The organism is Psychrobacter piscatorii, assembly GCF_043641605.1.
GTDB lineage: Bacteria > Pseudomonadota > Gammaproteobacteria > Pseudomonadales > Moraxellaceae > Psychrobacter > Psychrobacter piscatorii_C.
Genome location: NZ_JBHZRK010000012.1, coordinates 1 through 57,671, shown reverse-complemented (window position 1 = coordinate 57,671; position 57,671 = coordinate 1). Strand labels below are relative to the sequence as shown.

The 57,671-nt window shown below is 42.5% G+C and carries 54 protein-coding genes and 1 pseudogene (1 of these 55 running past the window's edge); 25 read left to right on the top strand and 30 right to left on the bottom strand.

From position 1 onward, the window contains the following. The 4 genes from ACHUET_RS11360 to ACHUET_RS11345 form a co-directional block, all read right to left on the bottom strand. A protein-coding gene (locus tag ACHUET_RS11360; protein ID WP_394212897.1) for a copper resistance system multicopper oxidase crosses the window boundary here: on the bottom strand, positions 1-276 show its 5' end (the start). The gene continues 1,431 nt to the left of window position 1, outside the view; only the first 276 of its 1,707 coding nucleotides appear in the window; the start codon lies at positions 274-276; its stop codon lies beyond the left edge, outside the window. Between the two features lie 79 nt (positions 277-355). Further along, on the bottom strand, positions 356-997 hold the full coding sequence (locus ACHUET_RS11355) for a DUF411 domain-containing protein (protein WP_394212896.1): 642 nt from the start codon (positions 995-997) through the stop codon (positions 356-358). Positions 998-1,132: 135 nt separating this feature from the next. Next, complete coding sequence (locus tag ACHUET_RS11350; RefSeq protein WP_394212894.1) at positions 1,133-1,726, bottom strand: c-type cytochrome; 594 nt, start codon at positions 1,724-1,726, stop codon at positions 1,133-1,135. An 89-nt stretch (positions 1,727-1,815) separates the two neighbouring features. After that, the gene (locus ACHUET_RS11345; RefSeq protein WP_394212893.1) at positions 1,816-2,094 is read right to left on the bottom strand and encodes a hypothetical protein; all 279 of its coding nucleotides are present in this window, start codon (positions 2,092-2,094) and stop codon (positions 1,816-1,818) included. Positions 2,095-2,289: 195 nt separating this feature from the next. Between ACHUET_RS11345 and ACHUET_RS11340 the strand changes: the two genes are divergently transcribed. The 3 genes from ACHUET_RS11340 (at position 2,290) to ACHUET_RS11330 (ending at position 5,290) form a co-directional block, all read left to right on the top strand. Continuing rightward, positions 2,290-3,012 (top strand): heavy metal response regulator transcription factor, encoded by a 723-nt coding sequence (locus tag ACHUET_RS11340; protein ID WP_394212891.1) that lies wholly within the window; start codon positions 2,290-2,292, stop codon positions 3,010-3,012. Between the two features lies 1 nt (position 3,013). Then, positions 3,014-4,489, top strand: a complete 1,476-nt coding sequence (locus ACHUET_RS11335) for an ATP-binding protein (RefSeq protein ID WP_394212889.1) — start codon at positions 3,014-3,016, stop codon at positions 4,487-4,489. 252 nt (positions 4,490-4,741) lie between these two features. After that, positions 4,742-5,290 (top strand): hypothetical protein, encoded by a 549-nt coding sequence (locus tag ACHUET_RS11330; RefSeq protein ID WP_394212887.1) that lies wholly within the window; start codon positions 4,742-4,744, stop codon positions 5,288-5,290. A 224-nt stretch (positions 5,291-5,514) separates the two neighbouring features. On the opposite strand, the gene ACHUET_RS11325 is transcribed toward ACHUET_RS11330, so the two are convergent. After that, positions 5,515-6,399 (bottom strand): LysR family transcriptional regulator, encoded by an 885-nt coding sequence (locus ACHUET_RS11325; RefSeq protein ID WP_394212885.1) that lies wholly within the window; start codon positions 6,397-6,399, stop codon positions 5,515-5,517. Positions 6,400-6,586: 187 nt separating this feature from the next. On the opposite strand from ACHUET_RS11325, the gene ACHUET_RS11320 reads away from it, so the two are divergent. Then, positions 6,587-7,192 carry a short chain dehydrogenase gene (locus ACHUET_RS11320; protein WP_394212883.1) on the top strand — a complete coding sequence of 202 codons (606 nt, stop codon included), beginning with the start codon at positions 6,587-6,589 and terminating at the stop codon, positions 7,190-7,192. Between the two features lie 155 nt (positions 7,193-7,347). On the opposite strand, the gene ACHUET_RS11315 is transcribed toward ACHUET_RS11320, so the two are convergent. From ACHUET_RS11315 to ACHUET_RS11285, 7 genes are all read right to left on the bottom strand, one after another. After that, positions 7,348-7,587, bottom strand: coding sequence for a DUF4172 domain-containing protein (locus tag ACHUET_RS11315; RefSeq protein ID WP_394212882.1), 240 nt, complete (start codon positions 7,585-7,587; stop codon positions 7,348-7,350). Positions 7,588-7,882: 295 nt separating this feature from the next. Then, entirely contained in the window at positions 7,883-8,647 is a 765-nt protein-coding gene (locus tag ACHUET_RS11310) for an aldehyde dehydrogenase family protein (RefSeq protein ID WP_394212880.1), read from the bottom strand. Continuing rightward, a complete protein-coding gene (locus ACHUET_RS11305; RefSeq protein ID WP_394212878.1) occupies positions 8,648-9,136 on the bottom strand; it encodes an NAD(P)-dependent oxidoreductase in 489 nt (162 codons plus the stop codon). Then, positions 9,102-9,605 (bottom strand): NAD(P)-dependent oxidoreductase, encoded by a 504-nt coding sequence (locus ACHUET_RS11300; protein WP_394212967.1) that lies wholly within the window; start codon positions 9,603-9,605, stop codon positions 9,102-9,104. The genes ACHUET_RS11305 and ACHUET_RS11300 overlap by 35 nt, the downstream gene beginning before the upstream one ends. A 503-nt stretch (positions 9,606-10,108) precedes the next feature. Next, complete coding sequence (locus tag ACHUET_RS11295) at positions 10,109-11,524, bottom strand: YjiH family protein (protein ID WP_394212876.1); 1,416 nt, start codon at positions 11,522-11,524, stop codon at positions 10,109-10,111. 96 nt (positions 11,525-11,620) lie between these two features. Then, positions 11,621-12,580, bottom strand: coding sequence for an arginase (locus ACHUET_RS11290; RefSeq protein WP_087040229.1), 960 nt, complete (start codon positions 12,578-12,580; stop codon positions 11,621-11,623). Between the two features lie 228 nt (positions 12,581-12,808). Beyond that, complete coding sequence (locus ACHUET_RS11285; protein ID WP_394212874.1) at positions 12,809-13,903, bottom strand: ornithine cyclodeaminase; 1,095 nt, start codon at positions 13,901-13,903, stop codon at positions 12,809-12,811. Positions 13,904-14,071: 168 nt separating this feature from the next. Here ACHUET_RS11285 and ACHUET_RS11280 point away from each other — a divergent pair, with 168 nt between their 5' ends. The 4 genes from ACHUET_RS11280 to rluF all read left to right on the top strand — a co-directional run bounded on the left by ACHUET_RS11280 (position 14,072) and on the right by rluF (position 17,045). After that, positions 14,072-14,503, top strand: a complete 432-nt coding sequence (locus ACHUET_RS11280; RefSeq protein WP_087040231.1) for an Lrp/AsnC family transcriptional regulator — start codon at positions 14,072-14,074, stop codon at positions 14,501-14,503. Positions 14,504-14,639: 136 nt separating this feature from the next. Beyond that, entirely contained in the window at positions 14,640-15,494 is an 855-nt protein-coding gene (locus ACHUET_RS11275) for a patatin-like phospholipase family protein (RefSeq protein ID WP_394212872.1), read from the top strand. 174 nt (positions 15,495-15,668) lie between these two features. Then, entirely contained in the window at positions 15,669-15,947 is a 279-nt protein-coding gene (locus tag ACHUET_RS11270; RefSeq protein ID WP_201602839.1) for a peptidylprolyl isomerase, read from the top strand. A gap of 111 nt (positions 15,948-16,058) precedes the next feature. Beyond that, positions 16,059-17,045 carry a 23S rRNA pseudouridine(2604) synthase RluF gene (gene rluF / locus ACHUET_RS11265; protein WP_394212870.1) on the top strand — a complete coding sequence of 329 codons (987 nt, stop codon included), beginning with the start codon at positions 16,059-16,061 and terminating at the stop codon, positions 17,043-17,045. A gap of 99 nt (positions 17,046-17,144) precedes the next feature. Here rluF and ACHUET_RS11260 read toward each other — a convergent pair whose 3' ends face one another. The 5 genes from ACHUET_RS11260 to ACHUET_RS11240 all read right to left on the bottom strand — a co-directional run bounded on the left by ACHUET_RS11260 (position 17,145) and on the right by ACHUET_RS11240 (position 22,206). Beyond that, the gene (locus ACHUET_RS11260) at positions 17,145-17,672 is read right to left on the bottom strand and encodes a GTP-binding protein (RefSeq protein ID WP_394212868.1); all 528 of its coding nucleotides are present in this window, start codon (positions 17,670-17,672) and stop codon (positions 17,145-17,147) included. A gap of 3 nt (positions 17,673-17,675) precedes the next feature. After that, a complete protein-coding gene (locus ACHUET_RS11255; protein ID WP_394212866.1) occupies positions 17,676-18,416 on the bottom strand; it encodes a BLUF domain-containing protein in 741 nt (246 codons plus the stop codon). Between the two features lie 98 nt (positions 18,417-18,514). Next, positions 18,515-18,874 carry a roadblock/LC7 domain-containing protein gene (locus tag ACHUET_RS11250; RefSeq protein WP_394212864.1) on the bottom strand — a complete coding sequence of 120 codons (360 nt, stop codon included), beginning with the start codon at positions 18,872-18,874 and terminating at the stop codon, positions 18,515-18,517. 661 nt (positions 18,875-19,535) lie between these two features. Further along, positions 19,536-20,960: an aspartate ammonia-lyase gene (locus ACHUET_RS11245; RefSeq protein ID WP_394212862.1), complete on the bottom strand. Its 1,425-nt coding sequence runs from the start codon at positions 20,958-20,960 to the stop codon at positions 19,536-19,538. Positions 20,961-21,342: 382 nt separating this feature from the next. Then, complete coding sequence (locus tag ACHUET_RS11240; protein ID WP_394212860.1) at positions 21,343-22,206, bottom strand: LysR substrate-binding domain-containing protein; 864 nt, start codon at positions 22,204-22,206, stop codon at positions 21,343-21,345. 514 nt (positions 22,207-22,720) lie between these two features. On the opposite strand from ACHUET_RS11240, the gene ACHUET_RS11235 reads away from it, so the two are divergent. Next, positions 22,721-24,112 (top strand): GntP family permease, encoded by a 1,392-nt coding sequence (locus ACHUET_RS11235; protein ID WP_394212966.1) that lies wholly within the window; start codon positions 22,721-22,723, stop codon positions 24,110-24,112. Between the two features lie 217 nt (positions 24,113-24,329). Then, positions 24,330-25,025: a hypothetical protein gene (locus ACHUET_RS11230; protein ID WP_394212859.1), complete on the top strand. Its 696-nt coding sequence runs from the start codon at positions 24,330-24,332 to the stop codon at positions 25,023-25,025. A 156-nt stretch (positions 25,026-25,181) separates the two neighbouring features. Here ACHUET_RS11230 and ACHUET_RS11225 read toward each other — a convergent pair whose 3' ends face one another. Then, the gene (locus tag ACHUET_RS11225) at positions 25,182-25,904 is read right to left on the bottom strand and encodes a GntR family transcriptional regulator (protein WP_394212857.1); all 723 of its coding nucleotides are present in this window, start codon (positions 25,902-25,904) and stop codon (positions 25,182-25,184) included. 345 nt (positions 25,905-26,249) lie between these two features. On the opposite strand from ACHUET_RS11225, the gene ACHUET_RS11220 reads away from it, so the two are divergent. The 5 genes from ACHUET_RS11220 (at position 26,250) to ACHUET_RS11200 (ending at position 32,226) form a co-directional block, all read left to right on the top strand. After that, complete coding sequence (locus ACHUET_RS11220) at positions 26,250-27,539, top strand: SLC13 family permease (protein ID WP_394212855.1); 1,290 nt, start codon at positions 26,250-26,252, stop codon at positions 27,537-27,539. A 614-nt stretch (positions 27,540-28,153) separates the two neighbouring features. After that, positions 28,154-29,173 carry a Bug family tripartite tricarboxylate transporter substrate binding protein gene (locus tag ACHUET_RS11215; RefSeq protein ID WP_371532018.1) on the top strand — a complete coding sequence of 340 codons (1,020 nt, stop codon included), beginning with the start codon at positions 28,154-28,156 and terminating at the stop codon, positions 29,171-29,173. A 115-nt stretch (positions 29,174-29,288) separates the two neighbouring features. After that, complete coding sequence (locus ACHUET_RS11210; protein WP_075107518.1) at positions 29,289-29,744, top strand: tripartite tricarboxylate transporter TctB family protein; 456 nt, start codon at positions 29,289-29,291, stop codon at positions 29,742-29,744. Between the two features lie 5 nt (positions 29,745-29,749). Next, positions 29,750-31,255 carry a tripartite tricarboxylate transporter permease gene (locus ACHUET_RS11205; protein ID WP_394212853.1) on the top strand — a complete coding sequence of 502 codons (1,506 nt, stop codon included), beginning with the start codon at positions 29,750-29,752 and terminating at the stop codon, positions 31,253-31,255. A gap of 197 nt (positions 31,256-31,452) precedes the next feature. Further along, on the top strand, positions 31,453-32,226 hold the full coding sequence (locus tag ACHUET_RS11200; RefSeq protein WP_394212851.1) for a sulfite exporter TauE/SafE family protein: 774 nt from the start codon (positions 31,453-31,455) through the stop codon (positions 32,224-32,226). A 123-nt stretch (positions 32,227-32,349) separates the two neighbouring features. On the opposite strand, the gene ACHUET_RS11195 is transcribed toward ACHUET_RS11200, so the two are convergent. The 3 genes from ACHUET_RS11195 to ACHUET_RS11185 all read right to left on the bottom strand — a co-directional run bounded on the left by ACHUET_RS11195 (position 32,350) and on the right by ACHUET_RS11185 (position 36,857). Then, positions 32,350-33,282, bottom strand: a complete 933-nt coding sequence (locus ACHUET_RS11195) for a response regulator (RefSeq protein ID WP_394212849.1) — start codon at positions 33,280-33,282, stop codon at positions 32,350-32,352. A gap of 33 nt (positions 33,283-33,315) precedes the next feature. Further along, positions 33,316-35,673: an ATP-binding protein gene (locus ACHUET_RS11190; RefSeq protein ID WP_394212848.1), complete on the bottom strand. Its 2,358-nt coding sequence runs from the start codon at positions 35,671-35,673 to the stop codon at positions 33,316-33,318. Between the two features lie 392 nt (positions 35,674-36,065). Further along, positions 36,066-36,857, bottom strand: a complete 792-nt coding sequence (locus ACHUET_RS11185; RefSeq protein ID WP_394212847.1) for a class II aldolase/adducin family protein — start codon at positions 36,855-36,857, stop codon at positions 36,066-36,068. Positions 36,858-36,942: 85 nt separating this feature from the next. Here ACHUET_RS11185 and ACHUET_RS11180 point away from each other — a divergent pair, with 85 nt between their 5' ends. From ACHUET_RS11180 to ACHUET_RS11135, 10 genes are all read left to right on the top strand, one after another. Beyond that, positions 36,943-37,632, top strand: coding sequence for a Crp/Fnr family transcriptional regulator (locus tag ACHUET_RS11180; protein ID WP_201602097.1), 690 nt, complete (start codon positions 36,943-36,945; stop codon positions 37,630-37,632). 166 nt (positions 37,633-37,798) lie between these two features. Then, complete coding sequence (locus tag ACHUET_RS11175; protein ID WP_394212846.1) at positions 37,799-39,487, top strand: phosphoethanolamine transferase; 1,689 nt, start codon at positions 37,799-37,801, stop codon at positions 39,485-39,487. 56 nt (positions 39,488-39,543) lie between these two features. Continuing rightward, on the top strand, positions 39,544-40,245 hold the full coding sequence (locus tag ACHUET_RS11170; protein WP_201602091.1) for a response regulator transcription factor: 702 nt from the start codon (positions 39,544-39,546) through the stop codon (positions 40,243-40,245). Positions 40,246-40,460: 215 nt separating this feature from the next. Then, positions 40,461-41,678 carry a sensor histidine kinase gene (locus ACHUET_RS11165; RefSeq protein WP_394212845.1) on the top strand — a complete coding sequence of 406 codons (1,218 nt, stop codon included), beginning with the start codon at positions 40,461-40,463 and terminating at the stop codon, positions 41,676-41,678. Between the two features lie 203 nt (positions 41,679-41,881). Then, entirely contained in the window at positions 41,882-42,352 is a 471-nt protein-coding gene (locus ACHUET_RS11160) for a diacylglycerol kinase (protein ID WP_394212844.1), read from the top strand. Positions 42,353-42,401: 49 nt separating this feature from the next. Then, positions 42,402-43,196 carry a PAP2 family lipid A phosphatase gene (locus ACHUET_RS11155; protein ID WP_394212842.1) on the top strand — a complete coding sequence of 265 codons (795 nt, stop codon included), beginning with the start codon at positions 42,402-42,404 and terminating at the stop codon, positions 43,194-43,196. 181 nt (positions 43,197-43,377) lie between these two features. Then, entirely contained in the window at positions 43,378-43,992 is a 615-nt protein-coding gene (locus tag ACHUET_RS11150; protein ID WP_394212841.1) for a YceI family protein, read from the top strand. A 158-nt stretch (positions 43,993-44,150) separates the two neighbouring features. Beyond that, the gene (locus ACHUET_RS11145; protein WP_394212964.1) at positions 44,151-45,545 is read left to right on the top strand and encodes a c-type cytochrome; all 1,395 of its coding nucleotides are present in this window, start codon (positions 44,151-44,153) and stop codon (positions 45,543-45,545) included. A 94-nt stretch (positions 45,546-45,639) separates the two neighbouring features. Beyond that, entirely contained in the window at positions 45,640-47,241 is a 1,602-nt protein-coding gene (locus ACHUET_RS11140) for a flavin monoamine oxidase family protein (RefSeq protein WP_394212839.1), read from the top strand. Between the two features lie 87 nt (positions 47,242-47,328). Continuing rightward, the gene (locus ACHUET_RS11135; protein WP_394212838.1) at positions 47,329-48,006 is read left to right on the top strand and encodes a c-type cytochrome; all 678 of its coding nucleotides are present in this window, start codon (positions 47,329-47,331) and stop codon (positions 48,004-48,006) included. A gap of 102 nt (positions 48,007-48,108) precedes the next feature. Here the strand turns inward: ACHUET_RS11135 and ACHUET_RS11130 are convergent, their stop codons facing one another. The 9 genes and pseudogenes from ACHUET_RS11130 to ACHUET_RS11090 form a co-directional block, all read right to left on the bottom strand. Then, positions 48,109-48,522 carry a PaaI family thioesterase gene (locus tag ACHUET_RS11130; RefSeq protein WP_058023760.1) on the bottom strand — a complete coding sequence of 138 codons (414 nt, stop codon included), beginning with the start codon at positions 48,520-48,522 and terminating at the stop codon, positions 48,109-48,111. Between the two features lie 93 nt (positions 48,523-48,615). Beyond that, the gene (locus ACHUET_RS11125) at positions 48,616-49,158 is read right to left on the bottom strand and encodes a DUF3124 domain-containing protein (RefSeq protein ID WP_394212836.1); all 543 of its coding nucleotides are present in this window, start codon (positions 49,156-49,158) and stop codon (positions 48,616-48,618) included. A gap of 43 nt (positions 49,159-49,201) precedes the next feature. Further along, positions 49,202-49,903 (bottom strand): potassium channel family protein, encoded by a 702-nt coding sequence (locus tag ACHUET_RS11120; RefSeq protein ID WP_201602073.1) that lies wholly within the window; start codon positions 49,901-49,903, stop codon positions 49,202-49,204. Between the two features lie 78 nt (positions 49,904-49,981). Further along, positions 49,982-51,742 carry a TrkH family potassium uptake protein gene (locus tag ACHUET_RS11115; protein WP_394212834.1) on the bottom strand — a complete coding sequence of 587 codons (1,761 nt, stop codon included), beginning with the start codon at positions 51,740-51,742 and terminating at the stop codon, positions 49,982-49,984. A gap of 189 nt (positions 51,743-51,931) precedes the next feature. Next, complete coding sequence (locus ACHUET_RS11110; RefSeq protein WP_394212832.1) at positions 51,932-52,870, bottom strand: DMT family transporter; 939 nt, start codon at positions 52,868-52,870, stop codon at positions 51,932-51,934. An 85-nt stretch (positions 52,871-52,955) separates the two neighbouring features. Beyond that, positions 52,956-54,149: a flavin monoamine oxidase family protein gene (locus ACHUET_RS11105; protein WP_394212830.1), complete on the bottom strand. Its 1,194-nt coding sequence runs from the start codon at positions 54,147-54,149 to the stop codon at positions 52,956-52,958. A gap of 27 nt (positions 54,150-54,176) precedes the next feature. Further along, positions 54,177-54,599, bottom strand: a complete 423-nt coding sequence (locus ACHUET_RS11100; protein WP_394212828.1) for a tetratricopeptide repeat protein — start codon at positions 54,597-54,599, stop codon at positions 54,177-54,179. Positions 54,600-54,910: 311 nt separating this feature from the next. Then, the gene (locus tag ACHUET_RS11095) at positions 54,911-55,369 is read right to left on the bottom strand and encodes an outer membrane protein assembly factor BamE (protein WP_394212827.1); all 459 of its coding nucleotides are present in this window, start codon (positions 55,367-55,369) and stop codon (positions 54,911-54,913) included. A gap of 97 nt (positions 55,370-55,466) precedes the next feature. Continuing rightward, a pseudogene (locus ACHUET_RS11090) lies at positions 55,467-57,671 on the bottom strand (YadA family autotransporter adhesin); the annotation flags it as partial.

Sequence of the window (57,671 nt, the reverse complement as noted above, 5' to 3'; positions counted from 1 at the left end):
CGTTGGTGCTGGCAGTGAATCATTGATGAGCGTTGCCATGCTCTTTTTACCGTTCACAATAGCAGACTGTTTACTGACGTATAAATCAAACTCTTTACCTGTCAATACAGGTACTTTATGAGTGTTTTGATCACTATTAATGGTGGCCGCCTGACTGCTCGAGCGATTCGAATGTCCCAATGCGCTACTAGCAATGGTCGGTATCAAGGAAGCACCAAGGACAGCAGAAGATCCAGTCAAAAAACGTCGGCGGTTCAGTATGTTCTGTTTATTCATAATGATGACCTAATTTAATTTGCGAGATAGTGGTTAAGCTTGTGGTTATAATATTTTTTATATTTAGCGGATACTTCAATCATAGTTGCTGCTGAGGAGACTCAATATCGGCATAAACTTCTGTGGTGCCGTCTTTGTTAAGTTGCATTACCTTGTAAGGCATAAATTTACCTTCATACTCCATACCGGGGCTACCAACAGGCATACTTGGTACAGCAAGTCCAATGGCTTGTGCAGGAGTATTTGCTAAGAACTGTGCCATGTATTTTGCAGGAACATGTCCTTCAAAAACAAAGCCGTCGGTGGTGACGGTGGTATGACAAGAACGCATCTGCTGCGGTACGCTATAACGTTCTTTGAATAAAGACAGATCTTCAACATCGTGTGCGGTTGCGCTTAATCCATTATTTTCTGCATAGCTTACCCATTCTTTGCAACACCCACAGTTGGCATCTTTATAAACCGTCGCTGAAACATTCTTAAGTAGGTCTGATTGGTTGACTACAGGCGTCGTAACCGCTGTAGATTCAGCTTGTGTTTCTGTCACCTGATTGGTTGATGTGGCAACAGTTGGCTCAGGTTGTACGGGTTTTGAATCAGAAGTGCCCGTATTTGATTGGCTACAAGCCGCTAGTAACAGTGAAGATGTCATCATCACTAAAAGCGTACGACCAGATAACTGGTTGTGCTTACTAGAAAACATATTGGTATAGCGTCTCATAAAACACTCCTAAGCATGTATTTGTCTATTGGACATTTTAAAATTTCTACAACCTATCACTAAACAAAGTAAAACAGGCCAAACTTAAATTGCAAAAGGTAGCACTATTTTAGTGCTACGCTTTTTATTAAATAGTTAGTGCTGCATTTCGGAGCCATCTTCCGACATATCCATATCACCATCAAAGCTCATGTCCATAATGTCAGTATCTATCCTCGTGGTGAGCATCGTGTACTGAGCTTCATTTAATTCGGGTAACGACCTAATAAAAGCGACCATTGCCCACATCCTATCAGCATCATGAGAGGCACCCCATGCGGGCATTCCTGATGCCATGATGCCATGTTTGATTGCCCAAAAGCTTTGTCTGGCACCAGCCTCACTCTGGTAATGTTTAACGATATTTGCTTTAGTAAAATTCGGCGGTTTTGGATATAGACCATTACTCAAATCTGTACTTGTGACACCAGGTGATAAATGACAGCCTGCGCACATGTCTTTGTAATCGGCCCCACCTGAACTGATCATTTCTGCCTTTTCTAAGTTTGGAACTGAAATGTCTTTACTAGCATGCTCAATTGAACGATTACGAGCAGTTTCTAAAAAGCTGTACATCATTGGGCTATGCTCTTGGTCTGCACCCACATTGACAATACCACTCGTGACGACAGCAAAAATGCCAATCACAACGGTTACAACAGCAAAGAATATTCCTAGTAAAAACTTCATAAGCTCATCCAAAACAAATAATTTGTGTGCCCGCATCATCATTTAATAAAACAGATAAAATCATGATAGGTATTTAACAATATTATTTTTTAAGAGTCGCTATCACTGCTCACACAGTGCTTTTGGTACATCTGTTTCATTTTACCCATATTGGCCATCATGGCTTTCATGGCAGGATCATTCATATCCATCTTGCTGTGATCCATCTTTTGCATCATCTGCATATGCTTTTCTATTTTTTCACAGTTCATCTGATCTTTTTCAGCATGCATTTTTGGGTCATGTGCCATAGCAGACGTTGAAACGGCTAAAGCGATAGCGGTTGCTACGATTGATTTAAATAGCGGCATTGATTTGAATAGCGACATGGTAAATCCTTATTTGATTTGGTATGAAATCGACAAGACTTCAAAGTATTAAGTTACTCTAAAGCATACTTTATTGATTCTGACAGAGACATGACCGCAAGATTACAATATTGTCATCTTGAGAATTTTTGATGTTCAAAGCAGGGTTATGCTTTACTATGCTAGGTAAGCGTGAAAGGTATATGGGAGGCTATTATGAAAGTACTGCTGGTAGAAGATGAGTTGAAACTTGGCGAATATATAAAAAAAGGCTTAACTGAAGCTGGGTTTATTGTGGATCATCATCTAACAGGCCTAGATGGCTATCACGCATTGATGACTGAAGAATTTAGCGTGATACTGATGGATGTCATGCTACCGGATATTAGTGGGTTTGAGCTGGTGCGTAATTACCGAGCGGCAGGTAAGCATACTCCCGTGCTATTTTTAACGGCAAAAGATGACTTAAGTGACAAGATAAAAGGGATTGAAATTGGTGGCGATGATTATTTAACCAAGCCGTTTGCATTTGCAGAATTGATAGTCAGGATAAAAAGTCTATTGCGACGTGCCAATCAAGTCGATTATCAAAGTACGATCATGCAAATAGCAGATCTCAAAATGGATATTGCAAAGCGTACCGTACATAGAAGAGACCAGCCTATTAAATTGACCGCAAAAGAGTTCTCGTTATTACAGTTTTTATTAGAGCGCCGAGGTGAAGTCCTACCACGCTCAGTCATCGCCTCTCAAGTATGGGATATGAATTTTGAAAATGATACGAACGTGATTGATGTGGCAATCAGGCGGCTTCGTATAAAAATAGACGATGAACATGAGGCAAAGCTGATTCATACTGTGCGTGGTATGGGCTACCGATTAGATGCTGTCAATACAATCGCTGATAGCCAGCCATCTTATGAAGCTGACGATATCTAATATGAGATATCGGCTAGATAATCGACGCTTGCCTCTACTATGGCGCACTGTTTTTCTACTAACTGTATTCGTGATTATCTCTCAAATGATTATTTATGCGTGGGTGCAACGTTCTGTTAGTGGACATTTTGAACAAATGGACTCTGAGATTATCACGCATGCGGCTTTTAACCTGCGCAGAAGCATCAATGATATTGATGCTGAGACAAAGTCAGCAGCAGCTTCAAAACCTCAGTCATTAACTGGCACCAATCATCTACATCCTTCTCGGCTTGATTATGACTTAAAGACTGTCATCGCAAATAAAAGCGGTGCACTATTATCTAGCGATCCAACCCATTTTGCCAACGACTTACCTTCAGATTTCAGCTTGCCACAATTGTGGCAAGTCTATCGTGATCAACAATTCACGGTTGAGATAAAGAATAGAAATTACCGAGCAATTATCATCGAAAACCAAGAGTTTTTGGCGCTTATTGCACTGCCCATTGATGTCCATCACCACTATCTGATGCATTTCAATCGTCAGCTTAGTATGATTTTGTTCGCTATTACATTACTGTTGGTGTCGGTAGCTGCATTCAGTGTTTATTGGGGGTTCGCACCTTTAGCCACTATCGTACAAAAAATGAAAAGGATTAACCCTGAAAGACTAGATGAAAGAATAACCGTCAGTGATATGCCTTTAGAGCTACGACCACTAGCAAAATCTTATAATTCAATGATGGTCAAGCTTGAGAGTAACTTTGAATCCTTGTCTCGGTTTTCAGACAATATAGCCCATGAGCTCCGCACCCCAATTGCAACGCTTAGTACACAAACGCAAGTCATGTTAAATAAACCAAGAGACGGCAATGAATACATTGAGCAGCTACATCATCAACATGACACGTTAGAGCATCTATCGGCTATGATTAATAATATGTTGTTACTGGCAAAAACTCAAAAAGGATTAAGCGACTCGCAAGTTAGTAACGTAGATACCGAGAGTCTAATCACAAAGCTGATCGACTACTATGAAATGCTTGCCGAGGATCGTGAGATAACTTTTGTAAAATCGGGTGAATTTGCGACAGTACTAGGTGATGAAGGTTTGCTGCAACGGTTATTTGCTAATCTGCTGTCAAATGCCATCTATTACGCCGCTAGTGCCAGTACTATCACAATATCAGCTATCATCATTACCTCAGATATGACTCTTGAGAACTCAAAAGAATATCCTCTATCCTCAAAACAATCATTATTAAGAATCGCCTTGACTAACCGCTTAGACAAACCACTAAATCAAAGCGCGGCCGATAAATTATTTGAGCGATTCTATCGTCATGATAAGACAAGCAATCAACATTCAGGGACAGGACTAGGACTGTCTATCGTTCAGGCTATCGCCAATGCCCATAAAGGCAAAGTAAATATTGCTATCAAAGATGAGTATTATTTTGAGGTTACTGTAGAGTTATTGATGGCCAAATATTAACTATCTTCATACTACGATGCTTAGATTTTATGAACTATAAAAATCGATGAGTTAATAAGATATTAAGATATTAATGACGGCACCCTAGTGAGGACTTGAATCTTCAGATGTAGGCTAATGGCATCAATAGTTTTGATTATTTATTTCATTATAGTGTACTTCACAGTGTACATATTGAGATACTTAATGTGATTTGATTATCTCACTATAGAATAGGTAATTGATTAATCGAAATAGCGGAAGGCTTAGGATGTGAAAAAAATTATACCTGATTTAAAAGCTGATATTGTGCCTTTACAGAGTGCTGCAGGTATTGAGATTGGCTTCACTTTTGATGACTTCATCAAATACTCATCTCATAAAATGGTCAGTGAACAGCAGTACAGTAGTCTCTCAAATACTAACAACTTATGGTATGTAGTGCATTTTAAGGGGGTTGATATCTTAGGTAAACATTATGATTCTTACTCTTGCCGTTGGAATAACGATGTTACCTTACAATTTGATGGATGCCCTGAAAAAGTATTATACGGAATTATAGTTTCAGGAGCTTATACAGGTGCATTATTTAATGAGCTTAGAATCAGCGATAGGCTAGATAAATTATCTAATAAGTATGACTTAGATTTCTATGCTGATAGTCATTATTTAGTTTACAAAGACAATGATGAGTGTGTACCTGTGGAGATTGGTACTGATTACTTAGTTGATTATTCATATGAACCAAATCAGTTTATTGAACTGTTTTACGTAATAATGCACTCGGAACAGCAAAAGAAACACGGGATTAGCTGGGATTAATTACACACCTTAATCAGATAGGCAATTTCAATGCCTAAAACTTTCTGACGATTGGACTGATTTTGGACTAACTCTAGTTCGGTGCGCTATACAGACATCGAACTGCTAGTATTTTATTTGAAGCTAATAACGATAAAATCGACAGTATGAAGCATTATCATAAAGCTATATGACTAATACATCCTTATTTAGTTACATTGTATTTTCAACACAGCTCATATTTATCATTCATCTTTCAGTAATGATATCACCCAGCGCTGCAATGCATCCTCATGATAACGTGGGTGCCAAGCGGCAATCACATCGAACGTATCCGGTGTGTGTTCAAGTTCAATCTCAATTAAATTTAATCCCTTGATAGCACGAGAAGGCAAAAAAGCAATGGAATCCGTTGTTTCAAGATACAATGGTACGACCGAAAAACAGGGCGCAGACACCACCACGTTTCTTTTTAAACCAAACGATTTGAACCAGTCATCAACAGAGCCTTTAAAGTTAGGGCGTGATGGTGAGGCAATGATACTAGGATATTGTGCCACGTCGGCCAAGGTAGGTGTACCTTTCAAAATAGTGGCATTTGGTGATGCGACGCAAACATGTTGCTCTTCAAATAGGGTCAAAATAGGATAACTGTCTGGAATGTAATCAGGAAAGGCAATCGCCAGATTAACGTGACCACTCTCCATCAATTCATTGAGCTTATCAATTTCAAAGTCCCTCACTATCACCTTTAAGTTAGGGGCTTGTGTCCTTATTAGGGCAATCAATGTTGGCAAGACTATTTGCTGTGCGTAATCAGTGGCCGCAACAACAAAAGTGCCTTCAACGGTGCTGGGGTCAAACGTGGTTGGTGACACTAGGGTATTAAAATCATTTAGCAGTTTATCAACACTCACGGATAAAGTTTGTGCAAAAGGGGTGGCAATAAACCCATTGGTTTTGCGAAGAAACAATCGATCATCAAAAACGTCGCGTAGTTTTTTTAATTGCTCACTGACCGCTTGTTGCGTAAGTCCTAGCTGCGCTGCTGCTTTAGAAGCACTTTGCTCACGTATGAGCGCTTGAAACACACGCAGTTGTTTGATGTCTAATCTGTCTAATTTACTCAATGTACCTCTCCATTGTCAGGACGTTCGCTTCATAATATTTAATCAGCCGTCAACTGCTTGTCAATCTGTTGCTAACAATCAACACTATAAACCAATAATACTTGTATCACTAACAGGAATAATTTGTTTTTAATTGTTGGTTAAGTGGCTTATTATCAACGCATCAAAACAAACCTCGGAGAAAAAAATGAAAACGGTTATTTTAATTGGTGCATTGGGCAAAATGGGTCAAGCAGCGTTAAGCGGTCTTGGCAATCATACGGTGATTACTGCTGGTCGTTCTGGCGACGTAGATCACATTGTAGATATTACTAATGAGCAATCTATTAGAGCGCTTTATGAAACGGTTGGTCATTTTGATGCGGTAGTAAATACTGTGGGGCTTTGCGAGTATGCAAGCTTTGCAGAGATGACAGAAGCCCAGTGGATGACCACTGTGATGAGTAAAATGATGGGGCAAATTAATCTGGTGCGTATTGGTCAAGAGTATATTGCCGATGCAGGCTCATTTACTTTGATTAGTGGTATTTTGAATAAAAAGCCGATTCCTTACGCCATTGCAGATGCTACAACGAGCGGTGCTATTAATACTTTTGTGCAATGTGTTTCGTTAGAGATGCCAAGAAATACCCGTATTAATGTGGTGAATCCAACGGTATTGGTTGAAGCTTGGGATGTATATGGTGAGATGATGCCAGGTTTTGAGCCAGTACCAAGTGCATTGGTAGGTAAAGCGTTCGAGCGTTCAGTAGATGGTTTTATTACTGGTGAAGTGATTGTTGTTGACGCTTAACTATCATTAACTAAACACTGCTATTTTATCAGGCAATTGTTTTACCTAAAAGCCAGCTTATCGTAAGCTGGCTTTTTCGTTTTCTGCTACCACTTTCGTTCAGATTGGGGATACGTTCTAGCCATGCTCAACGAAGCCATTCAATGTACAGCTATTTAATAACGAACTTGCTCATCATTTAGCGTCTCACCTTCTATCTCAGAAGTTTTGATAATCTCTAAGATCACCGCATCTAATTGCGCCTCAACATTCAGATCGAATCCTAGTGTTAGCAGCTTTCCTAGTAAATGGCCTTGTAATATCCGCACACGACTGACGAGTGGCAATAGCTTTTTGTCCAACCATTGCCATTCAGTCCAGTTTGGATGTTCATGAATATAAGTAATATGCTTCATACGTTCCTCAGAAATATGCAGAGATTAGGACAGTAATCTCCTTATATCATGCAGAGAATAAGTAGTAGAAACAATACGTAGAAATTCAAAAACGACAATAGTAGATGCAATAGGAATAGATTCTCAACGAACACACATATTTTTTTGTTCTAAGAAGAGTTTGAGTAGAGGTAAAAACACTATAAAAATACAGTGCCTAAATACGAGTTAAATTTTATTCTATTTTAATTTACATTTTGGTTATTCAATCTTATAATATTTGCAAGCTATTAATATGAATACGTGTAAGATATTGTCAGGATATGCAATTTGGTCGACCTACCTTGACATGGTAGAGGTTGGTGGCTGGATGAGCAATGGCAGCAGATGCCGTGGTGTGTCCCAATCCGTTAATGACATTGACCAAACCACGCGGGATACCTGCTTGCTCAAGGATTTTAACGAGCGCCGTTGTGCTTAGTGGGGTTAACTCAGACGGCTTGAGTAAGATGGCATTTCCTGCACAGATAGCAGGTGCGATTTGCCAACCTCCGGTAAATATGGGTGCATTCCAAGGGGTAATTTGCGTGACAACACCATAAGGCTCATGACGAGTGTAATTTAAGTGAGTGGTTGGTACAGGGATAACTTGTCCCATAATCTTGTCACACCAGCCAGCATAGTATTCAAACATCTCGGCAACTTTCGCCACCTCAACTCGGCAATCGCGAATAGGCTTACCAGCAGAGATACATTCTAGGCGTGCCAGAGATTCTGCGGCTTCGCGTATTTTCATACTGCACTTCCACATTAACTGACCTCTGGCACTAGCCGTCATCGACCACCATGCTTTTTGAGCTTTGATGGCAGCATCGGCGGCATTAGCAACAATATCTTTTCCCGCATCACGATAAGTTAAAAACACCTGACCGGTCGCTGGGTTAGTTAAATCGATGCTGTCTCCATGACCTGTAATCAATTCTCCATCAACCCAACTACCAAATTTAGAAGTACCTAATAGCTCATGAAGAAGTGCTTCAACTTGCTGCTCACCATTTTTTTCTACGTTAAAGCTCATCATCTATTCTCCCAAGCCAGCATTTTTCACAATGCAGTTAAAATCATCTTGATCAGGTAGGTTTGCTTCGCTTTGCGACCAAATTTCCGCTACCTGCTGCGCCACAGGCAACGCTAGCCCCATCTCTCCGATCATACTTTTTGCCAGACGCACGTCTTTACGCATCAGCGCCATCGTAAAACCAGAATCAAAACTGTCACTCAAAATCCAGCGAGGGAAATTCACTTCGCTGATTGCACTACGACCTGAACCCGCATTCAAACCAGCAATAAGGTCTTCAGGGTTTAGTCCTGCCTTAGTGCCCAAGGCGACTGCTTCAGCGGTGGTTACAAGATGTGCAGCACAGAGTAGATTATTGATGAGTTTAGCGGCATGGCCATTGCCAGACTTGCCCATGTAGACCACTTTTGAGCTTAAGGTATCCAGATATAACTGGGCGCGTTCAAGAGCGCCTCTTTCACCGCCGATAACTATAACCAGCGCCTCTTTCACCGCCGATAACTATAACCATAGTGCCAGCCTCAGCACCCGCTGGACCACCACTAACAGGGCAGTCTAATAACTGATGGCCTAGCTGATCCAGATCCGTCGAGAGCACTCGCGTCACCTCTGGTTCTGAGGTGGAGGTATCAATGATCAGGGTGTTGGGCTGAGCATGGTCGATGATGCCGTCTTTGCCTTTAATTACTGCTTGGACATGCTTTGCCATTGGCAAAGATAGAATGATGACGCTAGATTCTGCACATAGCGCTTTGATATCTGTAACGACATTTACACCGATTTCCTTGGCAGCTTGGCGTTGGGTTTCTCCTATGTCCGTGCCGAACACATTAAAGCCTTCACGAAGTAAAGACTGAGCCATCCCGTTACCCATACGGCCCAACCCAACGATACCTATTGTTCCTCTAGTCATGTCTATTCCTTTAGTCTTGTATTCTCTGTCAACTTTATTGTAACCAATCAGCTGTTAAGTAGAACTATAATGAATAACCTTTTATGTTCTAAAAAAGGCAACACTAACGTGAGCAATAAGATAATCTCCTATTCGCTTTATTTCGTTATTTATGAGAACTGCTGAGACGTTATTAAGGTAGATACGACAGGTCTATAAGAGTCATACAGATTGATGACTTGGCTTTAATGACACCGTCCTTGCCGTTTTGACGGGCGGGATTTTGTATGGATAGGATCACTTGAATGAATATTGAGGCTGAGGACAAGCATCAAAGAACTGCTAGGTCCGCTGCCCTAGTCAGACTATTAATTGACAATGACAAGCCTTGAACAGTATGAGGCTACTACATTGACCAGATTCAAAAAGCCCCAATCCTAAGATTGGGGCTGCTTTATGCTTATGACTTGAGAACGGTAGCGAAAAGCTATCCTGATAAGCGATTTTCGCTATTGGAAAAATTTGCAATGCTCGTTTATTTTTTGCTTAAAAATAATTAAATTTTAATCTTATTAAAAAATCATATGCGCACATAACGCAATAATTGGTAATGAGATAACGGTTCTTAGTAGGAAAATCACCAATAGCTGGAAGAAACTAACAGGTATTTTTGTCCCTAAGATTAATCCGCCGACTTCCGACATATAGATCAATTGAGAGACTGATAAGCAGGCGATGACAAATCGCGTTAACTCTGATTCTATTGAAGAGCCGATAATGGCCGGTAGGAACATATCTGCAAAACCCACCATGATGGTTTTTGACATTTCTGCGGCAAATGGGATATTCAATAGCTCTAAGAATGGAATAAATGGCATGCCTAAATAATCAAACACGGGTGTTTTTTCTGCCACAATCAAGCCTAACGTCCCGATTGCCATGACGATAGGTAGTATTCCTATCCACATGTCCAAGATATTTTTTAACCCATCGTTTAAGAACGTCAAAAAACTGGGGCTCTTGTCTGCTTTTTGAACGGCTTTGTGTAAGCCATAGTTGAATAGCGTTTTTCCTTCGGGAATCGCTTCGCAATCCACCTCATCGTTCTTTGTGATATACGTATCTTCAATTTTCGACAAAGGGAATAACTTTGGTACGATGAGCGCACAAACAATACCGCATAACGCAACCACGCCAATCATATTGATAAAATAACTTTCCAACTTGACTTGGGAGATCACCACCAAGCAAAAGGTAACCGAAACCGCTGAAAAGCTGGTCGCAATCACGGCTGCTTCTCTTTTGGTGTAAAATCCACTTTGTAATTGCTTATCAGTCAACAAGACGCCAATAGTGCCGTCACCTAACCATGATGCCAAGCAATCGACAGAGGATCTGCCCGGTAAACCAAATAACGGCCTCATGACTTTGGTGCATAAAACCCCAACAAATTCTAATAAGCCAAAATCAAGCAATAATGGCAGTAATAATCCTGCTAAAAAGAAAACAATAAACAGTATGGGCATGAGCTCATATAATAATAGACCACCAATACTGTCTGAATATATGCTCTCAAACCCAAATTGAAAATAGGTCACGACGGCAAAAAACGCACCAAGTAATCTAAGCATCAGCCAAGATGTTTTGACGTTCAGTAAGTTATTCAAAAACTCATTGTTTAAAATCAATGAAGGTTTCATGATTTTGGTATATAAGCTACCAACTACCGTAATCATAATTGAGATGACAACGAGCAATGGCAAAAATTCGCTCATATAACCCTGTATATAATCCTTTAATACAGCGATAGGAATGGTGAATCCGTCTGCATAGCTGACAAACTTACCATCTACATAGGGAATGGGAAATACGAAGACAATCAACCCTATCATAGAGGGTATAAAGAATTTTAAAAACTGTTTGAGATTGATACTGGTATTAGCACTGCTAGCATCTTGATTTGCAGTGCTGGCTTTAATAATGTCCATATTATTTTTACCTTCCGTCCCTTTTTAACTAATCTAAAAAAATTTATATAATATTTTTAGATTAGATTTTCTTTGACTCGTTTTAAATATTTTATATTAGTAATTATTTAAAAGAGAATGTGTGACCTCTTCTAAAATTTTGAATATTCTCGTTGAGTCATCTTTTGAATTGTTATATAAGGGATTAATTTCTGCCATTTCCCAGCAACATACTTTTTCGTTTTTTATGAGCTCTATATTGAGCTGCATGGCTTGCTCATAAGACAGACCATTCATTGCTGGTGTACCGGTTCCTGGGACGTATAAAGGATCGACACTATCGACATCAAACGACACATAAATATGATCGCAATACTCTAGTTTTTTGAAGATTTCGGCTACTGTGGCGCTGATGCCTTTTTTGGTTATTTCAGCCACGCTATATAAAGGAATTTTATGTCTTTTGATTAACTCCATCTCCTCTTCTTGATAATCTCTCACCGCACAAAACACCACGTTTTCTGGCTTAATTGATGGCTCATTGGACGCCATGAATTTTAGTCGCTCCCAATATTCTTTTTCTGCATCAGAAAGCTCATTGCGTTTACATTCCAAGTTATCGATTGCACATGCCATTGCCAAAGGCATGCCGTGCATATTTCCTGATCCACTGGTGTATGGTGAATGAAAATCAGCATGCGCGTCTATATACACCACACCGATCTCAGCATCAGGGTGCGCCATTTTGAGACCATGCATGGTTCCTGCACAGCTAGAATGATCGCCTGCGATAACGATTGGAAATTGATTCTCCTCTCTTATCTCTTTTATTTTGTGTGCCAATTTAGAGATAACAGGCTCAATCACATCAGCGTATTTTGCATGTTTAAATGGCGATTCTTCTTCATGGATATATTCATTTTTGATACTGTCAAGTTGCAGTTTTTCGTAGTAGTCTGCATTCATCTCTTTTGATGACGCGCGCAGTGCATCGATTCCTAGTGACGCGCCTTTTTTATGCCCTGCAACATCTGAATACACTTCTACTATTCGCACGTTTTTCATTAGATCATTCATTATTTCGTCTCCATTAAATAAAACAATTTTTTATCTTTTAGATTTAATTTTTTTCTCGCTACTTAGCTATAGTCAGTCCTAAATAAGAAAGATATATCCCGTATCACACGCTACTGAAACAAATTTTTCTGGCTTGCTGTGCCTTCTGCCTTCGCAGACAGAGGCGGCGCAAAATTTATTTCAGCAGCGCCTATTTATCTTATAGTGGATAAAATATATAGCCCCCACTTACGCCATAGACTCAGCTTCATGCGCCACTGTACTATGATCTTTACTGTGAGCTTTCACCACCGAATAGAGGTTTTTAGGATCTTGCTGATGAGGAATCAAATCAAGCAGCTCATAGGCGTCCTGTTTTTTAATTAAATCACGCAAAAACACTAGAGCTGTAAAGTCTTCTGAGGCAAAACCAACACCATCAAATACCACTAAGTTATTGTCGTTGGTGCGTATGTCTTTTGCCCCTTTCACGATGCGGTGAAATTCTGTCACAGGAAAGTCTTGAGAGAGCTGTTGGATATCGCCTTCGATACGGGTTTGTGGTTCAAACTCTACAATGACGTGATCGGCTCTTAGCAGAATATCGGCATCAAGCTCGGTTTTGCCAGGGCAGTCGCCACCGATGGCATTGATATAGACACCTTTTTTGATCATATCATCACGCAGGATGGTGGCATTTTTCTTATCAGCGGTACAGGTGGTGATGATATCTGCACCGTCAACGGCTTCTTCTACGGTTTTGCAGATGGTAATATCTAGGCCTGAATCGGCAAGGTTATGCGCTACTTTTTCAGATGCAGCTGGATCGACATCATATAACCGCACTTTTGAGATGCCAATCACTGCTTTCATACCCATCGCCTGAAACTCTCCTTGCGCACCATTACCAATGAGTGCCAAAGTCTCAGCCTTTTTAGGCGCACAATATTTCGCAACCAGAGCCGAGGTCGCCGCCGTGCGCAGTGCGGTTAAAATACACATTTCTGTCAATAAAATCGGATAGCCTGTATCGACATCAGACAACACGCCAAAAGCTGCTACCGTCTGCAAATCACGCTTGGTATTGATGGGATGTCCATTGACATACTTACACGCAAACATGTCACCATCGCTGACAGGCATGAGCTCTATGACGCCGTCTTTGGAATGAGAAGCAAAACGACTGGATTTTTCAAACTCATCCCAACGAAGATAATCTTGCTCTAACGCATCTACCAATTCTCTTATGGTTTTTTCTATACCATGATTACTGATCATTTCAGCCATCGCCTGTACGCTAACAAATGGCACACCCTGCTTTTGTGATACGATAAATTTAGACATTAATGTTGCTCCCTTCCATGAATATTATTTGTTAAACCGACAATCAATATCCTACCAACTATAAATGTCAGTTAAAATGTCAATAATTTATTAAATATTGATGTATTTTTGACATATTGATAAGTGCTACTTAGCATAATGTCAAAACTTGATGAAGGAAGCACTTTTATGGCGTACTATACTTATGACTCTTTAGACAGCGAGCTGATATCTGAGCTTCGACAAGATGGCCGCGCAACCATCTCAATCCTTGCAAAAAAACTTAAAGTTTCACGTGCCACTGTCCAAAATAGATTGGACAGATTGATTCATAATGGCGCTATTTTAGGATTTACAATTCGAGTGCATGAGGCGCTAGATAAAGAAACCGTCAAAGCGATGATGATGATCGAAGTAACAGGCAAATCTACATCACAAGTGATCAGAAAGCTGCGCGGCATCCCGCAACTGATTAAGCTACATACGACCAATGGCGCGTGGGACTTGGTGGCAGAAATACACACGACAAGTTTAAGAGAATTTGATGAAGTACTGCGTCAAGTCAGAGAGATTGACGGCATTTTGAATAGCGAAACCAGTGTTCTGCTATCGAGCTTATAATGTCTATATCCAAGAAATAGGTTTAGAACGGCTTAAAAATGTAATTCCCTAGTATCGACTATATTTATAAACACTTTTTATCCCCTCGTTTCGTGTACTTGTAAGTATACTTTGCGAGCGTCATTCGAGGTTTTCAATGCTTAAACAACATCGACAAGCACTGGTGGTTGAAGGCGGCGGCATGCGTGGCGCATTTAGGAGCGGTGTCTTAGACGCATTTTTACAACAACAATTCAATCCTTTTGATCTGTGTGTGGGCGTCTCTTCAGGTTCAACTAACGTTGCTAACTATTTGGCCGCTCAACAAGGCCGCACCTTACATATTTACTTGGATCATTCTCTTCGATCTGAATTTATTCACTATGGTCGTTTCCTTAGAGGCGGTGACTTGCTGGATCTAAAGTGGATGTGGGATATGGTGGAGCAAGAATATCCACTGGATCAGGCACAGTTATTTGCCAACCATGCTGAGTTTTATATGGTGTTAACACATGCTATTTCAGGAGAAGCGATCTACATCAAAGCGGCTAAAGACAATATTTTGGATGGATTAAGGGCATCAAGCTCTATCCCCGTGCTGACACGCCAAGCGGTCGAGATATTTGGTGAGCCTTATTTTGATGGTGGTGTGGCAGATGCTTTGCCCGTACAGTGGGCAGCTGGGCAACAGAGTATTGATAAACTCATGGTCATACGTACTCGCCCGCAAAACTACGCTAAAGCAAGCAGTAAAGGCGATCAGCTGTTGGCTAAATATTATACTAAGCAACGACATGGTTTTGCCCAAAGCTTGTTGACGCGAACCCAACGCTATAACGACTCGGTACAGTTTTTACAGACGCCATCATCACAGAAAATTTTAGAGATTTGTCCACCCGACTTAAAGAATATGGCGAGTCGATTATCCAAAAATAAGGCCAAAATCCGTTATAGCTATGATGTGGGATTAGAAGTTGGACACAAGGCGATTGAGGATTGGCATCAGCTTTAACCTTTTTTTAAGTAAAGGAGAGATATCAAAAAAAACACGGGCTTCGCATATAAGAAATTGGCTTAAACCTTACCTTGGATAGCCTTTGAATCACAAAGGTTAGTAACTAAGCTAAAATAAGATAAGTAATGATATAATGACCCGATAATTGATACTCTATGAAAGGTTTATACGATGGCTCGTACCGCTAGCGCATTGCACATTTTAGTCAAACAAAAAGAGTTGGCAGAAGATATTATTGCTAAGCTCAAAAAAGGCGCGGCATTTGACGTGCTGGCCAAACGACACTCAACCTGTCCATCAGGCAAAAAAGGTGGTCATTTAGGTGAGTTCGAAAAAGGTCAAATGGTGGGACCTTTTGATAAAATCTGCTTCAACGGCGAACTTTTCACCCCTCATTTGGTAAAAACCAAATTTGGCTGGCATGTGGTCAAAGTGCTTTACAGAACGTAAGCGTTAGACTGTAAAAACGCAAGTCGCAGGTTCAATGACAAGACGACTGAACCATTCAATTTAGGCTTTTTTCTTAGCAAAAAAGCTTTTTATCAGGTAAAACGGTGCTTTATGTATAACAATTCCTCGACTCGTCTCAATAAATACATCAGCGAAAGTGGGATTTGTTCCAGACGCGATGCTGACCGCTTTGTTGAACAAGGCAATGTATACATCAATGGTAAGCGGGCATCGGTGGGTGATCAAGTGGCTGCTGGAGACGTAGTAAAAGTCAACGGACAGCTGATTGAGCCACGCGAGCCTGATGATTTTATTTTTATTGCCTTAAATAAGCCAGTCGGCATTGTCAGCACCACGGAAAGCTCTGAGAAAAACAACATTGTCGATTTTGTGAGACACTCGGTACGTATTTTCCCGATTGGGCGTTTGGACAAAGACTCTCAAGGATTGATTTTTTTGACCAACAATGGCGATCTGGTCAATAAAGTATTGCGTGCTGGCAATAACCACGAAAAAGAGTATCTGGTGACGGTGAATAAGCCAATCACAGATAGCTTTATTGAGGGTATGGCAAGTGGCGTGCCAATGCTTGGTAAAATGACAAAAAAATGTCCCGTTACTAAGGTGGCACCCAACGTCTTTAACATCACGCTCATCCAAGGTTTGAACCGTCAAATCCGCCGTATGTGTGAGCATTTTGGCTATGAGGTCGTCAAGCTTGAGCGTACGCGGATTATGAATGTAAGCCTTAAGGGACTTCCTGTCGGCGACTGGCGAGACCTGACACCAACAGAGCTATCGACCCTGCTAAAGGCGGTAGAAAAATCCTCGTCGCAAGACAATCATTCGGGCAAAAAATCGCGCAATGCACCACGAAAAAAACCGCGCACTGATGCTCAATCAAAGTCAAAACCCTCTACAAAAACAGCGGGTGCTGCAAAGGGACGTAACAAGCACGCCAAGGATGATGCCAGAAAGCCAGCAGGTTCTAAAGGTAGAGATGGGCGTCCTACCGGTCGTGGCAAGAATTCTGGAGGCAATGGTAAACCTGCTGCAAATGGCAGACGCCCCTCAAAAGGTAGAGGTTCTAAGCGATAGTGATTGTCTAACTTCATCATATCGCTGTCATAGTGATCAAAACGATGAAGATAAGACCCTTTTTTTAGTTTCTTTTATTTCTCATGTTTGGCGTTATTTTTAATGGTTAAGTGCATTAAATAAAACAAGAAGAGATTTTGCTGACTCCTGACTTCTCGGGTCAATATTGACCACTGGCGCCACGACATTATGATGCATGAGCATCGCTCTTACTTCTTGACCAAGTGCAGCGATGCTAAGCTCATCGCCGTCCTCACAATGAGTGACTGCAACAATGCATGTGGTTTGGGTTTTTTCAGGGCTAAAAAAAGTGAGCATTTTATCTAGATTTTCATAATCAGGCGTTTCTCCATATTTAATCAAGATAAGTAAACCCCATAGTGACCAATTCACAAACTCCCATAAAAACGAATAACGCTCCTGTCCTGGTACGCCATAAATCCCCAACGCCATATCATTGGATAACGTAATCCGACCATAGTCTATACCCACTGTGGTATATTCTTTTCCTATATCGATAGTGGATTTTACCTCTGTACCAAAAGGGCTTATTTCGCTCAAAGTTTGGACCAATTGAGTTTTTCCAGAGCCAACTTCTCCAATAACGGCTAATTTTTGGTAGTCCACTTTTTACCTCATTCCTAGAAATTTTTTAATAGCACCAAAGAAACTACTAGGTTCTTTTTCATGTACTATTTCCACTTCCTTGTTTTGAGAAAATTCTGACTCTGTTACTGTTAATATCCCAAGTGTTTCGAATTGATTAAGCGCTTCAACAACCTGATCACGTGTGCCAAATTTTTCATCCTCTATCAATTGCTCAAAAGGATAAGCAATTTTCGTTAACTTGACACACAAATCGATAATTGTTTGAGATTGACCCATACTATTTAAATCAGGCCAAGCCTTCAATCTTAGATTTTTGCCTTCGTAATTTTCTGAATGAGATATGTTTTTTAAATCATAAAACTTTTTAATACCGATTTTTTGTTGCTCATTGAAACTGGATAGGTTTATCTCATAAGTTTCAATAAACCTCTTAAACAGTTGACTTTGATCTACCAAGTTGAAAACACTGATCTTCCATGTTTTAAAGCAGCGCTTAGAGATGCGCCTATTGATAAACATACAGGGGTCTGAATGCCTAGAATCAACTAATATTTTTGATGCTAACTGTTCTACTACCTCATAGGGTCCTTCAATCACTTGAAAGTAATACCCTTTCCTATAGCATAGGAATCCTGTTATTTCTGAATTTTTGTTTCTATTAGAAGCTTTGACGATACCTGACAGTCCAATGGGTAGACAAACACCGCTTTTTGTAAGGGGTGCTTTACTGATGTAGGCAACACATTTCATTTCATCCCCCATACTTCTCTAAAATCCTTGAAGAAAACTGACCAACCGAACAATATTTTTCTGCTAACAGACTGATTCTAAAGTAGGTTAGCAGAAAACTATTTTTTATATTATATTTCGATGCCATCTTCCACTGACTTCACTTTTCGGCGTGCCAGTGCGAGATTCGCCTTGGTTTTATCTAATACAAGATAGATAAATAAGTCCTCATGATTGGCTGTTGGGCGAATGATATGTATCTGATCCTCAAGGGTGATTAAAATATCTTGAATACCACCGGAAAGTCCTAACGACTTCATTGTTTGAACTTTAGCTTTGACAACCTGAGAATTACCAGCCGCTGCCAGCTCCAAGTCAACACCTCCACCGATAGTTCCTAGTACCATGCCAGACATATAATCCACTATACAACCACCCATAGCACCATCAAGTGTCATTAGCTCTTGCAAAGACGCGTCAATATTTGTCATGTTTTACCTCTCAACTTTAGTTAGAAAGATTATTTGCATAAACAAACTTTGCTAAGCAGCTCAGCTTATCAAAGCTTAATTAATACTAACCTTTTTTTTCTAAACATTTAACTACTTTTTTAGTAAAAACTAAAAATTTTTTGAATTGTTAGGTAATGAGGGTGACAAAGAAATAGTAAGTTCTTACTTTTAAATAGACAAGAATAGGCCATCAACAATACATTAATATTTGCTGAGAAAAATCCTATAAACATGATTTACACTGTTAAATCCATAGATATGATTTTAGGAAGATTAAGCTACTAAATAAGAGAGTCAAAAAATATACATCTAAAATAAATGATGTCTATCGTTAGTTAAGGTTTGATTGGCAAATAAGATGATGAAAAATTTATTTTGAATTGAGAGCTATGTGCAGAGTTAAAAGCGAGAAATTTTTACCCTACGAAAAAGATAAGGAAACGATCTATCAAACTTAGTATAAAAATAAAGAAGAGATCTGAATAATATAGTCAGTTCAATATAAGAAATTCATTAAATACAACACTTAGCTGATATTCATTTTTCTTTCTCACTATTCGTATCACACGTGATAGGTTAGAAAAAACGAATACCAGCTGAACTATAATGGTTTTGTGCCGACTCTGATATATAGTACCAACTATATGCTGCTGACCATTCTGTCAGGTGACAAAATTGCCGATAATTCCTCATCACTGAGCAGTTTCTCTTGCTTGACCAGATCCGCCACGCCTGACCCACTCAGCAAGGCATTTCCTGCAATACGACTGGCATTTTCGTAGCCGATATGAGGCACCAATGCCGTCACGATACCAATACTATTTTCAACGTGTTGTGCGCAGCGAGCTTCATTAGCCGTAATGCCTTGAATGCAGCGCTCATCGAGCATACGAATCGACTTTTCTAACAGACGCGCATTGTTGAGCAGGTTATACACAATCAGCGGCTCCATCGCGTTGAGCTGCAGCTGCCCTGCTTCTGCCGCCATGGTAATCGTCATATCCGTACCCATCACCTGAAAGGCTGCTTGGGTCATGGCTTCAGGAATCACAGGGTTGACTTTACCGGGCATAATCGACGAGCCAGGTTGTCTGGCTGGTAAATTGATCTCACCCAGACCTGTGCGTGGCCCACTCGATAGTAGACGTAAATCGTTGCTCAATTTAGACAACTTAATAGCTAGGCGTTTGAGCACACTCGAGAAAGTAATAAAAGCACCCATGTCGGCGCTAGCGGCGATCAAATCTTCAGCAAGTGTCACCGGTAGGCCACTGATATCGGCAAGCTCACTAATCGCTAAGCTGGCGTAACCTTTGGGCGCATTGATACCCGTGCCAATCGCCGTACCGCCCAAGTTCAATTCGCATAACTGTAGACAGGCTTGTTCGATTCGTGCTGTTTCACTGCCTAGATCACTGGCGAAGGCGTTAAACTCTTGCCCCAGCGTCATCGGTACCGCGTCTTGTAATTGAGTACGACCCATTTTTAGAATGCCGCTAAATTCTTTTCCTTTGATAGCTAAGCTATTTTGTAGATTGGTGATAGCCTCTTGCAGTGGTTTTGCCGCAAACACCATCGCCAAACGTGCCGCGCTCGGATAGACATCATTGGTCGACTGAGAGCGATTGACATCATTATTAGGATGTAAATGGCTATATTGACCGTACTCAAACCCCATCTTTTTTAAGCCAATATTGGCAATCACTTCATTGGCATTCATATTGGTTGAAGTGCCCGCCCCGCCTTGGATGAGATCAACAATAAACTGCTCATGATGCTCGCCTTGTATCAGATCGGTACACGCGTCAGTAATGGCGCTGAGCTTCTCTTCACTGAGTAGACCGTGCTGATAATTGGCTTTGGCCGCTGCCGCTTTTACCATCGCCAGTGCTTTGATTAAATCAGGAAAATGGCTGATTGGCATGCCAGTAATATCAAAATTTTGCGCGGCGCGTTGCGTTTGAATACCATATAAAGCAATGGCAGGAACGGCTTGCTCCCCTAATAAGTCCTTTTCAATGCGAGTATGGGCTTTATTATCGATGAGGTTATCTGTATGTGTCATATTTTTATGGCTTCTTAAAGTATGGAAGGTTGAAGCAGTAGACAGACAATACTTAATTATTTAGGTGGATTGTCTTGGCTCTACTAAAGATTAGCGCCATCGTAACCGAGAATTTAGCACAAGAAAAACGCAAATATTTCGTTCTCAGCCCCAAAAATTTTGATGCTTGATAAAAAATATGACAGATAAGGTTGTTCTACACAAAATAATAAGCGCTTTGAAGGTAGGTTTTTTGGAGAAAATTTATGTGGTAGGAAGAGTTTTATGAGAATTTTTTTATAAAAAAGATTGCTGATTGAAAAAGTGGATTAATCGGTAATTATACGTGCCATAAGCAAACACCTAGCTTCAGTGACAAAGATTTATAAGACTCTCGACTCACTTACAGCCCCAATGCTTGCTTTAAGGCATTGATCTGTGGCTGCTCACGATCCGTATAACGATATGCTAGCACAACCTCGCGCACCAAACTGTTATCCCCTAAATGGTGAATTTGGACGGGCGGCGTACTTCTAATCCATAGTCCTGCATAAGGAATCAACGCCACGCCCAAACCCGACTCCACCATCCTAACGATAGCATCAAGGTCATTGATCTCCATGATCGTATTGACCTTAATGTCTTGTTGTTTAAAGAATTTATTTAATTTTGCACCCGCTGAAGACTGTAAGGTGTAATGAATAAAAGGATGCTGCTCAAGCGTCTGCCTGAGGCTATGAAATGGCCATTTTTTAGGGCTAATGAGCACGTAAGGCTCGGTCATAATAGACTGGGTAACGATGTCTTTTGGCAGTGCAAACGCTGGCTGTATCGTAATCGCTGCATCTATCTCCCCGACTTCTAGTTTCTCAAATAACTCTATAGCACGCCCAGGGACAATTTCTGTCTGCATGAGTGGGGCAAGCAGCGTAATCGCCTTTAGCGCCTCTGGTAAGATACCCACTTGCACGGAGTTGATCGAGCCAATTCTAAGCTGCCCGTAATAGCTGGCAATATCGGTATCTGAAGACAGCTGCATTGTGGCGTAAAGCGCCAAAATCTCTTTGGCGATTGGTAATACGCGCGTGCCTTGCGGATTAAGCGTAATGGCACGAGCAGAGCGGGTAAATAACGACAACCCTAGATTGTCTTCAAGCGTTTTTATTTGTGCGCTGACCGCAGACTGGGTCAGGTTGATGTGCCGAGCTGCTGCGGCAAAACTGTCTAACTCGCAAACGGCGACAAAGGTTTTAAGCTCTCTTATCATTGATATCACCACACTTATAAGTTATGCCTGACATTTTGATACGGTCTAATTTATCTCAAAGCGGCTAGTATCTCTGCATTAAAAATAAACCATTGCATCAGTACCGTGACTCTCAAGGTCTACTGATTGACCTTTGTTTGCTCCTCTGCTAGATTTTAAGACGATACATAATGTATCACTATTAAAAAATTGCAATCAATAGACAGTAATGTCTGTCTCACTGACTCTCACAGTATTTTTTGATCATTGTATTAGTTGCATTTCGTTCATGCTAAGGATAGCTCTTATGAACAACCGTTTACCGTATTTTTTTCATTACTCGATATTTCTCAAGTACCGATCCGGCAGAAAGCACTGATACTTAAGGGCACTATCCTACCACTTAAATAAAAAATAATAAAAACAGTCCATAGGATTTTATTGGACGGTAAACCACCTAAATCCTATTTATAAGAAACGATCCGCTTCACAAAGTATAGTTCACCGCCTATTTTTTCCATGGAAGGAAATCAAAATCATGAGTATTTTTGCTATTTTGTTGTCTTTGTCACTGTTGATGTATTTTGCCTATAGAGGCGTGAGCGTCTTAGTTTTAGCGCCCTTACTCGCTATTTTAGCCGTTGTGTTAAGCGGACAAAGCAACCAAACAATGGGCATCTATACTGAAGTATTTATGCAAGGTCTTGGCGGGTTTGCTGTCAAATACTTCCCCCTATTTATCTTAGGGGCTATTTTTGGCAAATTGATGGAAGACTCTGGTTACGCCTATAGCATCGCACACAATATAGTCGATAAGCTGGGCGAGAAACATGCTTTGCTGGCTGTGGTACTGGCTTGTTCAATCTTAACTTATGGCGGCGTGTCCGCCTTTGTGGTGACGTTTGCCATCTATCCTATCGCAGCTGCTTTGTTTAAGCAGACAAATATCCCAAAAAGACTGATACCTGGGGCGATTTGTATTGGTGCTCTGACCTTAACGATGACCGCATTGCCCGGCTCTCCTTCCATTCATAATGTCATTCCCATGCCTTATTTTGAGACTGACGCCTTCGCAGCGCCTGGGCTAGGCATTATTGCCTCAATCGTTATGCTAGGCGGTGGTATGTTATGGATGAATCGCCAATTACGACTTGCAAGCGCGCATAATGAAGGTTACGGCAACCATACCTTGAATGAAAAAGCGCCGCATTCAGGTATGGATATACCTAATTTTTGGCTTGCGCTGTTCCCCATTATTATTGTGATAGTGGGCAACTATGCGTTTTCAAAAATGATCATACCGTTATGGAACAACAGTTACTTGGCTGATGAAAAATTTGGTGGCGTCGCACTCAGCTCAGTGATTGGTATTTGGGCGATTATTTTGTCATTATTTTTGGCTTGTGTTTTTGTAGTTATTCTAAACTTTAAGAAAATAGACAGTGTGGCAGACAGTTTGAACAAGGGTGCGATGGGATCCTTGCTACCTATTTTCAATACTGCGTCCGAGGTGGGTTACGGTTCTGTTATTGCTACCCTTGCAGGTTTCGAGATTATCAAGCAATCTCTGATGGCCATCTCTCCTGGCAATCCACTCATATCAGAAGCCATCATGATTAACGTTTTGGCCGGTATTACAGGATCAGCCTCTGGTGGTTTAGGAATAGCGTTAGAAATCATGGGCGCAAACTATATGCAACTGGCAGAGCAATATAATATTGATCCAGAATTGATGCACCGTATAGCCTCTCTCGCGTCAGGTGGTCTAGATTCGCTCCCACATAATGGCGCTATCATCACCATGCTCACTATTTGTGGCTTGACCCATAGAGAGTCCTACAAGGACATATTTGCTGTCGCTGTGATCATTCCTCTAATTGCTCTTATCTTGGTCATCATACTCGGTACGCTATTCGGTTCTTTTTAAGTTGGTTTGCTTTATCAGAATTTTTTAGAAACGTTATTGCCTACTCTTAACGCACTAGAAAATTACTGGTTGTTATAGTGATGTAATGATACAAGGTCTGGGAGGGTTAGCAGATGTCATTGCTAAAAAATTCGATTATAGTAGATATTCCTTATAATAACTGCTACTTACAGTAGCTACTAATAGCATTCATCTAAATAGACTGAGGGATTAAATCATGAAAACATTAGGATTATGTATTGCCGCAGGACTGGGCTTAAGCGCTTGTGCGAGCGGTGGAACGATGGGTAACACCAACCCAAACAACATAGTGACCGAGTACCCTGTTGAGACTGCCATGCTCAATATCTATACCAAACAGCGTAGTGAAAATTTGGTTGCCACTATCGGCAATCAAACGGCCTCAGCAGATATTCAAGTCACGCCTAAAGGCAACATGGTTTTCAATAATAAAAAGGTACAAGGTACTGAGATCAACACGATCAACAAAGTGAACAATCAAATCACTAACCAGTCAGTCGCTATCAATTACTTCACCTTGAACCCTCTGGTATTTCACGGTTTTACGGACAGCACAGGCAAATATTCGGTCTCAAACCAAACGACCACTATCCCAAAAATGGCGACGGTGGGCGACTCAAACAAATTGATTACTGAAAATGTCTATAGCGATAGCAGCATGCGCAAAAAAATAGGAACCTATAACCAAAACTGGTCCCTGACGCGAGATAGCAATCAGACCGCATGGTTCTGTATCGAAACCTCAGACAATATGCTTGCTGGTGGCACCTCTGAGGGCAGTTCAAAAGAATGCTACAAAATCAATGCCAAAGGCGACATACTTGCGAGCAAAGTCACTATCGCACCGCCAGCTGGTAATGGCGGACAGACGATTACGTTTAACAGCAAGTAAGCTGCTCAATGATGAATAGGCCGTTTCTGTAATCGGTCGTTCATGGGGTCAGATTATAAAAAGTATAAAAAAAGGAGCTGAATTATCAGCTCCTTTTTTATGACTTATTGACTATTATTTAACCACCGCCCTCGCTAATTGTGAAATGGCCAATAGCTAAATGATATTGACCTCATAACTGAATTTTTCTGCCAATCCATAAGATTCTCTATATTCGATAGGATCACCTTCTAGATTTTTAGCCACACGGCATACTTTCACTAAGTTTTCTTGCTTGGTATTGTCCAGATAAGGGTCTATATGATTGGAGATAAAAAACAACATCTCCACGGCTGACGAGACAAACTGACCGCACTTTTTGTAATAAAAAGGATAAAGTAGATTTTCAAAGTCTTCAGGTTCAAGACCGATAAAATCTTGGTAACGGCTCTCGGGCAACCAAATCCTTTCACTCAAAATCACTCTATCTTCGACAATGCGCACACGTTCTATATAAATCAAACTTTCTTTTTCGTGAATATTTAATTCTTTATTGATTGCCTCAACAGGCTCTATCAACATGACCTTTTTGATGACGCCAGTCGGTATGACATAAGAAGCATCTTTATCGCGGTATTTAAAAAACCTTAATAACGAGCCCTCAAAGTTGGGCCTTTTTAAAAAAGTACCGCGACCTTGCTGCTTTATCAAAACGCCGTCATCCACTAACTTTTCGACCGCTTTGCGTACGGTGCCCACCGATACTTGATACTTGTCTGCAAACTCCTGTTCTGTCGGTAAGGGGGTTTTTTCATCCCACTTATTTTCTGTCAGTAACGTTTGAATATGCCACCGCACTTGCTCGTACCGTGGCATGTTAAATTTTTTAAAATTATCCATAATTTTTTTCACCACAATAGGAGGATTTTATTAATACGCCCAATCTTTCTAAGCCCAATCATGTTCATAAGAAATAAAATATCTCTGACACTCTATCTTAAGCCCTTACCAAACTCTATACACATCATTTTGATATCAAAGTCTATCTAGATTTTTTGGTCAATCTCACCTAATTAACGGCTCCTTTTTTGCTATTATTCTATTGAGTTATATACACTTAAAAAGCTGATAAGATTTGTTGGCTTAGAAAGTTGTTTGTCAACATTATCACAATGCTCTTTAATCTAAAACATATATATGTATGTAGATATTTAGATGTCATACAGTCAATACCAAGGAGCGAATATGACCCTATATCTTATAGCGGCCATAGTAATTTCTATTGCGTTGGGTTACACCACTAAAATCAATATTGGCTTGTTTGCGATTGTGTTTTCATACCTTATCGGCTGTTTTGGTATGCAGCTAAGCGCTTATGAGGTTATTAAGCTATGGCCTCTGAAGATTTTCTTTGTGATTTTTGCCGTTACGCTCTTCTATAATTTTTCCTTGGCGAATGGCGCGTTAGAAAAACTGTGTGAGCATTTGATATACAAGTGTCGACATTTTCCAGCGTTTTTGCCGCTGGCTATTTTCTTTGCTGCGACAATTGTAGCAGCTTTAGGAGCCGGTTATTACACGGTTCTTGCCACGATGGCACCGATGATTTTGTTGTTATCCAAAAGAACCAACTTAAACATTATTATTGCAACCTTGTCTGTGAACTATGGAGCGCTTGCGGGTGCCAACTTTATTACCTCACAGAGTGGCGTTATTTTCAGAGAGCTTATGAGCGGTGCTGGTGTGGCCAATGATAATACCTTTACATATGGTTTGGGTATATTTGCCGCGACCTTTTTGATGCCTGTGGTTTTATTAGGCACTTATAGCTTTATTAATGCTAAGACCAGCAAAATAGCCATTCAGACTATTGTGCCACAGCCTTTTGACAGCAATCAGAAAAAGTCCATCATGCTGATTTTTATCATGATGGCGACGGTACTTATCGTACCCGTCTCAAATCTACTCATACCGAACGTAGACGCCATTGAGTTTTTGAACGCTCGGATTGATATTGGTTTTATCGCCATTTTCTTCGCTTTGATGAGCTTATTTTTGAAGCTGGGTGATGAAAAAACCGTGATTGCTTTGATACCGTGGAATACGCTTATTATGATTTGCGGCGTAGGTATGTTGATTAGCCTTGGTGTGGAAGTAGGCGTTATTTATGAGCTGACAGAGTGGCTCAGTACCAACGTTCCTATTTGGATGATACCATTTTTGGTGTTTATTATTAGTGCAATTATGTCGATATTTGCCAGTACGCTTGGCGTCGTTGCACCGACTCTATTTCCGATGGTCCCTGCCTTGGCTGTGGCTTCTGGTTTGAGTCCTTTTTTCTTATTCATCTGTATTGTCATCGGCGCTCAAAGCTCATCTATTTCTCCTTTTTCGTCAGGAGGCAGTCTCATACTGGGGGCCGCTCAAGTGCATATAGACAAGAACAAGCTGTTGCATACTTTATTGTTCAAGGCAGTGCCTTTAGATATCGTTGTTGGCCTGATAGCAATTTTCTTTATCCAAATGATGTTCTAATTTTTATTGAAAAAAGACAGCAATAGGGATCATATGTATGTCATTGCATACGATCCAGACAAATGACAACAAATAAATCACAATAAAAGACGTACTCATTCAGCAAAAAACCCCTAGAATGCGTCTATTTTTATGTCTGTCAGATGATCTTTATGGTCAAAATACAGCATAAGCTTTGTCGCTCACCTCATCTATCCTGCCCCTACCATTAAGCTGCCCGCTTTGAAATGAAAATCATCTTTGTGCCAATTGACGATATGTGCCATTTACGATATGTGCCATTTACGATAAACCATAACCTTTTGTTATTGTTGGTATTATAAAATTTCATCTGTACACCCAAACTGGTTTCTTTTTTATTTCATATTGAAATAGCCATTTGTGCGACTCGTCAGACAACTAATACTGCTACTTAGAAAAAATTCATACATACATACATATGTTTCTTGTTATTTCTAAATTATTCTGTTACTTTTGCAAAGTGAACAAAAAGACTACTGTTGTAAAGGTTGGTAACATTATTGGTCTGCTTCCAACTTTTTGTATAGTCACCTCTTCCTTTCAATCAAAATTTTATTGATTTTTACTGAAAAAATACACACAAGGAGTGTCGTGTGAAAAAACTATCCTATCTAGCGCTTGGTCTATCTGTACTTACCTTGACAGCTTGTAACAATGCTAACGAAACTGCGAGCGCAGGTGCAGATGAGTTTGCAGGTCCTTCACGTCCAGAATGTATCGCTCCAGCAAAACCAGGCGGCGGCTTTGACTTGACTTGTAAGCTTGCTCAGTCAGGTCTAAGAGACACGGGTATATTGACAGACCCAATGCGCGTCACTTATATGCCAGGCGGCGTAGGTGCGGTTGCATATAACAAAATTGTCGCCAATGACCGCAGCAACGAAGACGCTATTATCGCGTTCTCAACGGGATCAATCCTGAACTTATCACAAGGTAAATTTGGTAAATTCACCGAAAAAGACGTGAAATGGCTAGCAGCCGTTGGTACCGATTATGGTGCTATCGCTGTCAATGCGGACTCGCCAATCAAAGATCTAGCAGGATTGGTCGCTGAACTTAAATCAAATCCAAAAGCAATCAGTTTCGCCGCTGGTGGTAGTGTTGGTGGTCAGGACTGGATGCAAACTGCTATTTTGGCCAAAGCCGTTGGCGTCAGCCCTAGCGACATGACTTATGTTGCGATGGAAGGCGGCGGTGAGGCAATTACGGCAGTAATGGGTAACCATGTCACTGTTGTGAGTGCTGGTATTGCTGAGATCATGCCACAAGCTACTGCTGGCAAATTGCGTGTGTTAGCCGTATTTGCAGATGAAAGATTGGGTGGCTCTATGGCTGATATCCCTACTGCAGTAGAGCAAGGCTATGATGTGACTTGGCCTGTCGTTCGTGGTTACTACATGGGTCCAGACGTTAGCCCTGCCGCTTACGACTGGTGGAAAGCCTCATTTGATAAAATGCTTGCTGATCCAAAATTTGCCGAATTGCGTGAACAACAAGAGTTACTACCATTCTCTATGACTGGCGATGAGCTTGAGCAGTATGTCTATAAGCGTACTGGTGAGCTACGTGAGTTGTCTGCTGAGTACGGTCTTGTTGATGCTGCCGCACAGTAGCATTACTCAGACCATATCCCCTTAATGATTGAATACTAAATTGTTTAGTATTCATCGAAGGTTGAAAGATGAGACATCTCTCAACCTTTTTATTTAAAATTTAAGGAATACCTCTATGACGATGGAACGTGCGTTCTCCGGATTAATGGGACTATTTAGCTTATTTTTGGTCTACTTGGCTATTGGTTATGTTGCTCCCATTGCTTATGACCCTATCGGCCCTCGGCCCTATCCTATTTTAATTTTCTCACTGATGGCACTTTTGACCTTGGTTATTGCCTTTCGTCCAGCACGATTTACCAAAGTCATTGATTTAGGCTATAACAAGGTCGTGCTTAGAAATCTTGTTCTGTGTGTCAGTGCATTATTGATTTATAGTTTGATTTTTGAGCCTTTAGGTTTTGTTGTTGCTACCACCCTGATGTGTTTTGCGGTTGGTCTACTGTTTGCAGGCAATCCTGTTAAAAGCCTTATCTTTTCAGTTGTGATCAGTATCGCCCTGTATGTCTTATTTGACATGGCTTTGGACGTCATTCTGCCACTTGGAATATTATCAGGAATAATGGGATAGCTATTATGGAAACTTTTGACTTTTTAATGCACGGTTTCGGCGTAGCGATGTTGCCCAAAAACTTACTGATTGCGCTTATCGGTGCTTTTATTGGTACGATTGTGGGTATGTTGCCTGGCCTTGGCCCGATTAATGGTGTGGCAATTCTACTACCATTTGCTTTTGCCCTTGGTCTACCACCAGAGAGTGCGCTGATCTTACTGGCAGCTGTTTATCTTGGTTGTGAATATGGTGGTCGTATTTCTGCCATTCTACTCAACGTACCAGGGTCTGCTGCTGCGGTGATGACCTCGTTGGATGGTAATCCGCTAGCATTGCAAGGTAAGGCAGGTATTGCCTTGTCCATCTCTGCGGTCGCCTCGTTTATTGGTTCGACGATTGCGACCCTTGGCGTGGTCTTGTTTGCCCCTCTATTGGCTAAATGGGCGGTGTCTTTTGGCCCTGCTGAATACTTCGTATTGATGGTATTCGCGATTTGCTGTTTGAGTGGTTTGGTTGGTGATCAACCGATTAAGACCGCAGTATCAGCCTTGATTGGCTTGGGTCTAGCGACTGTCGGCGTCGATGCGGTGACGGGTATTTATCGTTATACTTTTGACTCTGTCAATCTATCTGATGGTATCCAATTCACAACAATCGTTATTGGTTTCTTTAGTGTCAGTGAAATCTTGATTTTGCTCGAAAGAACCAGTACGGGTGGTAAAATAGTCGCGCAAGGTAAGCGTAGCTTATTCAACCTAAAAGAGTTTCTCTTCACCATCGGTGCTATGTTGCGTAGTGGTGCAATGGGTTTCTTCGTTGGTATCCTACCGGGTGCAGGCGCGACGATTGCCAGTGCAATGACCTATGCCAGTGAACGTAAAATTGCTGGTGATGATGGCAAATTTGGTGAAGGTGATCTTCGTGGTCTAGCATCACCAGAGGCGGCTAATAATGCATCAGCGTGTGGTTCATTTGTACCGATGTTGACCTTAGGTGTCCCTGGTTCTGGTACCACAGCGGTTATGATGGGTGCGTTGACGTTGTATAACATCACGCCAGGTCCACAGTTATTTACTGAGCAGCCAGATATCGTTTGGGGTCTTATTGCCTCATTGTTCATCTGTAACGTTATCTTGCTTGTCATGAACATCCCGTTGGTTGGTTTCTTCTCTAAGCTATTAAACGTACCAAACTATATCTTGATTCCATCAATCGCTGCTATCAGCTTCGTTGGTGTCTACTCTATCAACAGTACAACGTTTGATATGGTGTTCATGGTAGCACTGGGTATCTTTGGTTATTTCTTACGTAAACTGCACTTCCCTCTATCTGCCCTTATCCTTGGTTATGTACTAGGTGAGCTTATGGAGTCTAACCTACGTCGTGCGCTCTCTATCTCTCAAGGCGAGCTGTCTATCCTGTGGAGCAGCCCAATCACCGTATCATTATGGGGTCTGGTCGTGGTCATGATCTTCATGCCAATCATTCGTAAAATGTATCGTAAACGTTTTAAGAAGACTGCTGCATAAGTTTTTGCTAGTTCGTCTCTAAATGTCTCTCCGGCGGTGGTTATACTCAGGTATGGCCACCGTTTTTTTAGAGATACTTTCACCCTACTTTCAATAGTTATTAGGGACAAGCCCTTAACACTCCTCACTTTTTTGTCAGCTATCCAACACTAGCAAAACATCACTACTTGATGTCACTCATGAAATAGGATTTTATAGTGCCCCTTGTTTTAGATTTATTGCAAACCATTCCAACGTGGCACTTAGTAGGCTTATTTGGTGCTGGTATGATCGCTTTTATTATCTCTACGATATCTGGTGGTGGCGGTGCGATGCTGCTGATACCAGTCACTTCTTCGATGATAGGGACAGCGGTTGCGCCACCTGTGATCAACGTGGCTACTTTTATGAGTAATGCCTCGCGGCTCTATTTATTTTGGCATGATATTGATTGGTCATTGACCAAATACTATGTTCCAAGCGCTATCGTAGGAGCGTGGTTGGCGGCATTGGTCTTTAGCCGTTTGGATGCAGGCTGGATTCAGTTATTGGTTGGTGCATTTCTAGTCTCTACTATTTTCCAATACAAGTTTGGTAAAGTAAGTAAAACGTTTGACATGCCAAAAGTAGGTTTTGTACCTGTGGGCTTTTTCATTGCCTTTATGAGCACGTTGGTGGGCGGCCTCGGCCCTATTCTTAACCCTTTTTATATGAATGCAGGACTAGAAAAAGAAAATCTGATTGCGACCAAAACGGCGAATTCTTTTTTTGTCGGTATTGTACAAGTCGTCAGCTACGCCTTTTTTGGCATACTCACTGTCAAGATCTGTGTGTATGGTCTGGTATTAGGACTGGGTGCCGTTATTGGCAACGTCATTGGCAAACGCTTTTTGGCTGGCATCAGTATTAGTCAGTTTAGAATAATGCTGCTGATACTAATGGTGATTAGTGGTTTAATAATGATCATAAGAAACATACACGTATTGTTTTAATAAGCCTATCATTTGATGCCGTAATTATGTCATGCAAATTCTTATAAATACGGGTATTTATTCTTTATTAAAGATAATGCTCAATCATATGCTGACCTGATATAGCATATTAATCAGAATACCTTACATCATCATGCGCCAGCCTCTAAACTTGGCAAAGAAACCCTTCAATCTTTCAGAAAAATTAAAAGTCTCGGCTTCTGGTACTTCTTCAACGTGATGACGAGTTGCTAATATCGGCTGCTGTACCAGTTTTTCGTGATGCTCAAACGCGCGGTCCAGACTGATACTCATGATAGAGAAGTTGGTAGGACGTGGCAGACAGCGATACACCTGCCCTTTATTGATGAGATCAATCACCATGTGAGCGTCTTTGAATTCAGTCAACATCAGCACCATCAGATCGGGCTGGATATTTTTTAGGGCGTAGACAATAGGAGTAATATTTTCTTCGCTGAGCGTCGCATCCGTGATGGTGACACCAAACTTATTTTTTTGTAATAACTTCGCAGCCTGCTCGAGGTTGCTTGCCCAGCTCACTGTATAAGTACTTTTAAACTGATTTTTTATTTCTTGATAGATGCTCTCATCATCATCCAATACCAGTATATTTCTTTTGCTACTAGCATTCATAAAGCTGTGAGACTCATTACCCTGAAGAATATTTTGGGTAATATCTTGCGTTTGCTGAGCAATCTCTGTGGCTTTATTTACGATTTTTTTGAGCTCATCATTTTGCCAAGGCTTGGTGATATAACGGTAAATCTCTCCATCATTGACCGAGTCAATAACCGCATTGAGATCAGCATAGCCTGTTAGCAAGATACGAATGGTATTGGGTGACGCCTCTTTGATATCACGCAAGACTTCCGTACCCTGCTTATCCGGCATACGTTGGTCGCTGATGACCACTTGTACATCGTGCTCGCTGACATACTTCATGAGTTCAGTGGCATCCGTGGTGACAAACACGTCGTGTGACTGGCGAAAATGCATTTTTAGACTGCGTAATATGCGCGGCTCATCATCGATAAAGGCAATTTTTGGTTTTTGCATGATGCTCTCTTTAGGTGAGTTGTGAGAAGTATCTCAACCTTCAAACAAGGCTTTGGAAGGTTTATTCTCATAAGTTTTCGATTGTATTAGCAGCATAATGGTAAAAGTCGTACCCTCGCCAACGACCGAGCTTGCTGCAATACTGCCGCCATGCTGCTCCATAATCTGTGTGCTGATCGCCAGCCCTAAACCCGTCCCATCACCTGCTTTTTTGGTGGTAAAAAACGGCTCAAAGATACGATCTAATGTGTGCTCGTTGATACCGACGCCATTGTCAGTGACTTGTACGACAACCTGTTGCTGCTCCTCATCGACAGCTGAGATGATATGCAATTCGCCTTTTTGATCAGGCGCTATGGCTTGAGCAGCATTATTGAATAAATTTAATAGCACTTGATTGATTTGGGAGGGATTGCATTGAATCAGCGGCAGTGTCGCTAGGCTGGTCGTAATATCTAGGGTTTTGAGGTTGTTGCGCGCCATGACCAGCGAGGTATTGATACAGTCATTGATATCGACGTCTTTTACTTTTGATTCATCAATTCTAGAAAAATCGCGCAAACTAACAACCAACTCAGCAATCTGGTCAACACCGTATAAACTGTCTTTGATCAAATCGGCCAAGTCCTCACTGACTTCATCTTCTTTGATCTCTTCACAGCACTGTAGCGTTTGCGCTGTCAATTGTGCTACTTGTGCTTGGTCAGTATTAGGCTCTTTTAATGCCTGCAATAGCTGGTCAGTATGGCTGATGAGCTCATCAAAACGCATTAAGTTATCACCGACTAATTCGATGTTACTGCGTACGTAGCCCAATGGCGTGTTGACCTCGTGCGCCACGCCTGCCACCATTTGACCCAAGGTTGCCATTTTTTCGGAGCGCACTAATTGTACTTGCGAGGCTTTTAGCTCATCCATCGCTTGCTGTAGATCTTGGGTACGGGCAGCGACTTGTTTTTCTAGATGGACGTTGATTTCGGCAAGCGCGCCTTCGTTTTCGACGACACGATCAATCAGTTGGTTGGTCTGCTCACTGATGATTTGAATTTCGCTCACGCTTGAGCTGGGCAGCTTATGTGCGAATAGTTTTTGATATTGCTTTTGTTCAATCAAAGCACCCATCTCAGCCACCAAAAGCGACATACGTTGTAATGGACGAGTAAAATACTTACGAAACACCCATGCCGTTAATAATAAAATAGGGATAAAACCGAGCAGCATAGCTTGAATCAGCTGATTTGATAAGGCATTTGCAACGCTCAGTAGGTCACTATTGGGTTTTACAATCACCATTTTCCAATAAGTAAACGGCATGCGAAAGACGAAGGCGGTGGCTGGCTGCTGTAAGACAAAATCATTGGGCACATCGATGGTATCGACCAAATGACTGTCTACTAAATTGAAAGTTTGATCGATATTTAACAGTAATAGCGCTGAGAGTAGCTCGGATTCTTGCTCACTTATTTTACCCAGATTGGTTGTGCTCAAAATACTACGAGCCGCTAATGTGAAGCGACCTTTATCTTTGGCAGTGGCGTCCTCAATCAGCGTATCATTAATGCGACCCAAACTGTCCGCGATAGGCGCAAAGCTAGGGTTGATAGCCGCCAACTGACTGGCATTCATCATCTCACCTTGTGGATTGTTAGCCGTTGTTTGAGTGACGAGCGACTGCTCAGGAAAGGTCAAAAATCGATTGTCCAAGTCAACCAAAAAGACATAGCCACCTATTTTTTCTTGCCATCTCTTCATGGCGGCATCAAGATTGTCCAATAATAAGTTAAAACTTACCACGCCATCAAACGCTTGATTAGTACTGTTGTACAACGCTTTAGCACAGGTCATCATCGGCTGATTGCTCGTGGGATCGATGTATGCCCGACTCCAGACGCAGTGATCATGATTGGCATACATCGCTGGGATATACCACCAGTCTCGATAATAGGCATTGGGCGTTTGGCTCACTTGGTTATAACGCGTCACTGACTGCATGCTGCCTGACTCATCGCGCGCCCATACAAACGACTGACGCTCTTGACCTTGGGCATACATATTTGGGTCAAACCATACCCCACCACCCACGATTCTTTGATCCATTTGTTGCATGAGGTTGCCAAAGGTTTCTTGGTAGAGTGCATCCTCTTTAGGTAGACCGCCCGCCATCGTACTGCTGGCTTTTGCCAGCCCATCGACATGGTTAATACTCACCATGATGCTATTGATGACTTCGTTGCCTGTTTCAACCACAGTCTCTGAAGTCATCTCCATAATGCGCGGCTTGCCTTGGGTTTCAATGACCAAGTACACCATCAGGATAATCAGTGAAAAAGCCAACGCTAAAATAATCAGCATACGGGTAGAGATACTACCAAGCCTGCCAGCAACGCTCATAAACACACCTTCTATATACGCACTAACTAGTATCAATGAATCACTTAATGGATAAAGAAATAAGTTATACGCAGCAACTATTTATAGTGGGCTTAAGAATACGGCCGAGTTGTGAACATATGATGACAAAGAAGATACTGGTTGATAAAAGTTGGACTATTGAAAAAGGCTTGTAAAAACGGGGGAGGAGAGAGATTGAACGATAGGATTTTTAGATATATATATAAAAACGCAGCGCATCTTTTGATACCCTGCGTTTTTTGAATTCATTTTTTTAGAGAATGCGGGTTCTAAACGGTAGATAAGCCATCGTTATCACCAAAGTGTCTTTTATTTATACATATATCTCACGTCTGCTATGGTAATACTCACCTAACGCTGCCCGTATGTAATCACTCCTCAAACGATGGGTCAGTACGGCGTAGCTTTCTTAATAAGGCAGGCCATGCGATATCACCATTCGCTCCTCTGGTCACCTGCTCAGATGCCGCTTGAATACCGGCCAATATTTGTGCTGGTATCGGTGTCAATGCGCTGCCACCGCTCTGCGCCTTGATTTGAATCTCGCAGGCGTTTTGTAAAATATACATATTCAAAAACGCATCAGCGACTGTATCAGCACAAGTGAGCAGACCGTGATTGCGCAAGATCATGAAGTTAGCCTTGCCTAAATCAGCAACCAAGCGGACTTTTTCTTCGGGGTTAAGTGCAACGCCCTCGTAATCGTGATAGGCCAAGTTAGACAAAGGAAATAATGATTGCTGCGAGATAGGCAATAGGCCTTGCTCTTGCGCCGAGACTGCTACGCCATCGCTGGTGTGCAAATGAATCACGCAGTGCGCATCATCACGGGCTTCGTGTACGGCACTATGAATGATAAATCCTGCTGGATTGACATTGAATGCTGATGGCGAGACTTTTTCGCCCGCTTTATTGACTTTGACTAGGCTGGAGGCGGTGATCTCTTCAAATAGCATGCCATAAGGATTGATCAAGAACTCATCTTCCGTCCCTGGTACGCGTGCTGAGATATGAGTAAATACCAGATCATCCCAACCATAAGAAGCAACCAAGCGATAACAAGCGGCAAAATTTACTCGCATCTGCCACTCTTGTTCGCTCATATTATGGTGTACACTCGATGTTGAATCAGTTTGTGTGGTCGTTTTCATCGCTGTTTGCATTGTATAGTCCTTTACAGTTGTAGATAGTCCGAATAATTACTTTACACCATTCTTCAAACCCAAATCTGTCAAAAACATGACACTTATGAATATCAATCATCATTTAAATAACGACCCTTGGTTTGCTGACTTGCCAGCCGATGTGCAAGCGCTACTAGCGTATAACGCTGTGCTAAAGATATACCAAAAAAGTCAAATGATTCATGCGATTGGTGACAACGATGATGCGGCGCTGCACTTTGTCGTGTCGGGTACGATTAGAGTCTGCAATGTGAGCGCTAGCGGCAATGCCATGACCCTCGCTCACCTATCTAGTGGCGAATGGTTTGGCGAGATATCTATCATAGATGACCATCCTCGTACCCATGATGCGTGGACAATCAATAAGGTTACGTTGATTTCTATCCCTAGAAAGGTGGTGATCCAGACGGCGCAACAGTATCCAATTTTATACAAGCACCTCGCGCTTATCACTTGTGCGCGTATTCGTAGAGCCTTTGATTGGATTGATGATGCCACCTCACTCAATACATCGGCGCGACTGGCGAGCATGCTCATGGGACTCATCGGTACTTATGGTAAGCAAGTGAATGGCGATATCAAGATAGACTTACGATTGTCGCAAGAAGAGCTTGGCTTTATGCTTGGCACCACCAGACAAACCATCAATAAAATCATTCAGTCTTGGCAAAAACAGGAATTCATAGATATGCACTATGGTTTTATTACTATAAAGAATCAGTCTGAGTTAAGGGCAATGATGAATCCTGAATAATTTGAATAGCTATAAAATCTTTCCGTAAAATTTTCTATAAACCACTCAACACCTCGCAAACTATCATAAGCATTAGCATCAAAACTGCCACCTTAACATCTTCTTAACAGCACACTTGTTATGGTAAGGAATGACGTTTCCTATCATTCTGTTGAGAAGTATTTATATGTCCATATCTCAAGCCGCCAAAATCGCCACGCCCAAAGCCAATAAAAAAAACAGCTATCTGAGTAAGCTCTACGATCATGAGGTAAATCTCAATTATCTTATTATCATCGTTGCCTTGTATTTGGTGGCGACTGCCAATATTGGCTTTTTTGAACAGGTGCTAAATGTCTATCCATTTAGCAAAAATGTCGGCTTTATACTGTCTATTACTGGCTTGTTGTTTGGACTGATGTGGCTGGTATTACAGCTGCTTTGCTATCGTCCGATTGCCAAACCAGTATTAATTGCGCTACTGGTCACTGCCGCCATCTGTGGTTATTTTACAGATGCTTACGGGACGATATTTGACACCAATATGCTGATCAACAGTCTGGAGACCGATCAAGCAGAGGCAATGGGATTGTTTGCCCCTAGCATGGTCATTCGGGTGCTGCTAATGGGCGTGTTACCAGCATTTATCATTAGCAAAATTCGTCTAAAACGCTTTACTTGGCAACGCAGTATTCTACAAAAAACAGCTACCTTGATATTGTCTATCGCAGTCATCGCGGCATGTCTTTTACCCTTTGGTGACCAGTACGCCAGCTTCTTTCGTCAGCACAAACAAGTCCGCTCTTATGCCAACCCAATCACGCCTATTTACTCTACAATTAAACTTGGCGAAAATTATGTCAATGAGCTGCGCCGTCCTGATACTTTCACGCTACATGCGACAGATGCAAAGCGCGTCGCCCCTGCTAGTAGCACTACAAAACCCAAACTGATGGTGTTCGTCGTTGGCGAAACGGCTCGAGCCGATCACTTTGGTTTAAATGGCTATACACGCAACACCACGCCGCTACTCTCAAAACAGTCCAACCTTTATAGTTTTAAAGATGCCGTCTCTTGTGGCACCTCCACTGCTTACTCAGTGCCCTGCATGTTCAGTTATGCCAATCGGGAGAATTATGATATCGATACTGCCAAGTACAATGAAAACGTACTCGATACGCTCAGCAAGCAAGGGGTCAATGTCGTTTGGCGAGACAACAACTCTAGCTCTAAAGGCGTGGCTGATCGTGTCACTTTTGAGGACTTCAAAACGGCTGATACCAATCCGAACTGCGATGTTGAATGCCGAGATATTGGCATGCTTGATGGTTTTGATACACTGGTTAAGTCAGACAGCTCAGAGAAAGAGTCGCCTAAAGACACGCTTATTGTGTTACACCAAATGGGCAATCATGGCCCCGCTTATTACCAGCGCTACCCTAAAGAATTTGAAACGTATAAACCCGTCTGTATGACCAATGAGCTCTCTAAATGTGATACCCAGTCTGTGATCAATGGCTATGATAATGCGATTCTGTACACCGACTACTTTTTGGATAACGTGATCGATACCCTAAAGACTTACGAACAAGATTATGATGTAGTCATGGTATATATGAGCGATCATGGCGAGAGTTTGGGTGAAAACAATATTTACTTGCATGGTCTACCCTATAAGTTTGCACCAGATACTCAAAAACATGTGCCTGCGGTCATTTGGTCACCGGACAGCAATCACATCGATGCGGATAGTCTCTCTAGTATGAGCAGTCAGCCCGTATCACACGATTTTATTACGCCGACGTTGCTTAGCTTTTTTGGCATCACGACTGATGCGGTCAAAGGGGCGCCAACCTTTTTTAAAGTGAATAACTAAATCCGTTTCTATATTGCTCCATCTTTTAGGTAGCCACTATTTTTTAGGTCAACATCATGTATAAGATACTCGTTATTGAAGACAACCCCGATATCGTGGCCAATATTTATGCTTTTTTTGAGCCCAAAGGCTTTGAGCTGGACAACGCACATAATGGCTACAGTGGGCTAACGCTCGCCGCAAGCAATCATTATGACGTGATATTGCTCGATGTCATGCTACCAGGTATGGATGGCACCAAGCTGTGTAAGAAACTCAGAGAAGAATTGCATGACAAAACACCTGTGCTGATGCTCACTGCTCGCGATACAATTTTGGATAAAGTTGCAGGTTTTGATAGTGGCGCTGATGATTATTTGGTCAAGCCTTTTTCGTTGATTGAGCTAGAATGCCGTATCAAAGCACTTATACGTCGTCATGAGGATGATCATTTTGTACACAGTATCGCTGTGGGCGCGCTATCGTTGAACAACAGCGAACATACTATTATGCGCGAGGGCAAATCGATTAAGCTCACCCCAACTGGATTTAAGATATTACATATCCTAATGAGTGCCGCACCTCGCGTCGTCAGCAAGACAGAACTTGAAGAAAAGGTTTGGGGCCTAGATATACCGAGCAGTGATGCGCTACGTACTCATATGCATAGCGTGCGGGCGCAGGTTGACAAGCCCTTTGACAAAACTATGATAGTGACAGTGCCTGGTGTGGGTTACCAAATCATCGATCCCAATAAATCAGAAAACGCGGTAGTATAACTGAGAGAGCAGCACCTCATACGGTCTACCATCGCTCACTATATCAATTGCCTCCTTCGATTAAGTACCTCCTTACTATGTTCAATATAGACTCGATAGCCAATAAGTTTCGATTATCCTACTTTATATTCGCGCTGTTGCTATGCGGAGCTTTTGTTAGCATTTTTCTATACGCGGAAAGTAGAATAGAACAGGAATTGGTCAAGGGTCGGCTGTTGCAGCAGCTTGATATCAGCCAAGAGAAGTACGGCGATCGCTCTATTTATACCGCTAATCCAGGTATCACAATTTACCGCTACGACAATGCACCTGCCAACCTGCAAACAACAGCAACGGCAACGGTGCAAGAGAAGTCTGTCACTATAGACGGTGAGTCTGGCAAAGCCCACGGCAACCTTCATTTTTTCGCCTATCAACAAGGCAATCAGACTTACATTTTGACGTACTTGGAAGGGGTTGAGATGGTGATGAGTCACTACCCTGTTTTAGAGATCTTTGAAAACTTAGAAGATATATTTGCAGATACCCTGAGAGTAGCGGTCATTTTAAGTTTGCTTATTGCCGCTATATTCTCTCATTTGTCCTCCAAACAAATCATCAAGCCTTTACTCGATTTAAAAAAAGCCGTCGAAACGGATCATAAAAACCTCACAGAACTTACGCACATGCCATCTGAGGTTGGGGTGTTGGCGCGAGCTATCGATGAAAAAAACCATAAGTTAGAGCAATATCTCAAGCGCGAGCAACTGTTTACCGGTGACGTCAGCCATGAGCTGCGCACGCCATTGACCATTATCATGGGTGCCTCTGAGGTGTTGGCTTCGCAATTACCAGCAGACAGTCATCTGAACGAATTTACCAATCGTATCAGTAATACAGCCCGTGAGACCTCCGAGATTATCACCGCCCTGCTCTTACTTTCGCGCGCTCCTGAAAAGCTAGATGCACCGCAAACATCCATTAATAACACTGCTCTAGCCGAGGTACAGCGATTGACCTATTTGCTGCGCTACAAGACCGTCACGTGCCAGGTAGTCGCTGAGCAAGAATATAGCACCTATGTGCGTCCTGAGCTATTAAAAATGGCATTGGGCAATTTGATAAAAAATGCGTTTCAGTACACGGATGATGGCGAAGTCATTATCACTATCGATGACGAAAAAATCATGGTCACTGATACGGGTCTTGGTATTCCTGAGGCGATGATGCCGCTGCTATATGAACGATTTGAGCGATTGACTCATGACTATCAAGACGAGGGTACCGGCACAGCCTTGTCACCAGAGCACGATATCAATCACAAGGTTGAAGGCTCAGGTTTGGGGCTGAGTATCGTACAACGCATCATGTCTCATATGGGCTGGCAGCTGACCCATCAAGCCAATCATTCAGGCGGCAGCACTTTTAGTATTTATTACAAGCAGCACATGTAATAGCGCTAAAAAATCTCATCTAAAAATACGCTCTTCCCTATTTAATGTTCATTACCACGTATCCCAGCCTCTTTATAGTCTCTTAACACTTTCTTAATCTCTATCATCTTATACTCAAGCTATATCGACTTTGCCTGACTGTCTTTTTGGTCATGCAAAGCCGAGCGCATACCTTGATATTAATAGACCATTAAGAATTCTATATGAATAAAATTACCCCTATTAATCTTGAAAACAAGACAGCCAGTCACAGTTCTATCAAGCAGGTAGCACATAACAGTGCGCTCACGCCTGATAGCTTTGCAGAGAGCGCAAAAGGTAAAACGGGCTTTTATCGCATTATAAAAGCTGCTGGCTATTCAATGGACGGCTTTAAGGCAGCTTATAAATTTGAGGCAGCTTTTAGACAAGTCGTGTGGCTCAACTTTGCCCTGTTTGTGGCTATCGCTTTTATGCCTTTTGCAATGAGTATAAAAATGATGCTAGTCATCGCGTCTTTTTTATCTTTGATTGTTGAGCTGATTAACACGGGTATTGAAGCTTGCGTCGATCATACCTCAACCGCCAAGCACCCACTCGCAAAAATAGCAAAAGATGTCGGCTCTGCTGCGCAGTTTTTGTCGTTGTTTCTCTTAACCGTCTTATGGTTAATGGCGCTGTCTGTCTTTTTATAGCAGCACGCTGGAAGCTATCATCACTTAATATACGTTATCAGGTGTATCCATGACTTTAGAAAACCACTCAATGGCTTGGGGCTGGCTAAAATTACTGTGCGTGACGATCATTGCCACCTTGGTTTTTGAGCATAGCCAGTTGGACATACGCATCAGTGAGCTTTTTTATAGCAATGGACACTGGCTACTAGAAAAAGGCGCGCAGCCCTATGCGTTTATCTTTTATGATTTGCCCAAAGCCCTATTAATTCTACTGGCGGTCTACCTCATAGCAGTGTTAATCATAAAGTATCGACAGCCTTTGCCTGACGCTGCCTCGCAACATCGCCGTAAATTTGATAGATTTCTGCTTCCGTTGCCAATTCGGGAGATCGGCTACCTATTGATTATAATCGCGATTGTACCGGCTAGCATTGCCACGCTCAAAGGCGTCACCCATGTGAGCTGCCCGAATGACTTGGTTATTTTTAACGGTGATCTGCCATATCTTAACCTTTGGCAAAATATCGTAGCAGCTACGCCCGCCAGATGCTTCCCAGCGGCTCACGCCAGCGCAGGGTTTTCCTTATATGGATTGGCTTTTTTGCCGACGTTAAAAAAATACCGCTATCAAATATTTACCACAGTCACAGTCTTGGGATGGACAATGGGGCTGTATAAGATGCTGTTTGGCGATCATTTCTTTAGTCATACTTTGGTCTCGATGCTGCTATCACTGACGATAGCCTGTGCGCTTGCCAGCCTTTTCTTCAAAGATTCGATAGCAAATACAACTAAAAATACCGACAATCATAAAAACCGTGCTGATATGACGTTGTCTAACACTGAGACACCCAACATTTAGATATGAATGTTTAGATATAACTGAAACCAGCGGTTATATATTTACCAAAATAACACTACTAACCATTTGAAAAACAATGTATAAATAATAAATGAGAGCTGGCTTAGTATTGAGCAAAACCATGGATGGCGCTCGTTAATAAAACGCTTTACATATCGATAGCCCACAAAGGAATGTAGCCATGCACTTCTTATGCATTGGACAAAAAATCTCGCACATCTACGCCTTGCTGCTTATTCCATTACTGCTTGTCAGCACTATCGATGACAGTCATGCCGCCAGTTACTCCATCAATCCTACCAATACGCACATACGATTTGCCATTGAACGCTTCAAGACCTCTGCCACTACTGGTGGCTTTTATGATATCAAAGGCCAATTGCAATACTACCCAAGTCGGCAAACAGGCGATATCTCGTTAATCATACCCATAGACTCCTTAAATACAGGCAACCCTTCTTTTAATAGTAGCCTGACGGGACCGGATTTTTTTGATGCAAAAAAATTTCCCTCGGCGCAATTTAAGTCGACGAAGTGGTATTTTGATCAAAATAAGAAAAGCCCGCAGGTAACAAGAGTAGATGGTAAGCTGACGCTACATGGCGAAACGCATCCTATTAGCCTGAAAGCCACAAATTTTGATTGTTATTTGAGTACAAGTCTTAAAAAGGATGTTTGCGGTGGGGACTTCACTGCGACGATTGATCGCACAAAATGGAATATAAACAAATTTGTCTGGTTTGGATTGACCAAAAATCTTAATTTAAATATAAAAGTCGAAGCCGCCAGACAGTAGCGGCTAGTGTTAACTTTACGACAGTGCTTTTCTGCGACACTGCTTTTTGAAAATATGAATTTTTATCACTTTACTTTATTTTGGTAGACACTATTGATGACTTGCGGGTATCTTATGAGAAGGAGTTAAGGATGATTTATCAGCATTATAAGGATATTATGAAGCCGCTTTCTGCTGTCATGCCAGCATTGTCGTTTTCATTGGCAGTAGCATTGGGACTGGGATTTAGCTTAGTGTCTACTGTCGTGATGGCAGAGACGGTCAGTTTGCCAAGAGATACTTTGCCCAGTCGAACAACCTTACCAAATATAAGCCCCGCCAATAGTGCGCTTGCCAATCGCGGCGCTTACGTGGCGCGTACCGCTGACTGTATGGCCTGCCATCGTGAAGACTATAGTGGCGGCGTGCCGATTGAGACGCCGATTGGCAATATCTACTCGACCAATATCACACCATCGACGCGCTATGGTATTGGCAATTATACCGAAGCCGATTTTAAAAAGGCTTTGCGAAAAGGTCGTGCACCCGGTAATCAGATCTATCCTGCTATGCCTTACCCGTCTTATCATGGCCTAACGGATGATGACGTCAGTGCCTTGTTTGCTTATTTCCAGACCGTCCCTGTGGTAGACAAGCCCCCTGAAAAAACCACGCACCTGCCTTTTCCATTGAATATTCGTAGCTTGATGCTGGCGTGGAATGTCATCAACGTACCTTCTACCGAAAACCGCGCAGGACTCACGCAAACCCAGCAACGCGGTGAATATCTGGTCAATAATCTAGAGCATTGCGGCACCTGTCATACGCCGCGTAATCTAACCCAAGGCCTCGATAAAGACCGCTACTTATCTGGGGCGCCACTCGGTAAATGGTTTGCCCCAAATATCACTCCTGACAATGACACTGGTATTGGCCTTTGGAGCGAAATGGACATCGTGACTTATCTGCGTACAGGAACGCTTGATAAGCGCGCTTATGCGGGCGGGCCAATGGCGGAAGCCGTGGCACATAGTACGCGTTATCTCACTGACGAAGATCTGATCGCGATGGCATCTTATCTAAAAGTCGTCCCAGCCATTAAGACCGATGACTACTTGATTCCCGTTACCATCGCTCGCCTACCGCAGCCAGTCAGCAACTCTATTACTTATAACTTACTTGAGCAAAAAGACTATCTAGCGCAGGCCAAAACGAATACTGTCAGCAGTGCTAACAATAGCGGTCTGAACAGCAACTCGCCAAAAGACTTATATCTAGCAAATTGCGCCAGCTGTCATGGCGTCGATGGTTACGCTCAGCCCGATGCGCGCTATGCATCTATCGTTGGCCTCAGTAGCATTCGCCGTGTAAAACCTGATGCACTGATTGGCGTCATCGCCTTTGGCGCGAAAGGTGCCTTTAACACAGCACCAAAGATGCCGGGCTTTTCAAAAGATTTAAGCCCTGCACAAATCGCTAGCATTACCAACTATGTGCGCGTCACCTTTGGTGGTTTACCCAACAGCGATGTCAGCGCGGCTGACGTCACGCGCGTGATAAAAGAAAAAAGCTAACCCTAAGAATTGGCATTAAAACCAACTATAAGAAATGTGCCCTAATCTTCGCTTTTTATAATAATGTAAAGACCAGCACGATAAGGATAATCCTATGAATGACCTGCTCCAATCCCCTACGCGTCGGCAACTGCTCTCCATGATAGGCAAGACCGCAGGCGCGACTGCCATGTATCAAGCGATGACCACGTTGGGGTTTGCATCCGAGTCGAGCTTTAAAGAAGAAATGAATCTGAAAGGCGCACCGGCTGGTGCCAGTATCGTGATTTTGGGTGCAGGATTGGGCGGGCTAACTGCCGCCTATGAGCTACGCAAAGCAGGCTACAAAGTGACCGTGCTGGAGTACCAAAATCGTGGCGGCGGACGTAGCTGGACACTCAACAGCGGTGATAAATATACAGAGCTGGGCGGCGCTGAGGTCACGTGCGACTTTAAAAAAGGCAATTATTTTAATGGCGGGCCATGGCGATTACCCATCCATCACTACGCGGTCTTTCATTACTGCAAAAAGTTCGGTGTGGCACTACAACCATTTATCCAAACCAATGATCGTGCTTATCTGCATCGTACCAATCACTTCAATGGTGCGCCGCAGCGCTTGGGCGAAGTACAGAGCGATATTCGCGGTTATGTGTCAGAGTTATTGTCTAAAGCGGTGAATAAAGGCAGTCTCGATAGTACGGTTGATAAAGAGGACAAAGAAAAACTACTCGAAGGTCTCAAGGGCTGGGGCGTCCTTGATAACAATTATCGCTATGTCAAAAGCCATGAAACGGGTAAGCATCGAGGCTATATTGTGTATCCAGGTGGTGGTTTGATGCCAGATGCCAAACCATCAACGCCCATACCGATGGATAAATTATTGGACTCAGGCATGTGGTCGGACATTTATAGCAACTATACCGTCCATGTGCATCAACCAACGATGTTTCAGCCTGTCGGCGGTATGGGAAAAATCGGTGATGCGTTCACGCGCGAGTGCCGAGATATGATCACATTCAATGCCAAAGTCACCAAAATCAATCAAGACGAGACAGGCGTCACTGTTGACTATGTCGATAGCAATAGCCCTGACGGTGCCACCAAAACCGTGCGCGCAGATTGGTGCATTTGTACGATTCCTTTATCCATATTGACTCAGATTGATGTCAATGTCTCCGCTCCGATGAAAAAAGCGATGGCAGCCGTCCCTTATGATAGCTCGTATAAAGTGGGTTTAGAATTCAAACGGCGGTTCTGGGAAGAGGATGAATGGATTTACGGCGGCATCACTTATACCGATCTGCCGATCACCCAAATCTCCTATCCGTCACAAGATATGTTTAGCACAGGCGCTGGTGTACTGCTTGGTGCTTATGGATTTGGCGAGACTTCGTATAAATTTAACTCATTAACACCCAAAGAACGTATCAACGCGGCGCTCGCCTATGGCAAAAAGATTCATCCGCAATATACCAAGGAGTTTCGCTCGGGCACTTCGGTTGCATGGCACCGTATCCCTTGGTCGCTTGGCTGTTATGGTATCTGGAGCGAATCCAGTCGTGAGCAGTATTACGAAACACTCTGCGAGATTGACCACCGCATCGTACTGGCAGGTGAGCACTGTTCGCACATTCCTGCGTGGCAAGAAGGGGCAATATTATCTGGTATGGATGCGGCTAAACGCTTGCATCAAAAGGCCAAAAAGCTTGGGTAGCAGTGTCTTTTTAATAAGCTTTTGGGCAACCAGTTTGGCTTTGAACCAAGGATGATAATAATGAGACTAGGCACATTAGGAATAATCATGGATATGGTGACAGCAAACCCAATAAAACCATTTAGCTCGCTCAGCTCGAGCAAAGCAATAATGCTGCTGATGGTTGGCGGGTCAATCGCATTAACAACGCTGTCAGGCTGTAGTCAGTATAAGGCAAAAAACGCAGCCACTATCGCCAGCCAGCAAACAGCACCAATGGTATTTGACAATCAGGCAAGTCGCAATCAAGGCGCATGGGGCGGCGTGTATATGTCCAAAAACGAGTTGGCTGAACCCACTAGCAATATTGTCGATATACGCTCAATACCAAAAATGAACGATGATGCTAGCATGCAGAAATGGCTCGCCAAGTTTGAAGGCAGCACACAAGGCAAAACGGGGTTTTTTACCACCAACGGTAAAAAACTCTATGACGACTCTTGTGCAGGTTGTCATATGCAAAAAGGTGAAGGTGCATACGGCGCTGGCTACTATCCACCGCTGGCTAACAACAGTAAGATGCAATCGAAATACTATATTATTAGTGTGTTAATCAATGGTCTGCGAGGTATGCCGTCGTTCCATAGCATGATGAATGATGAGCAAATAGCAGCGGTCACACGGTACGTACATAGCGATTTGAACAACTTCACTGACACGGTTACGACTGATAATGTTGCGCAGCTACGCCATGACTTTCCACCAGGTTCAGACCCGAGTGAATAAATGACACTCGCTATTTTATAAAGCACGTTGACCAATAAAATAAGAGCAACCTCTTAACATAGCTGCTCTTTTGATGAGGTATCCAAGCGTTTATATATCGTTTTAAATGCGTTTAGGCGGTACAGAGTATGTGCCCACGACATGAGCCACGACATCATCCGAGCCTTCTGAATACAGAGACACCTCGCCCACTATCAAGGCTCGCCCTACTTTGAGCAAGGTGCATTCAGCGATAATACGTGCATCTGCTGATGGTTTACGCAAAAAATTAATAGTCAGACTCGTCGTCACTGTCAATGGCACAATACCGATTTTCCCGAGTATCGCAACATAGATGGCGACGTCAGCGACGGCCATCATGACAGGTCCTGACACGGTGCCACCGGGACGTAGCTCATCTATACCAATCTCGTGTGATAAGGTAGCGCCATTTTCACTGACTGCTTCGACGATACATTTGGTTTGTGGAAACTCTAACGCCATAAAGGCGCTGATTTCTTCTTTGGTTGCAGACATAATTCTTCCTTGAATGTCACTATCTTAAATAGCACTACCGCTATTGCCGTTGTTAATAATGCTGACATTGTTACTTTATTTAATACCATTCAATCAATGAATCACAGGCGTGCCTTCGGTACTAAAGGCAAATCCTTTATTACTAAAATTCCCAATCATGACCGCTTCGATAACTGGTCTGACGGTTTCATCGACACCTTCGACCTCGATAATGAAGTTGGCACCCGACCCGCCTTTATCTTCTTCTTTTTCGACGATATAGTTGAGCGTAGCCATTGCTGGTAGCTCAATGGGCTTGCTTAGGTACGATTTTACCAGTGCACCATCGGTATCATAATAATCAATTTTATTAATATACAATGATTTTTTCAGCGTGGTATTGCGCACACTCAGTGTCGCTGACAATAGCACTTTGCGATTATCCCTATCGGTATAGATATCAGAATAAATTGGCACATAAAAGGTTTCTTTATAACTGAACTGACTGCGATCTACATCGGAGGTTACCTCTAACTCTTCAATCGGATCTTGTTGGCGCTCGGACAGAAGAACGTTCGGATCTTGCGCAGACGGATCACAGCCTGACAGCAACACCATAACAGCGACCAATAGAACGGATATACTGCGCTTATTCATAAACTTCCCCTGTCTCTTCTCATGTCACTGCGATTGCAAGCCGTTATTTGATTTTCACACCCACGCTACGTAAGAACTGGTTGATGTGTTTGTTTGCGCCATAAATGACCAATACATCACGGTCTTGCAATATTTGATCAGGCGTGGCCAGACCTTGCACGCTAGGTTTGGTCTGGGTACGACCAAAGCTGTCTTCATAATACTCATAGCGCAAGGTACTAAGCAATCGGATATTGAATTTTTGCTCCAATCGCAACTCCTCAACCGTCTTACCGATCAACACATTTGGAATCTTAATTTCTACCATACTGAAGTTATCGCTTAGCTCAAACGAATCGACAAAATGGCTTAGTGACAGTCGTTTGGCCCAGCGATTGGCCGCTTCTTTTTCAGGATAAATAATGTCATCGACACCAATGGCTTGTAGGACTTTTTTGTGCAGCGGATTGATGCTACGGCTGATCAAACGTTTTGCTTTTAGCGTCTTGAACAACGCCGTTGCCATCACGTTGGCACCTTGATCCTCCCCAATAGCGACAATGACGGTGTCAGTATCGACAATCGGTAATCCACTCACGGTGTACTCATCCGTGGCATCCATACAGAGCGTATGAGAGATGACTTCCTTATAGGCTTCTACTCGTTGCATGCTGTTGTCAATGGCAATCACTTCGTGACCTTGGCGGGTCAATGCTGCTCCCAATGACGCACCAAAATTCCCCAACCCTACGATGATGTATTTCATAACCTTAATGACCTTTTTCAGTATCTTTTGATATATTTTTGCTCGTTTTTAAGCATAAAATCGTCTGTCTGCGACGATTTAGTTAATCGTGATTTCCTCAGTCGGATAGCGATAATTGCGTTGGCGCATGTTTTTGAGTAGCGCAATAAATATCGTCAGCATACTGACCCGTCCAACAAACATAATGATCGACACCACCACTTTACTAAAATCTGATAAGTCTGCTGTCAAGTTTAAACTTAAACCCACCGTGCTATAAGCTGAGAAACATTCAAACACCACCTTAATCAAATCAAGCTCTGGCTGATCATAACTAATCAGCGTCACACCCGTACCGATGACCAATAATGACAACCACATAATAGAGAACGCGCGGCGCACGGAGATCTCCGCAATCTGGCGTTTGAATACTTCTATCTTGGTCTGTCCACGGGCTAGACTCAGTGTATTTAATAGCGCGATCGCAAAGGTACTGGTCTTGATACCACCACCTGTCGAGTTTGGCGACGCCCCAATCCACATCAAAAATATCGTTAGCATGACCGTTGGAAAAGTCAGCTCACCCATATCAATGACATTGAATCCAGCAGTTCTCGGCGTGGCAGCCGTAAAAAACCCTGTGATAAGCTTACCAAAAAAGCTGGTATGGTCAGCGAGTACATTGTTGTATTCAAATACCATCACACCGATCAGACCAGTCAACAATAATGCCCCAGTCGTAATCAAGGTAATACGGCTGTTGATATTCAGCAACCAAGGCTGATAAATATAGTGCCGGTCATTACGATATATCAATCGCTCAGCACGATGACGCAAATACCGCAGCACATTGACCACAATGGTAAAGCCCATACCACCAAAGATAAAAGTCATCGCAATGATAAGCTGCAATGGATAATTAAAGCGTAGCGAATCGTCATACATGCCAGCACTAAAGGTAGAAAACCCAGCATTACAAAAAGCGGATATCGCATGAAAGACCGAAAAAAACAATTGCTCAGACCAGTCCATATCAGGCATATCATAAATGCTGATATAAATGAGTGCCGCCGCCACTGCCTCAACAGCGAATGTCACATATAAGATAGACTTAAGTGTCGACACCACATTACCCATGCCGCGCATATAAGACATCTCGCTAATGCTCGCTTGCGTCTCGTAGCTGACACCGCCCTTAAAGAAGTAACTAAAATACGTCACGAACGTCAAAATACCTAAGCCGCCGATTTGTATCAGCCCCATAATAATGACTTGGCCAAACGTCGTAAAATAGGTTGCCGTATCGACCACAATAAGCCCCGTCACACAAACGGCGCTGGTCGCGGTAAAGAGCGCATCAACAAAGGACAGCGGCTGTGTTGTCGCATTGGGCATCATCAGGAGCAAAGCACCAACCAGCACAACGGCTAAGAAACTTAAGATAAAAAACTGTGCAGGATTTAGAAAGGTACGATTGAGATTGAAATTATGATCAGAGAGTTCACGGATAAAGGTGACAAACACGGCTATTTTTATCGCGACGAAACCATCAACGGCGGCATCCAATCCAGAACGCACCAAGTCAGTGAAATGCGCTACCAATAAGATGACAATCGCTGTACTGGTAAAGGCGTCAAACACTGCGACTTTATTAAGCGTTAGCGGTTTTTTTGTATAAATATAGCGGCCAACTGTCACCACAAAGCTCAGAAAAATAACGACCAAATAAAAAATATGAAAAACTTGTTGTATCCATGTTGGTAGCGTAAAGCCACTATCTAACAAGGCAATAACTACTCCGATAACACTAATGAGAATCGTAAAATTATTTAATAATTGATAGCGTGCGGCTGCATTCATAGCCTGAGTCCATGACAACGATAACCACGATACTTATACTCCTTTTTTATGGTATTCACAAAAACTGATTTGAAATAATCGTAACTAATTATTGAATCAATATAGATCATAATCAGGATTAAAAAAGAATATCAAATACTTGCAAGGACATAGCACACTGACTGATTGTGTCGCTTGCTGAGCTGACTTTCACTCGTCCTTTATCGTTACCGTCGCCATCTTTACACCGCCCCATGTCACCAACACCACACCAATGGCTATTAACGTCGCTCCTAAAAACAAGCCTTCAGGCGGACGCTCTCCTTGTAAAAAAATCGCAATAGGCACACCAACGACTGCCCCCACTGCACCTAATAAACTGAGCAAAACAGGGCCGCCTGTTTTTTGCAAAAGAAATAATAATAAGAACTGACCAGCAAACACCCATGCTTGTACGGCTATCAATCCTAGCGGCAACCAAGCATCCAAAGATATCGCGACAGAAAAATCAGAGAATACACTAAATAAACCTAACAATAGCGCTGCCGCAATCAGCATGCCAGGTGCAAGCGCACTAGATGAAGCATTATCAGGCCAGCGTAATGTTCGATAGATATTACCAATGGCGAGCAGCACTGGCCCGCACAGCGCGACTAAAATCCAGAAGACACTAGACTCTGGTGCAGAAAGCTTATGAATAGCCAACACCCCTGCGCCAAAAAGCGCCGCCACTACGCCAAGCGCACGAATGAGATAAAAACGCTCCATACGCAGCATTAGTGTGCCAAGATACGTTAGCAGTGGGGGTAAAGATATAATAAGAGCAACAAACCCTGCCCCAACATGAGGAATAGCAGAAAATAACAGTAAGTTAGCAGCAGCCACGCTGACAAAGGCGGCAACGAAATAATACTCGATACTATGGGCGCTAAAAGGAAGGGGTTCTTTTCTAATAAAAGAGACTATCAAGAGAATAATAGCAGCACCAGTGATCGACCAAAACAAAAACGCTAGTGGTGTCAGCCCAATGTCACCCGCGTATTTTGCTAGATTGGTCGAAATGCCGGTGAGCGCGCCGCCTGCTAACAGACAAGCAAAAGGAACCAGCCAAGTAGCCTTGCGAGCGTTTTTTTTGAGTAAGTCATTCATCAACTATCCTATTGGATGACGATGTTTTATCTAGCTGGATAACTTTTGCGGTGTTTATCATCGAGACAACACTATCGCAACAACACTATCTAGATAACACTGTCGCAGGCAAGCTTTGTACCGCTGTTGCCGCTGCATCAATAGCGCCAGCAATATAACCAGGGAACTGCACTGACCACTCACTACCACAGCCTGTTAGACAGTCTTGCCATACGCCTGTTTTTGGTCTGGATGGCGGCGCTACTGTATGCTGACCATCACCGCTGACATCAGCTGGCATCGCTGTCAATGGGTCTTGCGCCCAGTCTTTGAGATACTCAGCAATTGGCGTACTAGCCTGTACACCAAACAGACGCACCAACTGCGCACGGCAGTGGTCTTTTAATACATCATCAGAGACACTTTGGCGCACTTGCGCGGGAACGCCAAAGAAACCAAACAACGCACCATTGCCTTCTAGCGTAGAAGCGTCATGTATCTCGGTGAGTGGCCCTACCGCACTGCGCGCTGCGCCTGAGAGACCGTTATCTCGCCAAAATGGTGACTCATAGACCGCCACATATTTGGCATGAGGTGCCATCCAAGTTGCTGTTTCTCGCCACTGGGTGCTCAGATTCTGCGGTAATGCTGGTTGAAATGTTATACGACCTTCTACCAACCGAGGTGGTAGCGCAAGTAACACATGCTGCGCTCGAAACGTAGTGACATATCCGGTGACATGTCCGAAAGTATCTTCGCTCTGCACTTCAATATGCCCATCCGTCTTAGTCAGCTGCCGTACCGTTTGATTGGTTATGATACACCTAGCATCTAAGCGCGCATATAACGCCTCAATCAAAGCAGCCATTCCACCGACTAGGCGCATAGAAGGCGGCGCACTTTTATAACCTTGCATACGTACAGGTGGTTGATTCGCAGCGCGCTCAACCATCATATCGCCCTCTTCAAACTGAGCAAAGCGCGATAGATTTAATGATTCAATAAGACTACTCAACTGCGGCTGATAGTCTGGCCAAAACCAAGAAGGCCCCAAATCAAATGCATTATTTGACTCTGTGTTGTCAGATATTTTATTAGCAGCTTCCTTATCAGCAGCCTCTTTGTCAAAAACTGCCGGTTCAGCATCGATCATATCTGAAGACTTGGCGACTGCAATACGACCGCCTAATGTATCACGTGCCTCTAACAGTCTATAGGCGATACCTTTTTGCTCCAACAAAAAGGCAGCGTATAGTCCACTTAGCCCGCCGCCAATGATCACTATAGGGATGTCTTGCATATCAGATTTATTCCTATTTGGTAGAAGTTACTCAGCTAGCAGTTTTGTGAGTAGCTCATCTATCTCAACCTTAAACTCTTTGTCTTCGATTTTATTGGCCGTGACTTTGGCATTTTGTAGATTTTTGATAGCGGCTTCAGTCTCGCCCGTCTCAAGCTGTAGAACTGCCATAGAAAAAGCGATCGATGACATATGATCTTTTGAATTGATCGCCGTAGCTTTGACCAACGCTTTATCATAAATCACCAATGCTTCATCCAAATCCTCTGTGAAATCAGCAAGGGTCTCCCACTGTTCTGGATGATCTTTATCGGTATTTTCGTTATCGGTACAAATGGCTTTTAGTTCCGCATAAAGCGCGTCAAATTTTGCTTGATCGCCGCGACGGTCAGCCTCTAGTAATTCTTCGGCTAAAGTATAGATGGCTTTGTATATCTTGGTGTTGATCATTGCTTATAACCTTTTTTGTATAACTCATTAGATAATCTTTGTCGCAAATAACAAGAGATTTGAAGTTTTGAAAAACTTGAGACGCCCAAGTTTTCATTGCTATAGAATAAACCATTTAGCTTATCGTATGTTCTGTCATTGATGTTATTTAGGCCTTTCTGTATATGAGCGGTTATGAGCCAAAAGAAGAACAATACGGTATCTGGTAAAGCTCCATATTGTATTTATCTTATCGGACTTTATTCTGAACAAAAAAAGCAAGGCACTAAATGCCTTGCTTTTTTTGTTACTTATGAGAATTAAACCGAGTGCTAGAACTGTGAATATTTAGCACAAGAGGCTGGCTGCCAATAGAACTCAGTGGCAAAGAATTCATCGTCGCGCATACGACCTTCATAACTATCATCAAAGATGATTTTGTATTGGCAAGTTTCTACATTATTATTAGCATCGTAAAATTTGAGGATATAGTCCCATTCACGGGCATTGAAACCCTCGCTAAAGTGAGGGGTGCCAATCAATTTATAAATCTCATCCTTTGTGGTACCCACACCAATTTTGGCAATATCGTTGTGATTAACAATTGTGCCACCTTTTTGCCATGCTTTATTTGGATCTGGAAATACTAAATTATTAGCATCAACAGATCCGTGCTGAGCGCCAGGCGTTAAGTGCCAAGTTGGCATGATGTTTTTTTGAGTACAACCAGTTGCTGTCAGTAGTAACACTGTGGTCACCAGCAAGCCATAATGGTATGCAGATTTTTTCATGATTTATCCCTTAATATGTTTTATGAGTAAGCTGACAGCGTCTGTCAAGCGACCGACGCTGCCATAAAATAGTGTGGCTATATTAGAAATGGAAACCTGCACCCACTGCACCGCCTGCATTTCCTTGAGTATCTGCCGTACCATTTACTTTAATTACCCAGCGACCATTGTCAGATACTTTAGAAACACCGACCGCCACTGCACTTTGACCATTGTAGGTCGCGATACCACCGCCTACCATTGACTTGCCAGGGATATAAGCTTGCGGCAGTGAAGACATTGCCATTGCTGCTGAAATACCAGCATTCGCATCATCTTCTACTTCGTTGATCTTATAGCCCAGCTCGTTCACGCTATTGCTCAGTTTGCTATCTAGAGCGCTCAACTGACCAAAGTTAACGGCATCGGTAACTTCAAGACCATCAGCAACGCCAGTAATGACTTTATCACCTGCATCAATACCAGCAGCAGTCACACTTGGGCCATCTTTAATCGTTACACCGTCAGTATTGACCGTTGTATTGCCTGTTGTCACAGTAGCAGCCGTAATGTTATCCACACTGATATTGCCGTTCAAATCAAACTTGATACCACTATCTGTAGTGGTGGTCGTGATATTATTGCTGCCTTCAAATTTCAGCGCAGTGCTATCACCGATTGACTTGTCCACATTAGTACCACTGTCAGCACTGAAGCTTAATCCAGTATTGAGCCTATCAGCATTGGCCTGAATACCTGCATTGGCCTGAGCGTTACCATTGTTTACAGCAGCGATCGCATCGTTGAGATTGTCGGCACCTGTACCGCCGATATTACTCACTGTCAAATTACCATCGTTATCAACTGCTGCATTACCACCGACAACGCCAGCAACATCATTGCCAAGGTTATATAGTTGGCTACCATTGATAGCATCTGTACTACTTGCATTGATAGCACCGCCACTCACATTGGTTATGGTTGTACCTGCAGCACCGCCGCCTAACGTAATGCTACCTTTATTGACTGTGCCATCAGCATTTTTATCATATTTAACCGCAGCATTGCTCAATGCTTCGTTGTTACTTTGAAGCGTATCACTGACTGCCTTCAACTGTGAAACGTTGACTGCATCAGAGTCTGCCGTACCCGCTGCTACGCCTGTAACTTGGCGATATACACCTTTGCTAGCATTACCTACCGCAACGGCACCAGTGGTGCTAGTAGTTGCTGTGATCGCAGCGTTGCCAGCTGAGAGATAACCTGCAACACCAGCACCTGTTGTAGCTGCTGAATCTGTACCAAGCACTACAGAACCTTCGACTGTTGATGTAACATTATTACCAAATACAAAAGTATCATCACTATCTATCGTGTTGTTATTACCGACAGAGTAGCTATTGTTACCGTTAATGATGCTTGGATCACCAAACGCACCAGCATTATTACCTCTAACGATGTTACCTGTACCGACGCTGATGGATTGGTTACCTAAAGCTTTTGAACCATCACCGATAGCGATTGATGATTGACCTGCTACCTGTGAGTCATTACCAATCACGACCGAGTTGATCGCATTGGCTGATGCGTCAGTGTTATGACCTAAGGCAACGGTGCTGTCAGCGCCTTCTGCAATAATGGCATTGACACCGATAGCCGTTGAGTTGTCGCCACCAGCGCTTGAGTCATTGGTAATACCTATGTCACCTTGAGCATTAACAGCATTGGTATGCGCAAACTTCACGCCTTCAGTATTCATTCTCTGAACAGTTTCACCGATAGTGAGACGATCAGTAACATCCTGACCTTCGACATTATAAGTTAAGAATAGTGAATCCAAGTTACTATTATCTGTATTACGGTTCACTACTTGGTCCGTTATATTGACTGTAACAGGATTGCCGTTTTGATCAGTGACTTCGACATCAGTGATATTTTGAGCGATCAAACTGTCTAATTGACCCTTGTTAATAGCGTCAGCAGCATTGATAGCGTTTGCTACATTAGACAATCTTGTACCACCGCTTACCACAACGTCGTTACCATCTTCGTCTTGCTCAATCACTGCTTTAGTACCAGCGAAAGTCACTTGATCATAGTTGATGTTACCGTTATTACGCTCGTACTGGACTGCGCCTGCTGATAGATTGTCTAACTGACCTTTATTAACCGCATCGCCTGCATTAACGGCGTCGCCAACGTTAGTAATCACCGTATCACCAGCATCAATGCCAGCCGCGGTGATGCTTGGACCGACAGCAGTATTGGTATCATCTAAGAAGGTAACGCCTGCTTGATTAAAGACGGTGCTGTCTGTGCCATC

Coding starts and splice junctions, on each gene's coding strand:
- ACHUET_RS11355 (WP_394212896.1), bottom strand. CDS start 997: ATGAGACGCTATACCAATATGTTTTCTAGTAAGCACAACCAGTTATCT.
- ACHUET_RS11350 (WP_394212894.1), bottom strand. CDS start 1,726: ATGAAGTTTTTACTAGGAATATTCTTTGCTGTTGTAACCGTTGTGATT.
- ACHUET_RS11345 (WP_394212893.1), bottom strand. CDS start 2,094: ATGTCGCTATTCAAATCAATGCCGCTATTTAAATCAATCGTAGCAACC.
- ACHUET_RS11340 (WP_394212891.1), top strand. CDS start 2,290: ATGAAAGTACTGCTGGTAGAAGATGAGTTGAAACTTGGCGAATATATA.
- ACHUET_RS11335 (WP_394212889.1), top strand. CDS start 3,014: ATGAGATATCGGCTAGATAATCGACGCTTGCCTCTACTATGGCGCACT.
- ACHUET_RS11320 (WP_394212883.1), top strand. CDS start 6,587: ATGAAAACGGTTATTTTAATTGGTGCATTGGGCAAAATGGGTCAAGCA.
- ACHUET_RS11315 (WP_394212882.1), bottom strand. CDS start 7,587: ATGAAGCATATTACTTATATTCATGAACATCCAAACTGGACTGAATGG.
- ACHUET_RS11310 (WP_394212880.1), bottom strand. CDS start 8,647: ATGATGAGCTTTAACGTAGAAAAAAATGGTGAGCAGCAAGTTGAAGCA.
- ACHUET_RS11295 (WP_394212876.1), bottom strand. CDS start 11,524: ATGGACATTATTAAAGCCAGCACTGCAAATCAAGATGCTAGCAGTGCT.
- ACHUET_RS11290 (WP_087040229.1), bottom strand. CDS start 12,580: ATGAATGATCTAATGAAAAACGTGCGAATAGTAGAAGTGTATTCAGAT.
- ACHUET_RS11285 (WP_394212874.1), bottom strand. CDS start 13,903: ATGTCTAAATTTATCGTATCACAAAAGCAGGGTGTGCCATTTGTTAGC.
- ACHUET_RS11280 (WP_087040231.1), top strand. CDS start 14,072: ATGGCGTACTATACTTATGACTCTTTAGACAGCGAGCTGATATCTGAG.
- ACHUET_RS11275 (WP_394212872.1), top strand. CDS start 14,640: ATGCTTAAACAACATCGACAAGCACTGGTGGTTGAAGGCGGCGGCATG.
- ACHUET_RS11270 (WP_201602839.1), top strand. CDS start 15,669: ATGGCTCGTACCGCTAGCGCATTGCACATTTTAGTCAAACAAAAAGAG.
- rluF (WP_394212870.1), top strand. CDS start 16,059: ATGTATAACAATTCCTCGACTCGTCTCAATAAATACATCAGCGAAAGT.
- ACHUET_RS11255 (WP_394212866.1), bottom strand. CDS start 18,416: ATGGGGGATGAAATGAAATGTGTTGCCTACATCAGTAAAGCACCCCTT.
- ACHUET_RS11250 (WP_394212864.1), bottom strand. CDS start 18,874: ATGACAAATATTGACGCGTCTTTGCAAGAGCTAATGACACTTGATGGT.
- ACHUET_RS11245 (WP_394212862.1), bottom strand. CDS start 20,960: ATGACACATACAGATAACCTCATCGATAATAAAGCCCATACTCGCATT.
- ACHUET_RS11240 (WP_394212860.1), bottom strand. CDS start 22,206: ATGATAAGAGAGCTTAAAACCTTTGTCGCCGTTTGCGAGTTAGACAGT.
- ACHUET_RS11230 (WP_394212859.1), top strand. CDS start 24,330: ATGAAAACATTAGGATTATGTATTGCCGCAGGACTGGGCTTAAGCGCT.
- ACHUET_RS11225 (WP_394212857.1), bottom strand. CDS start 25,904: ATGGATAATTTTAAAAAATTTAACATGCCACGGTACGAGCAAGTGCGG.
- ACHUET_RS11220 (WP_394212855.1), top strand. CDS start 26,250: ATGACCCTATATCTTATAGCGGCCATAGTAATTTCTATTGCGTTGGGT.
- ACHUET_RS11210 (WP_075107518.1), top strand. CDS start 29,289: ATGACGATGGAACGTGCGTTCTCCGGATTAATGGGACTATTTAGCTTA.
- ACHUET_RS11205 (WP_394212853.1), top strand. CDS start 29,750: ATGGAAACTTTTGACTTTTTAATGCACGGTTTCGGCGTAGCGATGTTG.
- ACHUET_RS11195 (WP_394212849.1), bottom strand. CDS start 33,282: ATGCAAAAACCAAAAATTGCCTTTATCGATGATGAGCCGCGCATATTA.
- ACHUET_RS11190 (WP_394212848.1), bottom strand. CDS start 35,673: ATGAGCGTTGCTGGCAGGCTTGGTAGTATCTCTACCCGTATGCTGATT.
- ACHUET_RS11185 (WP_394212847.1), bottom strand. CDS start 36,857: ATGCAAACAGCGATGAAAACGACCACACAAACTGATTCAACATCGAGT.
- ACHUET_RS11180 (WP_201602097.1), top strand. CDS start 36,943: ATGAATATCAATCATCATTTAAATAACGACCCTTGGTTTGCTGACTTG.
- ACHUET_RS11175 (WP_394212846.1), top strand. CDS start 37,799: ATGTCCATATCTCAAGCCGCCAAAATCGCCACGCCCAAAGCCAATAAA.
- ACHUET_RS11170 (WP_201602091.1), top strand. CDS start 39,544: ATGTATAAGATACTCGTTATTGAAGACAACCCCGATATCGTGGCCAAT.
- ACHUET_RS11160 (WP_394212844.1), top strand. CDS start 41,882: ATGAATAAAATTACCCCTATTAATCTTGAAAACAAGACAGCCAGTCAC.
- ACHUET_RS11155 (WP_394212842.1), top strand. CDS start 42,402: ATGACTTTAGAAAACCACTCAATGGCTTGGGGCTGGCTAAAATTACTG.
- ACHUET_RS11150 (WP_394212841.1), top strand. CDS start 43,378: ATGCACTTCTTATGCATTGGACAAAAAATCTCGCACATCTACGCCTTG.
- ACHUET_RS11145 (WP_394212964.1), top strand. CDS start 44,151: ATGAAGCCGCTTTCTGCTGTCATGCCAGCATTGTCGTTTTCATTGGCA.
- ACHUET_RS11140 (WP_394212839.1), top strand. CDS start 45,640: ATGAATGACCTGCTCCAATCCCCTACGCGTCGGCAACTGCTCTCCATG.
- ACHUET_RS11135 (WP_394212838.1), top strand. CDS start 47,329: ATGGATATGGTGACAGCAAACCCAATAAAACCATTTAGCTCGCTCAGC.
- ACHUET_RS11130 (WP_058023760.1), bottom strand. CDS start 48,522: ATGTCTGCAACCAAAGAAGAAATCAGCGCCTTTATGGCGTTAGAGTTT.
- ACHUET_RS11125 (WP_394212836.1), bottom strand. CDS start 49,158: ATGAATAAGCGCAGTATATCCGTTCTATTGGTCGCTGTTATGGTGTTG.
- ACHUET_RS11120 (WP_201602073.1), bottom strand. CDS start 49,903: ATGAAATACATCATCGTAGGGTTGGGGAATTTTGGTGCGTCATTGGGA.
- ACHUET_RS11115 (WP_394212834.1), bottom strand. CDS start 51,742: ATGAATGCAGCCGCACGCTATCAATTATTAAATAATTTTACGATTCTC.
- ACHUET_RS11110 (WP_394212832.1), bottom strand. CDS start 52,870: ATGAATGACTTACTCAAAAAAAACGCTCGCAAGGCTACTTGGCTGGTT.
- ACHUET_RS11105 (WP_394212830.1), bottom strand. CDS start 54,149: ATGCAAGACATCCCTATAGTGATCATTGGCGGCGGGCTAAGTGGACTA.
- ACHUET_RS11100 (WP_394212828.1), bottom strand. CDS start 54,599: ATGATCAACACCAAGATATACAAAGCCATCTATACTTTAGCCGAAGAA.
- ACHUET_RS11095 (WP_394212827.1), bottom strand. CDS start 55,369: ATGAAAAAATCTGCATACCATTATGGCTTGCTGGTGACCACAGTGTTA.